At 37.3% G+C, this 57,671-nt stretch carries 42 protein-coding genes, 2 tRNA genes and 17 pseudogenes (1 of these 61 only partly in view); 28 read left to right on the forward strand and 33 right to left on the reverse strand.

Translation table 11 applies throughout. The features are described 5' to 3' along the window. Positions 1-1,486, reverse strand: the 5' portion of a protein-coding gene (locus CWATDRAFT_RS01975; protein WP_007303407.1) for an IS5-like element ISCwa2 family transposase. The gene continues 41 nt to the left of window position 1, outside the view; only the first 1,486 of its 1,527 coding nucleotides appear in the window; it begins with the start codon at positions 1,484-1,486; the stop codon falls past the left edge of the window. Positions 1,487-1,788: 302 nt separating this feature from the next. Then, positions 1,789-3,220 (reverse strand): annotated as a pseudogene (locus CWATDRAFT_RS01985) (NF041680 family putative transposase). A gap of 79 nt (positions 3,221-3,299) precedes the next feature. Between CWATDRAFT_RS01985 and CWATDRAFT_RS01990 the strand changes: the two are divergent. Then, positions 3,300-3,695 (forward strand): hypothetical protein, encoded by a 396-nt coding sequence (locus CWATDRAFT_RS01990; protein WP_007303072.1) that lies wholly within the window; start codon positions 3,300-3,302, stop codon positions 3,693-3,695. Positions 3,696-3,817: 122 nt separating this feature from the next. Here CWATDRAFT_RS01990 and CWATDRAFT_RS01995 read toward each other — a convergent pair. From CWATDRAFT_RS01995 to CWATDRAFT_RS02020, 7 genes and pseudogenes are all read right to left on the reverse strand, one after another. Beyond that, positions 3,818-4,396, reverse strand: a pseudogene (locus tag CWATDRAFT_RS01995) (restriction endonuclease subunit S); the annotation flags it as partial. Positions 4,397-4,561: 165 nt separating this feature from the next. Then, positions 4,562-4,900: an endonuclease domain-containing protein gene (locus CWATDRAFT_RS02000; protein WP_007303411.1), complete on the reverse strand. Its 339-nt coding sequence runs from the start codon at positions 4,898-4,900 to the stop codon at positions 4,562-4,564. Between the two features lie 227 nt (positions 4,901-5,127). Continuing rightward, positions 5,128-6,156 (reverse strand): annotated as a pseudogene (locus CWATDRAFT_RS02005) (IS701 family transposase). A gap of 467 nt (positions 6,157-6,623) precedes the next feature. Next, positions 6,624-7,214 carry an N-6 DNA methylase gene (locus tag CWATDRAFT_RS39215; protein WP_268742151.1) on the reverse strand — a complete coding sequence of 197 codons (591 nt, stop codon included), beginning with the start codon at positions 7,212-7,214 and terminating at the stop codon, positions 6,624-6,626. A 9-nt stretch (positions 7,215-7,223) separates the two neighbouring features. Next, positions 7,224-8,141 (reverse strand): annotated as a pseudogene (locus tag CWATDRAFT_RS39220) (type I restriction-modification system subunit M). 90 nt (positions 8,142-8,231) lie between these two features. After that, positions 8,232-9,416: an aspartate aminotransferase gene (locus CWATDRAFT_RS02015; protein WP_007303417.1), complete on the reverse strand. Its 1,185-nt coding sequence runs from the start codon at positions 9,414-9,416 to the stop codon at positions 8,232-8,234. Positions 9,417-9,548: 132 nt separating this feature from the next. Next, positions 9,549-11,039 carry an ammonium transporter gene (locus tag CWATDRAFT_RS02020; RefSeq protein WP_007303418.1) on the reverse strand — a complete coding sequence of 497 codons (1,491 nt, stop codon included), beginning with the start codon at positions 11,037-11,039 and terminating at the stop codon, positions 9,549-9,551. Between the two features lie 1,086 nt (positions 11,040-12,125). Between CWATDRAFT_RS02020 and ltrA the strand changes: the two are divergent. Continuing rightward, positions 12,126-13,920 (forward strand): annotated as a pseudogene (gene ltrA, locus CWATDRAFT_RS02025) (group II intron reverse transcriptase/maturase). Positions 13,921-14,587: 667 nt separating this feature from the next. Here the strand turns inward: ltrA and CWATDRAFT_RS02030 are convergent. Beyond that, positions 14,588-16,228: an energy transducer TonB gene (locus tag CWATDRAFT_RS02030; RefSeq protein WP_007303420.1), complete on the reverse strand. Its 1,641-nt coding sequence runs from the start codon at positions 16,226-16,228 to the stop codon at positions 14,588-14,590. Positions 16,229-16,581: 353 nt separating this feature from the next. Further along, a pseudogene (locus tag CWATDRAFT_RS02040) lies at positions 16,582-18,021 on the reverse strand (NF041680 family putative transposase). A 79-nt stretch (positions 18,022-18,100) separates the two neighbouring features. On the opposite strand from CWATDRAFT_RS02040, the gene CWATDRAFT_RS02045 reads away from it, so the two are divergent. The 4 genes and pseudogenes from CWATDRAFT_RS02045 to CWATDRAFT_RS35395 all read left to right on the forward strand — a co-directional run. Further along, positions 18,101-18,496: a hypothetical protein gene (locus CWATDRAFT_RS02045; RefSeq protein WP_007303423.1), complete on the forward strand. Its 396-nt coding sequence runs from the start codon at positions 18,101-18,103 to the stop codon at positions 18,494-18,496. 140 nt (positions 18,497-18,636) lie between these two features. Next, positions 18,637-18,750: pseudogene (locus CWATDRAFT_RS36565) on the forward strand (endonuclease domain-containing protein); the annotation flags it as partial. 146 nt (positions 18,751-18,896) lie between these two features. After that, a complete protein-coding gene (locus CWATDRAFT_RS02050) occupies positions 18,897-19,103 on the forward strand; it encodes a type II toxin-antitoxin system HicB family antitoxin (RefSeq protein WP_007303424.1) in 207 nt (68 codons plus the stop codon). After that, positions 19,100-19,213: pseudogene (locus tag CWATDRAFT_RS35395) on the forward strand (type II toxin-antitoxin system HicA family toxin); the annotation flags it as partial. The gene CWATDRAFT_RS02050 and the pseudogene CWATDRAFT_RS35395, both read left to right, overlap by 4 nt. Before the next feature lie 12 nt (positions 19,214-19,225). Here CWATDRAFT_RS35395 and CWATDRAFT_RS39225 read toward each other — a convergent pair. Then, the gene (locus tag CWATDRAFT_RS39225; RefSeq protein ID WP_042711082.1) at positions 19,226-19,516 is read right to left on the reverse strand and encodes a hypothetical protein; all 291 of its coding nucleotides are present in this window, start codon (positions 19,514-19,516) and stop codon (positions 19,226-19,228) included. Positions 19,517-19,626: 110 nt separating this feature from the next. Between CWATDRAFT_RS39225 and CWATDRAFT_RS02060 the strand changes: the two are divergent. Then, positions 19,627-21,252 (forward strand): annotated as a pseudogene (locus CWATDRAFT_RS02060) (IS1634-like element ISCwa1 family transposase). A 146-nt stretch (positions 21,253-21,398) separates the two neighbouring features. Here CWATDRAFT_RS02060 and CWATDRAFT_RS02065 read toward each other — a convergent pair. The 4 genes and pseudogenes from CWATDRAFT_RS02065 to CWATDRAFT_RS02085 form a co-directional block, all read right to left on the reverse strand. Then, on the reverse strand, positions 21,399-21,620 hold the full coding sequence (locus tag CWATDRAFT_RS02065) for a hypothetical protein (protein ID WP_042711083.1): 222 nt from the start codon (positions 21,618-21,620) through the stop codon (positions 21,399-21,401). A 191-nt stretch (positions 21,621-21,811) separates the two neighbouring features. After that, a pseudogene (locus CWATDRAFT_RS41600) lies at positions 21,812-22,983 on the reverse strand (ISAzo13 family transposase). A 173-nt stretch (positions 22,984-23,156) separates the two neighbouring features. Next, complete coding sequence (locus tag CWATDRAFT_RS02080) at positions 23,157-23,654, reverse strand: ammonium transporter (RefSeq protein ID WP_007303428.1); 498 nt, start codon at positions 23,652-23,654, stop codon at positions 23,157-23,159. A gap of 112 nt (positions 23,655-23,766) precedes the next feature. Next, positions 23,767-24,162: pseudogene (locus CWATDRAFT_RS02085) on the reverse strand (hypothetical protein). Positions 24,163-24,241: 79 nt separating this feature from the next. On the opposite strand from CWATDRAFT_RS02085, the pseudogene CWATDRAFT_RS36895 reads away from it, so the two are divergent. Continuing rightward, a pseudogene (locus CWATDRAFT_RS36895) lies at positions 24,242-25,681 on the forward strand (NF041680 family putative transposase). Between the two features lie 129 nt (positions 25,682-25,810). Here the strand turns inward: CWATDRAFT_RS36895 and CWATDRAFT_RS02095 are convergent. From CWATDRAFT_RS02095 to prfC, 4 genes and pseudogenes are all read right to left on the reverse strand, one after another. Beyond that, positions 25,811-26,362: pseudogene (locus CWATDRAFT_RS02095) on the reverse strand (IS1634 family transposase); the annotation flags it as partial. 245 nt (positions 26,363-26,607) lie between these two features. Next, entirely contained in the window at positions 26,608-26,985 is a 378-nt protein-coding gene (locus CWATDRAFT_RS02100) for a hypothetical protein (RefSeq protein ID WP_007303432.1), read from the reverse strand. Between the two features lie 32 nt (positions 26,986-27,017). Further along, positions 27,018-27,986, reverse strand: a complete 969-nt coding sequence (locus tag CWATDRAFT_RS02105; protein ID WP_042711084.1) for a hypothetical protein — start codon at positions 27,984-27,986, stop codon at positions 27,018-27,020. Between the two features lie 246 nt (positions 27,987-28,232). Further along, on the reverse strand, positions 28,233-29,855 hold the full coding sequence (prfC, locus tag CWATDRAFT_RS02110; protein ID WP_007303434.1) for a peptide chain release factor 3: 1,623 nt from the start codon (positions 29,853-29,855) through the stop codon (positions 28,233-28,235). Between the two features lie 133 nt (positions 29,856-29,988). Between prfC and CWATDRAFT_RS02115 the strand changes: the two genes are divergently transcribed. Beyond that, entirely contained in the window at positions 29,989-30,231 is a 243-nt protein-coding gene (locus tag CWATDRAFT_RS02115) for a hypothetical protein (RefSeq protein WP_007303435.1), read from the forward strand. Continuing rightward, positions 30,228-30,641 (forward strand): type II toxin-antitoxin system VapC family toxin, encoded by a 414-nt coding sequence (locus CWATDRAFT_RS02120; RefSeq protein ID WP_007303436.1) that lies wholly within the window; start codon positions 30,228-30,230, stop codon positions 30,639-30,641. The genes CWATDRAFT_RS02115 and CWATDRAFT_RS02120 overlap by 4 nt, the downstream gene beginning before the upstream one ends. A 24-nt stretch (positions 30,642-30,665) precedes the next feature. Here CWATDRAFT_RS02120 and CWATDRAFT_RS02125 read toward each other — a convergent pair whose 3' ends face one another. Further along, positions 30,666-31,607, reverse strand: a complete 942-nt coding sequence (locus CWATDRAFT_RS02125) for a phosphate ABC transporter substrate-binding protein (protein ID WP_007303437.1) — start codon at positions 31,605-31,607, stop codon at positions 30,666-30,668. A 204-nt stretch (positions 31,608-31,811) separates the two neighbouring features. Between CWATDRAFT_RS02125 and CWATDRAFT_RS02130 the strand changes: the two genes are divergently transcribed. After that, a complete protein-coding gene (locus tag CWATDRAFT_RS02130) occupies positions 31,812-32,624 on the forward strand; it encodes a PD-(D/E)XK nuclease family protein (protein ID WP_007303438.1) in 813 nt (270 codons plus the stop codon). Between the two features lie 107 nt (positions 32,625-32,731). Here the strand turns inward: CWATDRAFT_RS02130 and CWATDRAFT_RS02135 are convergent, their stop codons facing one another. The 3 genes from CWATDRAFT_RS02135 to CWATDRAFT_RS02145 all read right to left on the reverse strand — a co-directional run bounded on the left by CWATDRAFT_RS02135 (position 32,732) and on the right by CWATDRAFT_RS02145 (position 35,333). After that, the gene (locus tag CWATDRAFT_RS02135) at positions 32,732-33,301 is read right to left on the reverse strand and encodes a Uma2 family endonuclease (protein ID WP_007303439.1); all 570 of its coding nucleotides are present in this window, start codon (positions 33,299-33,301) and stop codon (positions 32,732-32,734) included. Between the two features lie 612 nt (positions 33,302-33,913). Continuing rightward, on the reverse strand, positions 33,914-34,996 hold the full coding sequence (locus tag CWATDRAFT_RS02140) for a HigA family addiction module antitoxin (RefSeq protein ID WP_007303440.1): 1,083 nt from the start codon (positions 34,994-34,996) through the stop codon (positions 33,914-33,916). A 16-nt stretch (positions 34,997-35,012) separates the two neighbouring features. After that, positions 35,013-35,333: a type II toxin-antitoxin system RelE/ParE family toxin gene (locus CWATDRAFT_RS02145; protein ID WP_007303441.1), complete on the reverse strand. Its 321-nt coding sequence runs from the start codon at positions 35,331-35,333 to the stop codon at positions 35,013-35,015. Between the two features lie 417 nt (positions 35,334-35,750). On the opposite strand from CWATDRAFT_RS02145, the gene nuoH reads away from it, so the two are divergent. From nuoH to nuoK, 4 genes are all read left to right on the forward strand, one after another. Continuing rightward, on the forward strand, positions 35,751-36,869 hold the full coding sequence (gene nuoH / locus CWATDRAFT_RS02150; protein WP_007303442.1) for an NADH-quinone oxidoreductase subunit NuoH: 1,119 nt from the start codon (positions 35,751-35,753) through the stop codon (positions 36,867-36,869). 33 nt (positions 36,870-36,902) lie between these two features. Further along, positions 36,903-37,493, forward strand: a complete 591-nt coding sequence (gene ndhI, locus CWATDRAFT_RS02155) for an NAD(P)H-quinone oxidoreductase subunit I (protein WP_007303443.1) — start codon at positions 36,903-36,905, stop codon at positions 37,491-37,493. Between the two features lie 173 nt (positions 37,494-37,666). Further along, the gene (locus CWATDRAFT_RS02160; protein ID WP_007309019.1) at positions 37,667-38,293 is read left to right on the forward strand and encodes an NADH-quinone oxidoreductase subunit J; all 627 of its coding nucleotides are present in this window, start codon (positions 37,667-37,669) and stop codon (positions 38,291-38,293) included. Between the two features lie 46 nt (positions 38,294-38,339). Next, positions 38,340-38,651: an NADH-quinone oxidoreductase subunit NuoK gene (gene nuoK / locus CWATDRAFT_RS02165; RefSeq protein ID WP_007303445.1), complete on the forward strand. Its 312-nt coding sequence runs from the start codon at positions 38,340-38,342 to the stop codon at positions 38,649-38,651. A gap of 34 nt (positions 38,652-38,685) precedes the next feature. Here nuoK and CWATDRAFT_RS02170 read toward each other — a convergent pair whose 3' ends face one another. Beyond that, positions 38,686-39,234 (reverse strand): metal-binding protein, encoded by a 549-nt coding sequence (locus tag CWATDRAFT_RS02170; protein ID WP_007303446.1) that lies wholly within the window; start codon positions 39,232-39,234, stop codon positions 38,686-38,688. A gap of 115 nt (positions 39,235-39,349) precedes the next feature. On the opposite strand from CWATDRAFT_RS02170, the gene CWATDRAFT_RS02175 reads away from it, so the two are divergent. Continuing rightward, positions 39,350-39,421, forward strand: a tRNA-Val gene (locus CWATDRAFT_RS02175). 167 nt (positions 39,422-39,588) lie between these two features. Here the strand turns inward: CWATDRAFT_RS02175 and CWATDRAFT_RS39230 are convergent. The 7 genes from CWATDRAFT_RS39230 to CWATDRAFT_RS02195 form a co-directional block, all read right to left on the reverse strand. Beyond that, a complete protein-coding gene (locus CWATDRAFT_RS39230; RefSeq protein ID WP_050018322.1) occupies positions 39,589-39,963 on the reverse strand; it encodes a zinc ribbon domain-containing protein in 375 nt (124 codons plus the stop codon). A 110-nt stretch (positions 39,964-40,073) separates the two neighbouring features. Beyond that, entirely contained in the window at positions 40,074-40,433 is a 360-nt protein-coding gene (locus tag CWATDRAFT_RS39235; RefSeq protein WP_232286984.1) for a hypothetical protein, read from the reverse strand. Further along, positions 40,390-40,611: a helix-turn-helix domain-containing protein gene (locus CWATDRAFT_RS39240; protein ID WP_021835942.1), complete on the reverse strand. Its 222-nt coding sequence runs from the start codon at positions 40,609-40,611 to the stop codon at positions 40,390-40,392. The genes CWATDRAFT_RS39235 and CWATDRAFT_RS39240 overlap by 44 nt, the downstream gene beginning before the upstream one ends. A gap of 140 nt (positions 40,612-40,751) precedes the next feature. Next, on the reverse strand, positions 40,752-40,979 hold the full coding sequence (locus tag CWATDRAFT_RS40930; protein ID WP_268742152.1) for an FAD-dependent oxidoreductase: 228 nt from the start codon (positions 40,977-40,979) through the stop codon (positions 40,752-40,754). Next, on the reverse strand, positions 40,927-41,709 hold the full coding sequence (locus tag CWATDRAFT_RS02185; RefSeq protein ID WP_007303448.1) for an NAD(P)/FAD-dependent oxidoreductase: 783 nt from the start codon (positions 41,707-41,709) through the stop codon (positions 40,927-40,929). The genes CWATDRAFT_RS40930 and CWATDRAFT_RS02185 overlap by 53 nt, the downstream gene beginning before the upstream one ends. A 186-nt stretch (positions 41,710-41,895) precedes the next feature. Then, positions 41,896-41,968 (reverse strand) — tRNA-Ala (locus tag CWATDRAFT_RS02190). Between the two features lie 106 nt (positions 41,969-42,074). Further along, positions 42,075-42,767 carry a PHP domain-containing protein gene (locus tag CWATDRAFT_RS02195; RefSeq protein ID WP_007303449.1) on the reverse strand — a complete coding sequence of 231 codons (693 nt, stop codon included), beginning with the start codon at positions 42,765-42,767 and terminating at the stop codon, positions 42,075-42,077. 239 nt (positions 42,768-43,006) lie between these two features. On the opposite strand from CWATDRAFT_RS02195, the pseudogene CWATDRAFT_RS02200 reads away from it, so the two are divergent. The 8 genes and pseudogenes from CWATDRAFT_RS02200 (at position 43,007) to CWATDRAFT_RS02235 (ending at position 50,995) form a co-directional block, all read left to right on the forward strand. After that, positions 43,007-44,324, forward strand: a pseudogene (locus tag CWATDRAFT_RS02200) (RNA-guided endonuclease InsQ/TnpB family protein). A gap of 56 nt (positions 44,325-44,380) precedes the next feature. Further along, positions 44,381-44,989, forward strand: coding sequence for a DUF4129 domain-containing protein (locus tag CWATDRAFT_RS02205; protein WP_007303451.1), 609 nt, complete (start codon positions 44,381-44,383; stop codon positions 44,987-44,989). After that, positions 44,986-46,113, forward strand: coding sequence for a DUF4350 domain-containing protein (locus tag CWATDRAFT_RS02210; protein WP_007303452.1), 1,128 nt, complete (start codon positions 44,986-44,988; stop codon positions 46,111-46,113). The genes CWATDRAFT_RS02205 and CWATDRAFT_RS02210 overlap by 4 nt, the downstream gene beginning before the upstream one ends. Further along, positions 46,097-47,047 carry an AAA family ATPase gene (locus CWATDRAFT_RS02215; protein WP_007303453.1) on the forward strand — a complete coding sequence of 317 codons (951 nt, stop codon included), beginning with the start codon at positions 46,097-46,099 and terminating at the stop codon, positions 47,045-47,047. Before CWATDRAFT_RS02210 ends, CWATDRAFT_RS02215 begins: the two co-directional genes overlap by 17 nt. 144 nt (positions 47,048-47,191) lie before the next feature. Beyond that, positions 47,192-48,406: a DUF58 domain-containing protein gene (locus CWATDRAFT_RS02220; protein ID WP_232286934.1), complete on the forward strand. Its 1,215-nt coding sequence runs from the start codon at positions 47,192-47,194 to the stop codon at positions 48,404-48,406. A gap of 316 nt (positions 48,407-48,722) precedes the next feature. After that, positions 48,723-49,303 (forward strand): annotated as a pseudogene (locus tag CWATDRAFT_RS02225) (helix-turn-helix domain-containing protein). A 64-nt stretch (positions 49,304-49,367) separates the two neighbouring features. After that, positions 49,368-50,009, forward strand: a pseudogene (locus CWATDRAFT_RS02230) (transposase). After that, positions 50,006-50,995, forward strand: coding sequence for an RNA-guided endonuclease InsQ/TnpB family protein (locus tag CWATDRAFT_RS02235; RefSeq protein ID WP_081450896.1), 990 nt, complete (start codon positions 50,006-50,008; stop codon positions 50,993-50,995). Before CWATDRAFT_RS02230 ends, CWATDRAFT_RS02235 begins: the two are co-directional and overlap by 4 nt. A gap of 105 nt (positions 50,996-51,100) precedes the next feature. Here the strand turns inward: CWATDRAFT_RS02235 and CWATDRAFT_RS02240 are convergent, their stop codons facing one another. Continuing rightward, entirely contained in the window at positions 51,101-52,018 is a 918-nt protein-coding gene (locus CWATDRAFT_RS02240; RefSeq protein ID WP_007303457.1) for an alpha/beta fold hydrolase, read from the reverse strand. Positions 52,019-52,259: 241 nt separating this feature from the next. On the opposite strand from CWATDRAFT_RS02240, the gene infC reads away from it, so the two are divergent. From infC to CWATDRAFT_RS02260, 4 genes and pseudogenes are all read left to right on the forward strand, one after another. Continuing rightward, a complete protein-coding gene (infC, locus tag CWATDRAFT_RS02245; protein WP_007303458.1) occupies positions 52,260-52,799 on the forward strand; it encodes a translation initiation factor IF-3 in 540 nt (179 codons plus the stop codon). Between the two features lie 350 nt (positions 52,800-53,149). Continuing rightward, positions 53,150-53,500, forward strand: a pseudogene (locus tag CWATDRAFT_RS02250) (DUF6174 domain-containing protein); the annotation flags it as partial. Positions 53,501-53,517: 17 nt separating this feature from the next. After that, positions 53,518-55,239, forward strand: coding sequence for a diflavin flavoprotein (locus tag CWATDRAFT_RS02255; protein WP_042711086.1), 1,722 nt, complete (start codon positions 53,518-53,520; stop codon positions 55,237-55,239). Positions 55,240-55,903: 664 nt separating this feature from the next. Continuing rightward, positions 55,904-57,529, forward strand: a complete 1,626-nt coding sequence (locus CWATDRAFT_RS02260; RefSeq protein WP_007303460.1) for an IS1634-like element ISCwa1 family transposase — start codon at positions 55,904-55,906, stop codon at positions 57,527-57,529. Positions 57,530-57,671 lie beyond the last annotated feature (142 nt).

The following is a 57,671-nucleotide window of genomic DNA, read 5'->3' on the forward strand; positions in this document are numbered from 1 at the left end:
GTTTTAGTACATAAAAATTGTTTAAAGTATAATCAAAATTAATGAAAGGCGGTTTGATGAGTTCCCCTGTTCTATTATTAGTAAATAAGGACAAAAAAAGCGACAAAAACTGCCTCAGAAGTTTAGAAAGATTGACAACTAAAAATGTAATAGCAATAGATGTAATGGAGGTTTCAGGGAGTTTTGTCATCACGAGATTTAGGCTAAATCTTCGTTTAGCTTGTCCAAACTTTCCCTCAATAGCATTACGGAAGCATTCATCGGAGTGGGCTTGTTTCTTTTCTTCTTCACTGACATTTTTCGGAGGTCTTCCTAACTTCGGACCACTGATTCTTATCCCTCTTTCCTTACACCAATTTCTGTTTTCCCTAGTTCGATAAATTTTATCTACATGGACGGATTCGGGATAATAGCCAAACGTTTCTTTATACTTTTCTACTTGTTCTTTTAAATGACAAGATTCATTGAAGTTTTCCAAACTTATTTTGTCTAGAAACACATAGTTATCTACACAGCTTACTGAGAGTTTAGCTCCAAACTCTATTGGTTTCCCTGCTTTTCCCCTCACTATTGGACGAATATGCGGTTGAGTTAAACTTACAATTCTTTGAGGAACACTCTGGGTCTTATTCTCCCACATTGACTGTTGTTGTTCATAAACTTTTTTGATAGTCTCTAGACAATTTTTCTGTCTTTTACTCAGATTTTCCAGGGAAGCCCCAGCTTGAATTAAGTCTTCTATATTTCCTAAATTTTTCTTAAGGTATTTTAACTGTTTCCCGATAGCTTTTCTTCTTTCTTGATAAGATACTTTTCGTTTTTTAGCTACTTTTAAGTATTCCTTTCTAGCAATTTTTCTAGAAGTTCTCGGCTTTTTTCTCAATTTTACTCTTAATGGTTTATAAAGATTATCTATTATTCTTTCTGTCTCAATTCTGGCTTGATTTAATATGCCTAAATCCGTTGGGTATTTGATGTCTGCTGGCGCACAAGTCGCATCTAAAATTAGTTTACCTTTATTTTTTATTTTTTCTCTTTTTTCTTGGAGACAATCCTTTTTTTTTACTTCTTTATCACTCTTGTCTATTTCTCTTTTTACTATTTTTTTATTGATTTTGTTTATCAATTCTCCATCAATTCTTTTCCTAAAATGAACTAGCATTGAAGATTCCAGTGGTGGCTCTTGTTGATAACAATTTAAACCTATAAAGTATTGTAGATAGGGATTTTCTCTAATCTGTTCTATAGTTTCTCTATCACTTGTTCTTAATTTTTCCTTAATAATTAATGTCCCTAATGCCATTCTAAATAGTTTGGCTGGCGCACCTTTTTCTGCTGAAAAAAGTTTAGCATATTCTTCCTCAAAATCATCCCAAGGTATCAACTCTGCCATGATTACCCAACGATTATTGGGGGACAATTTGCCCTCGAAAGGTAATTCAAATTTTTCTGGGGGCGGTAAAGGTTGCTCCTCTTTTCGATACATTTGTTCTTGAGCAACAACTGGGAGGTGTTTCTACCAATTATAGCGGTTTGTAGCCGACAAAGCTGATCTTTTTTGCGATCGCGAATATGGATGTAACCTTTTAAAGAATAGGGTTTTGCTTTTATTCAGCAAACCCAAATTAGGACGAAAGGATAAATATGGTCAACGTTATACTTGGACTTTGGACAAAAAAAGTTTGTTAGCGTATATTTTACGCTAAACTAAAATCCCAAAATATCGGCTCTGTATCAGTCAATAAAATTTGCTGACAAATAGGGCTAATCTATAGATTCTGAGGAAAACTAAGGAGCTTTTAAGTTTTCAGTTGATTTTTTGCTCCCTTTCTTGATAACATCATGACGAGTTCGTGGGGCTTTTTTGTAACCTTTAATACGTCCGGAAGAAAAACCTCGACGTTTGGGAAATTTGGCGAAAGTCCCCAAGGTCGTAATTATTCTTGAAAAGTCTCTTTGAACTAGACTAGGGGTGATTTTGATGGATTTATTAGTCTTCAAATACTGTTCCCAATCACGGGGTAAAACCACAGCTAATTTTCTGGCAGCCCACAAATTTACATAAGAAAGAAGTGTTAGTTTAAACCAATTTTCTTCATGATGTACATCGGGAGTTAAATAAGATGTCATCAATAATCTTAAATCGAAAAAGATGTTCCATGTCATAACGTTGTCGATAACAGTGATAACAATCAACTAAACTTAACTCATCGCGCCGAGAACCAATAACAATAAGCCACATAGGTTTCCAAATACTATTTCTTTCTTGAGCTCTGACAACAATCTGGAGTAAAGTAAAGGGGTGATTGTTCATTTTATAGTTTTTAGTTCCTCTCATTAACATCTGTTTCCATCCCGAAATAGTCACTGTTAATTGACGACCTTTTTTCGTTGTAAAGGGAACATGATGAACTTCATCAGGTTCAGTCCAAGTTTGGTCATCTTTAAGGTCAAATTTATCCCCATACCAACGGGGATGTCCCGAAGTTTTGGCTTGATTTGGGTCCCGAATAAATTGACGATAAAAAACTCGGTCACTTCTAACTCTTGTAATAGTAACTACGTCTTCATGCTTAACTTGTTCCCCAATAAAATCCTTTTGGCTGTAGTCACTATCAGCCACTAAGGCAGATAATTTATCAGAAAATAAAGAACTTTGCCAGATTTTTTTTAGTTGTTGATTGCCTTGATTTACTCCTTTATGTTTAGAGGGGACTCGCTCTCCTGATAAGGGGACAGCCCAAGGGACTTTTTCTGTGTCTATTTGGTCAGGTAAAGCGCAGACAACGGAATAACAATGTCCAATATTAATGGGTTTATTTCCCTTAATTGGATTGGGGTAATGAATAAAGGTTTTATCCGCTAACGTTTCGGCAAACGGTCGTGGACAGGGAGTTGTGTCAATACCAAATAAGTTATAATGTTTTGAAGTGGGAGGAATTGTTCTCGATACGGCTGAAAATAAAGTCTCAATTCTCTGTTCATAATTAGGGTCAGTTTGAGTGGGTAAAAACTCTTGAATTCCTCTATATAAACTGTTATAATCTCTTCTAAATAAAGGATTGAGAGACAATTCAACGACTGAGTGAGCTTGTTGGTTACTGGAGAGGGCATCGAGTAATTCTATAATAGTTTCTTTTCTAGCTTTTAGTCCTTGGAAGAGGTTAGACCTCCACACCAGGAATTCCTCGACAGACGTAGCCGTTTCATTTTTGGTCATTTTTAAAATTTATTACCTTATAAATTAGCGGAATATATACGCTAACGTCAAAAGAGGTTGTTTGTTACAGTTAAGGCTAATGTCATCACATTCCGAACTTAAGACCAGTCAAGATGTCCACCTGAGAGCCAAACAAATTAAGAGTCTAATTCGCTCTCTTAAACAGAAAATAAAGAAAATTGAACGGGAAGGGGAAGTAGCACCAGCTAATTGTCATATTATTCGTTATCAGGTTAATGGAAAGGGAACAATCTACTGGTATTATAAACTACAGGCTGCTGAATCAATTTTTCCTATGGCCACTAATAATGAGAAAAAAACCAAATATAAATATTTAGGACGAGCCGGAAGTTCTGCTCATATTGATGCTGTAGAAAAACTCACTAGAAGAAATCTCATTGATGAATTAGAACGAGTCATTCAATCTCTAACTGAAAGCTACTTAGATATCTATATTGGAACCGAAACTGAATGAAGCTATTTAATATTTAAAATCCCCTAAAAAGATGGAAAGAGAGTTTTTAAAATCACCTTAATTCTCTATTTTAGCTCTGGAGATATGTTTAGCGTAAATTTTACGCTAACAATTGTTTTTTATCCAAAGTCCAACAAGAAGGTTGAGCGAAGTAATTCATCAGTTAAGCGGATTGATTCTTTACGTTTGTGTCGTATTTCATCAGCTTTATCTAGTATTTTAGCGATTCTTTTTTGTTCTTCTAGGGGTGGGAGGGGGATTTTAATTTGTTCTAATTTCTTCTTATTTAAAGTTGCACCCATTACGGCTCTATCTGTTTTACTAGAAACATCAAGAGTTTTTAAAACATAATACAGATAATCTGTATATAATAGTGATGGATCTTTAATTGGCAATCCTACTATTGCCTCATTAGTGTACATTGGAGCATCCAAAATTGATACTTTACCAATAGATAACTTGAAAGAAAAAACAACGGTATTTATTGATAATAATTTATCTTTACAAAGACTTGCACCTTCATCTGTAATTGTTTCTTTAGTGACAGATATATATTTCTTTTCATTCATATCAGAAATACTCAACCATTCATATCCTTTTCCCCAGTATTCAGGTTTTGAACGGGATGGAGTTCTACCAATTACTATTTCACATAACTCACTTAAAGGTTTTAAAATCCATTCTGAATTATATAAAGTCATCTTTTTAAAATACTCCTTTTTAAAAATTAATAATTAAGAATAATAGAAAATAGAGAGAAATCACAAAAAAAAAGGGAATAAAAATATTAAGTAATAAGAGAAAAGAAGAAAAGAAAAAACAACTCCTTATCTTATTCCCCCCTTTCAAAGGGGGGTTAGGGGGGATTAAAAAGGAAGTAAATCCTCAATTTTAGCACAAACACCTTCAAAACAATTAATAACTTCATCATTAGTAAAACGAATTACACTTAAGCCATAACCCTCTAAAATAAGAGTCCTTTGTGCATCATATAGCGTACCATCTTCAGTAAAATGACTATCACCATTAACCTCAATAACTAACTTTAACTTAGGACAATAAAAATCAACAATAAAATTATCAATCGGTTTTTGTCGCCAGACTTTCATTTCACCACCCCTATTAAAAGTAGGATTTTTTCGCATTTCCCTAGCTTTTTCTATTAGTTTAGGATTGTAAGGTAAAAAGTAGCGTCCTTGTTTCATATTATTAAGTTTATACCCCCTAGTGCAACGTGGTGGAAATAACTCACCAGTAACAAAATCCTGAAATCCTTACCAATCCATCTTTTTGCATGAGTGCATGAGTGCCTTTTGACTTCTAAAAAGCATTTAAAATGCTTTTTAGCTTATCCCCCCTAACCCCCCTTTGAAAGGGGGGAATAAGGTTGGGGAATAAGGTTTAGAAGTTTCGCATTGACAGAAAATAAAAATTATGCTGTCAAAGAATTAGTGGGAGATAATTGTTCTAAAATAAACTCCCGTGCCACTTTTAAAGAAAGCTCTCTTTGGAGAGAATACCAAGACTCTATAGTTGCTTTAATTCTCATCAGTTCCAATTGACAAAATGCTCTTAAAGAACAGAAAATATGAGTAACAATAGCTTTTGTCGTTCTTACTTGAAACTTAGATAATCCACACAATTGTTTTAAAGCTCTATGATAGCATTCTATTCCCCAATGAATAGTTTGTAACTCTCTAAAATCATCGCGCTTCCAATCCATAAGTTTAGATTCATCATATAGAAGAGTAGCATAATAACGACAACTTCCGTGTTTAAAAGTCCTCTTAAATATTTTTACTTTTCCGAATTCTTTGATAATTACTATCAATCCATTATTAGGAATTTCCAAATCCTCTACTCTTTGATATTTACCTCCTTCTACTTTTACTTGTCTATTTTTGGCTATTCCTACTTAAAAATTCAGTTCTTTGTCTCTAAAAAATCTTAAATTCTCTTTAGAAGAATACCAACAGTCTGTCGTTATAGTAGAAGGTTTTACCCCCCACTTGATTACTTCTACGATCATCTCTCTTAAGTAATCATTTTTTGTTTTATTATCTAGAGGATCATAAAGGCGATAATTAATAGGCATTGATTTTCCATCATAGTCAGTATAATACAAAGTAATTAAGTTAATTCCTTTGATGGCTTTTTGATGTTTTCCTGACCAATAATAGTTGATTAAATGAGCTTTTCCTACTTGAGAGTAGTGTTTTTCAATAACGGTATCATCCCCACTTAACACTCCTCCAATCAAATTAAGGTTTCCTTGAACTTCTCTAAATAAATCTATTGGTTCATATTGCTCTCTTAGTAAGAATCTATTGGTGCTATGACGAGAAATTTCTAAAATCTCAGCTAAACGGCAGCAACCTGTGTATTTTGGCTCTGAGAGCAAGAAGTATGTATATTGATCTAGATTACATTGGGCTGTTGATGGTTTACTCCGAAGTCTTATGATTTTTCTCCTTCATTAGCGATCACCTGAAAACATCATCTGCATATTTACGCTCTTTTGTCAATGCGAAACTCCTAAGGTTGGGGAATATGGTTGGGGAATATGGTTAAGGAATATCGTAGGTTGGGTTGAGGTACGAAACCCAACATCAAAGGCTTTTTTTGTTGGGTTGCGCTATCGCACGGGCCCAACCTACACATAAGAATTTTGCCCTTAAGGTGATTTCTGATAAAGGAGATCCCTTACAATCCCCCTTTGAAAGGGGGGAATAATTGGAAAAGCAGGTATATTCAAGTGTGGAAATCACCTAACCGAGCAGTATTGAGATTCAGGTAACTGTTCAAGTTTAGCGATAACTTTATTCAGGGATTCAATCATAGTGTTTTCTCCTTATTTATTGAAATGATTAGCATTTTAAACAATAGTATTTTCTCCTTTATATTATCGGAAAAATTCAGCAATAATTCTCAAGATAATAACCTCTCTAATTCTGTCAAATCTTGGTCAATATCTGCCTCTAAATTTCTTAGTTTTCCTAAGATAATAGAAGGGGGATCATATTCTACCTCTTCATATTCAATCTCTTTATAACGATTAATAGATAAGTCATAACCATTATATTTAATCTCATCCTTTGGCACAAAAAACGCCTTACCTTTCCTGTCTTCTTCTTTAGAAAGGGGGGTTAGGGGGGATTTTTCTAAGGAGTTTAAGAGTAATTCTCTCTCTTTCCAGCATTTAATAATATCAGGAATATCATTCTTTTCAATCTTTTGACGCTTATCATCTAAAGAAAAACCATCCGCTTCCATATCATAAAACCAAACATAATCCGTTCCCCCCACTCCTGTTTTAGTAAAGATTAAAATCGCTGTAGAAACGCCAGCATAAGGTTTAAACACACCGGAAGGCATAGAAATAACACCATCCAGTTTATGGTCTTCTACTAAGGTCTTCCTGATAGTTTTATGGGCTTTTGAAGACCCAAATAAAACCCCATCAGGCACAATTAGCGCAGCCCTTCCCCCAACTTTTAATAAGCGTAAAAATAGAGCAATAAATAATAATTATGTCTTAGTTGTATTAATAACCTTGCTTAAATCTTTGGCAATAGTTGACTTTTCAATTGACCCTTTAAAGGGTGGATTCGCTAAAATTAAACTAAACGCTTCATCCACATAACCACTTTTTTCTGATAAAGAATCTTTTGCCTCAATTTTCGGGTCTTGAATACCATGTAACATCATATTCATGCTACCAATGCGTAACATGGTTCCATCAAAATCAAAACCGTGAAACATCTCATTGTTAAAATGCGCCCGATTTTCCACCGCAGTTAAAACCGGATTACCCTCACTATCCCTTAAATTCCGTAAATATTACGCCACAGCTACCAAAAAGCCCGCAGTTCCACAAGCAGGGTCACACACAATCTCTAAAGGACTCGGTTGCATCAATTCCACCATCAGTTTAATAATGTGGCGAGGGGTGCGAAACTGTCCATTTTGCCCCGCGCTGGCAATCTTCGAGAGCATATACTCATATAAATCCCCCTTCGTATCCCGATCATCCATCGGTATTTTTTCAATTTGGGCGACAACATTGCTTAATAAGGCAGGATTACTGATTAAAAACACAGCATCCTTCATGTGGCGAGTATAAGCGGTTTCTCCTGCTTTTCCTCCTAATTCCTTGATAAAAGGAAAAGCCACATCTCGCACCATATAAAGCATTTCTTCAGAATCATCCAGATTCTTAAAATAAGACCATCTTGCCCCTTGTTTTTCAGGGAGAAAAGTTGGATTTTGCACAGGTTTGCCTAAACGCTTGGCCTTCTTCTCTTTGGCTAACTCTAAATCATCCAACCGCTTGATAAAGAGTAAATAAGAAATCTGTTCAATCACCGATAAGGGGTTACTAATGCCATTATTCCAAAACGTTGTCCATAACTGATCTACCTGGGATCTCAACTCACCTGTAATCATTCAGACTCTCCATGCCTATTCTTCTTTATATAACCTAATTTAAGCGATTATTACTCTTGTGGCTACCAAATCTTAAGGCTGAATCAAAAGTTATTTATAATAAATTCCTGCTTGTTTAAGACGGTTTAACGCTTCTCCTAATAGATCACAATCAGCAATTAAACTAATCCTTACATACCCTTCTCCTCCTTCACCAAAGGCATTGCCCGGGGTGAAAACAATGCCTGTTTTTTCCAAAACATCCAGAGCAAAATCTGTGGAATTCGTATTAGTTGGACAAGGAACCCAAAGATACATAGTTGCTTGAGAAGGTTTAATATTCCAACCTAATTCTCCTAAACCTTTGATTAAAAAATCTCGTCTCGTTTGATAGCGTTCTTGAACTGTTTTAATATAACTATCGGGTAAGTTTAAAGCAGTCTCAGCAGCAGCTTGAACCGCCGAAAAAATACCATAATCTAGATTAGTTTTTAAGGTTCTTAAACCCTGAATAATCTCCCCATTTCCTACCACAAAACCCACACGCCAACCAGCCATGTTATAGGTTTTAGAAAGGGTATGAAATTCCACACCAATCTCTCTACCCCCAGGAATTTCTAATAAACTGGTGGGTTGATAACCATCAAAAGCTAATTCTGCATAACAGAGATCATGAACTAACATGATTTCGTAATGGGTTGCCCACTTAATAATCTCTTCAAAAAAGGCTCTCGGTGCGGTGGCTGTGGTAGGATTATTAGGATAATTAAAGTAGAGAATTTTCGCTGCCTTAGCAACATTTTCGGGGATAGAATTAAGATCAATTAACCAGTCTTTTTCTGCGGATAAAATAAGCGGATAAAGATCAGCCCCAGCAATTAGGGGGCCGCGAAAATGAGCCGGATAAGAAGGACTGGGAACTAAGACCACATCCCCAGGATTGATGTAAGCTAAGGCTAAATGACCTAACCCTTCTTTTGAACCAATTAAGGGCAATGCTTCGCTACTGGGGTCGAGATCCACCCGATAACAGCGACGATACCAAGCGGTGATGGCTTCCCGAAAACTAGCTGTTCCTTCAAAGGGTGGGTATCCGTGGGTTTGGGGCTTTTGTAAGGCTGCGATCGCCCCGTCTATGACCGGTTGGGGTGCCATACCGTCGGGGTTTCCCATGCCTAAGTCTATCAAATCTAATCCTTGTTCTCTGGCCTTAGCTTTGAGTTCGTCTAATCTAGCGAAAACGTAGGGAGGCAAAGCATTTAGGCGATCGGCACGAGGCATCCAACTCAAACTCATAGTCACAAGAGTTTTAAAAATTACCAGCAACCTTTTATTATAGCAAAATTTGTTACAAACTTCTGAATTAATACCATAAAAAAAAGTCCGCAGTGGTAGCGGACTTATGAGTTACGTGATGGGTGAAATTAATTAAATTCCAGCCCCTGTGGTAACATCTTCATCAGCCGTAGAAGAACCTGAACCGGAAAAAGTATCCGTTTCTTTAAGAAAACCAGCATAAGCTTCCATTCCATGTTCTCCAACATCGAGACCTTCGAGTTCTTCTTCGGGACTGACACGGATACCCATGGTTGACTTGAGAACAGTCCAGACAATGCCACTGAAGATGGCTGTAAACGCACCAATGGCAACGATACCAACAATTTGACTTCCTAATTGAGCAAAACCGCCACCGTAGAATAGACCACTTTCTGTGTTAAATAAGCCAACTGCGAGGGTTCCCCAGATGCCGTTGACTAAGTGAACAGAAACCGCCCCAACGGGGTCATCAATTTTGAGAAGAGAATCAATCATGCTGACGGAATAAACGACAATCACACCAGCAACAGCACCGATGATCACAGCACCGAAATAGGATACTCCATCACAACCGGCGGTAATACCGACTAATCCGGCTAAAATACCATTGATAATCATAGAAAGGTCTGGTTTACCGTCTTTAAACCAAGCGACGAAAGTAGCAGCAACACCACCAGCGGCAGCAGCTAAGTTGGTGGTAACAGCAATATAGGGAACAGCCTCATCAGCAGCTAACTGAGAACCTGGGTTAAATCCAAACCAACCGATCCAAAGGATAAGACAGCCCAAAGTAGCAATACTCATATTGTGTCCAGGAATGGCTTGGGGACGACCCTCCACATATTTACCCATTCTCGGCCCGAGGATAGCTGCCCCCATCAATGCAGCCCAACCCCCAACGGAGTGAACTACGGTAGAACCAGCAAAGTCACTAAAACCAATGGACCCTAACCAACCATTACCAGTCCAAACCCAGTGGCCGGTAATGGGATAGGAAATACCTACTAACAGTAAGCTAAAGATGATGAAGTCAGTAAACTTGATCCTTTCAGCAACTGCCCCAGAAACGATGGTGGCTGCGGTTCCGGCAAAGGCTGCTTGGAATAAGAAAGCTACGGATATAGGGAGTCCAGCAGGGAAGGGGTCGAGTCCGTAGGTTGCAGGTTCTCCACTAAGGAACCATCCTCCAAAGCCAATGAAGGGATTTTCGGGGCCACCAAACATCAGAGAATAACCGATCGCCCAATAAGCTAGAGTAGCTAAGGCAAAGACAATCAGGTTCTTGGAGAGAATGTTAACGGCATTCTTCTGACGACAAAAGCCGGTTTCTAGCATCCCGAAACCTGCATTCATGAAAATAACCAGGATCGCTGCAATCAATACCCAGATAGCATTGAGGGTTCCTTGCAGTTGCGCAATGGCTTCAGAGTTACCTTCAGCAGTAATTAATTCTACACTTTCCGCTACAACAGCTTTATTCCAAACGATGGTAATAATAGCCGCTAGGGGAATACAAGCAATCCAATAAGGAGAGAAGGATCTGGCGATTACTTTTAACGGTTGCCAGATAGGTACATCTTTTTTTGTTCTTGTTGATACCATTTTAGGAGATGATGTAAGAAAATCATTTACACCGGAAATGACTGAATATTGAGTTAAGGGTCTCTGGTTCAGTTATTTCCTTCTTTAGTGTATAAACTCTAAAGATAATTCCTGGATTTTGTCAAGGTCACTTAAGGATTTTCCCTAAATTATGCTAAAAATCTTTAACTTTTTCTAATTTGTTATGACCCAAGAACATTTTGACCAACAAATGATGCAACGCTGTTTAACCTTAGCTCGTCAAGCTCTTGGTTATACTTCTGTGCGATTCGTTGAGCTAAAAAGCTGACATCCAAGTACATCACAAGGATACAGCGTGTAGCTCATTCAAGAGCCTTCTAAAGGCAATTCAATGGTTAAACGACCAATCTACCCCAAAGATGAAAAACAAGAGCCTTAAAGCTCAATTTTCAAGGGGCAGAACACAAAGGTCAGAAGGGTAAAAACAATACCCGAACGGTAAAAACCAAAGAAAAGTTTACAAACTTAAGTAGTAATTACCGAATTAACTAAGTAGGGATAACCGAACAGTAAACGAACCTAGAAACTTGAATAACTGTTGGTTTGTTGGCTAAAGGAGCCATACTCGGAATCAAGGGAGAAATCCCGAGAGTAACGACATAACCCTCCGTTTTGGACTTAGTAAACCCAGGACGGAAGCAGGGATAAAAGGGGATACCCACTGTGAAACAGCACAAGAAATCCTCAAGTCAATCGGTCACGGTTAAACATTACGTTAAATCATCGACTTGAACCCTCAAAAAACCGAAGTAGCCAAATCTGTTTGATAGGCTGTGTTCAAAAGAACAAGGTGAAAAGTGGAGTTTTTGAAGTAACATCCGCACAGATTCCTAAAAGTAACCTGGGGGAGAGATGAAACCTAACACCGATATACCCAAACCAACGGAACGAATTAAGTCCATGATTGCTCTTACCACTGGTCGGTAGGTAAGTAGGAACAAACTTAACCGCAAGGGTCATGGATGTGAGAAGCAATAAGAAGCTAATGCCTACTTGTAATAAGTATGGATATGCTGACGTATTGCTGGTCTATTAGTAAGAAATAGTCTTTATTAGAGGTAGTTAATGTCGAATGCGAGTATAACCAAGACTACGCCAGAATGGAACACAATCAACTGGGCAAAAGTCCAGAGGAAAGTGTTTAAGCTTCAAAAGAGAATATTTCAAGCTGTTAAATCAGGTAATAAAGTTAAAGCTAAAAAGCTTCAGAAGTTACTGTTAAAGTCACACTACGCAAAGCTCTTAGCCATACGCAAAGTGACCCAAGACAACCAAGGCAAGAAAACTGCCGGAGTTGATGGGAAAAAGGCACTACACCCTAACCAAAGAATAAAGTTAGTCAAAGAATTAACTTTAAAAGGTTACAAAGCAAAGGCACTCAGACGGGTATGGATTCCCAACCACAGAAGAGATGAAAAACGTGGATTGGGGATACCCACCATGAAAGATAGAGTAATGCAAGCCTTGGTTAAATCAGCCTTAGAACCATATTGGGAAGCCCAATTTGAGGGAACATCCTATGGTTTTCGTCCAGGCAGAAGCGCACACGATGCTATCACCAGAATATACACAGCAATTAATAAGAAAGCTAGGTATGTACTAGATGCCGATATCGCCAAGTGCTTTGACAAGATTAACCATGATTACCTACTGTCTAAAGTAGATTGTCCACACAACATCAAAAGAATCATTAAACAATGGTTAGAATGCGGCGTTATGGACAAAGGCATCTTAGAGGAAACCGATTCGGGAACACCTCAAGGTGGTGTAATAAGCCCACTATTGGCTAACATTGCACTACACGGAATGATAAAAGATACAGAAAACCACTTCCCCCGTACAAAACGTAAGGAAGATGGAAGTCTACACAGGGAGTATAAACCCAAAATCATCCGTTATGCCGATGATTTCGTAGTTCTCCACGAGGATTACGACGTTATTCTACAATGTAAAACTTTAATTGCACAATGGCTAGAAAAGGTCGGATTGGAACTCAAACCAGAAAAAACCTCCATCAGACATACCCTAAAAAGTATTGAACATGACGGGAAAACCATTGACCCCGGTTTCGATTTCCTTGGATTCAACATAAGGTCATACCCCGTTGGAAAACACCACTCCGGTAAAACAGGAGGAAATTCAAAATGGGGGATAGAATCCAAAGCAATAGGTTTCAAAACCTTAATCAAACCAAGCAAGAAAAAGATACTGGCGCATCATGAGGCAATCAAAGAGGTTGTAAAAGCCAACAAGAAAGCCCCACAAGAAGTGTTAATCGCAAGATTAAACCCCATAATCCGAGGATGGTGTAATTATTACCGAACTGTAACAAGTAGAGAAACATTCTCATCCGAAGATTCAATATTATGGAATACACTTAGAGCCTGGACAGTAAACAGGAAAAAGAAAGAGACACCACTGTATGATGCCCTCAAAAAATATTTCTCATACGGAAAACAAGGGAAATGGACATTCCAAACAAGGGAATATGTCCTCTATCACCACACCGAAACGGAAATTAAGAGACATACACTGGTTAAGCCTGAATCATCACCCTACGACGGGAACTGGACTTACTGGAGCAAAAGAAGAGGTACATATACTGGGACACCAGCCAGGGTTGCGAAACTCTTAAAGAAACAGAAAGGTATATGCCCTCAATGCAAGCAACACTTCACACCTGAAGACTTGATAGAAGTTGACCACATCATCCCGAAATCGAAAGGTGGAAAGGATACTTACAACAACCTACAAGCTCTACATCGTCACTGTCACGATGCCAAAAGCAAAAATGACTACCTCTATGATTGGCACTTATAATGGCTATGAATGGAAAGACGATGTATTAACAGTACCCTAGACAAGGGACTAATTGCCGAGAGCCGTGTGAGGTGAAAGTCTCACGCACGGTTCGGAATGGGAGGAGAGGAAGGTGACTTCCTTTTCGACCCCTAATCATCTATCCCCCAGGTTACTTTTAGGAATCTATGTGGATGATCCAACCAATTCTCCACTTTTCACCTTGTTCTTTTTGAACGCAGCCTGTCAAACAGATTTGGCTACATGATGCTTTTGAGGGTTCAAGTCGATGATTCAACGAAAATGTTTTAACCATGACCGATTGACTCATGGAACGGCTTATCATGCTGCTTCATGACGGGTTCCCTTTTTAACCCTGCTTCCATCCTGGGTTTACTAAGTCCAAAACGGAGGGTTATGTCGTCACTCTTAGGATTACTCCTTTTGATTCCGAGCGTGGTTCCTTTAGCCAACAAATCAACAGTTATTCTGTTTTTTAAGGTACAGAACGAGCTACACGCTTATACTTAGTACAAGCTTTCTAGCTCAACGAATCGCACGGTGCGGCCAACATCTTGAGAAAAGTAAAGGCAAGGCTTGAATTAGATTTGAGTCGAGTCAATAGAGGCGTTTTGACAACGCCCATCAGAGTTAGACTTTGGGCTAATTCTGTGCAGGAATCCCCCCGCTTGTAGCGGGCGGGAGTGTCAATTCCCACCCTTGTTGATCTACTTTCTGCCAGCAGGTGGTGCAACTGTACCATTCAATTTAGGAGTTGAAGGAGAATCTGAGTTAGGTGATGGTTCTACTGGAGCAGAGGGAGCCTGATTTTTGGGAGTTTCTGGAATGGGGGAGGGTTCAACACGGGGCTTAGGTTCCGTTGGTGTTTTCGGCGTAGGAGCAGTGGAATTTTCTGGATTGGGAGCAGGACTTTTAGGCTCTGTGGGAGCCGATGGAGCCTGATTTTGGGGAGCTTGAGGAATGGGAGAGGCTTCAACAGGAGGTTTGGGTTCCGTTGGTGTTTTCGGCGTAGGAGTAGTGGAATTTTCTGGATTAGGAGCAGGACTTTTAGGCTCTGTGGGAACAGATGGAGCTTGATTTTGGGGAGTTTCAGGAATGGGAGAGGCTTCAACAGGAGGTTTGGGTTCCGTTGGTGTTTTCGGCGTAGGAGTAGTGGAATTTTCTGGATTAGGAGCAGGACTTTTAGGCTCTGTGGGAACAGATGGAGCCTGATTTTGGGGAGCTTGAGGCGCAGGAGTGGGAGAAGGTTGGGTTTGAGTGTTTGTGTCCTTTTCAACAACACCAGTTCCACAGATTTTGGAATCGTACCGAAAGATAACCTTCACCCTTGTTGATTGAGGAAAACTTAAAGCCCTGACTTGTTGTAATCCCTGATTATTCAAAAGGCCATAGCCTGAACTTTGAGTTATAAAGGGGGGTTTGCGTAATTGTCCATTACTATTAACAACAACATTGTAAATGGCACTTCCTTCTAATTTCAGGTTACAAGCAGCTTTTGGATAGTTTCCTCTAACCGTCTTCATTTGAGTCGGTTTCAAGGTTACTCCGGTTTGCTGCATCCACTCTAAATCCCTATCTCTCGCTTCTTCCTTTGTTGTACCTTGAGCATTGTAGGTTAAATTCTCGGCTCCTTTTAAAGTATCTTGTAAAAGATTTCTGATAATTTGCTGCTGTCGATCTGGGTTGTTATTGGGATTACGAGTGATAGAAGGGTTATTGGTCGATGGATTTTGATTATTAGGTCCTTGAAACAGTGGATTATTGGGTTTACGGGGAGTGGGATCGCCAAAATTAAGAGCTTGACGGGGATTAGGGGTTTCAGCATTCTCCAGGTTTGGAACTGGGACTGGAGGAGTTTTTGGGGTTGGGGTTTGTTGGGAAGGAGGGGGTAAAGGAGTCCGAGAGATGGGTGAAGGAGGAGGGTTAAAAGAGCGTCTTGGTGGGAGTGCAATGGGAATTCTATTGTAGTTGTTGTAAGAATTGAGGGGAGGTAAAGGGGGTAAAGCTGGAGGGGTAGGTAGGTTACTGAAATTGTTGGGTAGAGAAGATCCTAAAGAGGGAGAATCTAGCATGGGGAGATCCCCTAAACTTGAATTAGGAAACTCTGGTACGGCCGACACCCCTGAATTTTGCTCAGGAAGACGATTTTGTTCGTTAGGGTTTAATTCAATCACGGGAACATTGATCTCTCCTGATTCTGAGACTTCTGGCTCAGAGGTGGGTAAATTAGTAACATAGGGAAGCAGTAAAAATAAAGCTAGACCATGAAGCCCTACAGAAAGGACAGTAGAGATAAGATTAGAATTAAAAAGGCCAAGGGGCGCGCTCTTAAAATATGAGGAAGCCATGGTGGTTATATCTAAGTTTTTATAACGTAGTTGCTATTCTGTCTATTTATAGCAAATGTCGTGTCACCATGGCATTTAGTTTGTTCCGCACGCCATAAATACCCTCAAAAAAGCAACATTTTTCCGTGGGACGGGGCTGTGGGGCGAATGCGATTCGCCCCACAGCCCCTCATGAATTGCGGGCAATAATTTTGATACAATACAATTAAGCGGTTATACCTCAAAATTGGACTTTGGAAAAAAAAAATTGTTAGCGTATATTTTACGCTAAACTAAAATCCCAAAATATCGGCTCTGTATCAGTCAATAAAATTGGCTGGCAAATAGGGCTAATCTATAGATTCTGAGGAAAACTAAGGAGCTTTTAAGTTTTCAGTTGATTTTTTGCTCCCTTTCTTGATAACATCATGACGAGTTCGTGGGGCTTTTTTGTAACCTTTAATACGTCCGGAAGAAAAACCTCGACGTTTGGGAAATTTGGCGAAAGTCCCCAAGGTCGTAATTATTCTTGAAAAGTCTCTTTGAACTAGACTAGGGGTGATTTTGATGGATTTATTAGTCTTCAAATACTGTTCCCAATCACGGGGTAAAACCACAGCTAATTTTCTGGCAGCCCACAAATTTACATAAGAAAGAAGTGTTAGTTTAAACCAATTTTCTTCATGATGTACATCGGGAGTTAAATAAGATGTCATCAATAATCTTTATTTACCAAATCGAAAAAGATGTTCCATGTCATAACGTTGTCGATAACACTGATAACAATCAACTAAACTTAACTCATCGCGCCGAGAACCAATAACAATAAGCCGCATAGGTTTCCAAATACTATTTCTTTCTTGATCTCTGACAACAATCTGGAGTAAAGTAAAGGGGTGATTGTTCATTTTATAGTTTTTAGTTCCTCTCATTAACATCTGTTTCCATCCCGAAATAGTCACTGTTAATTGACGACCTTTTTTCGTTGTAAAGGGAACATGATGAACTTCATCAGTTTCAGTCCAAGTTTGGTCATCTTTAAGGTCAAATTTATCCCCATACCAACGGGGATGTCCCGAAGTTTTGGCTTGATTTGGGTCCCGAATAAATTGACGATAAAAAACTCGGTCACTTCTAACTCTTGTAATATTAACTACGTCTTCATGCTTAACTTGTTCCCCAATAAAATCCTTTTGGCTGTAGTCACTATCAGCCACTAAGACAGATAATTTATCAGAAAATAAAGAACTTTGCCAGATTTTTTTTAGTTGTTGATTGCCTTGATTTACTCCTTTATGTTTAGAGGGAACTCGCTCTCCTGATAAGGGGACAGCCCAAGGGACTTTTTCTGTGTCTATTTGGTCAGGTAAAGCGCAGACAACGGAATAACAATGTCCAATATTAATGGGTTTATTTCCCTTAATTGGATTGGGGTAATGAATAAAGGTTTTATCCGCTAACGTTTCGGCAAACGGTCGTGGACAGGGAGTTGTGTCAATACCAAATAAGTTATAATATTTTGAAATGGGAGGAATTGTTCTCGATACCGCTGAAAATAAAGTCTCAATTCTCTGTTCATAATTAGGGTCAGTTTGAGTGGGTAAAAACTCTTGAATTCCTCTATATAAACTGTTATAATCTCTTCTAAATAAAGGATTGAGAGACAATTCAACGACTGAGTGAGCTTGTTGGTTACTGGAGAGGGCCTCGAGTAATTCTATAATAGTTTCTTTTCTAGCTTTTAGTCCTTGGAAGAGGTTAGACCTCCACACCAGGAATTCCTCGACAGACGTAGCCGTTTCATTTTTGGTCATTTTTGAAATTTATTACCTTATAAATTAGCGGAATATATACGCTAACATCAAAAGAGGTTGTTTGTTACAGTTAAGGCTAATGTCATCACATTCCGAACTTAAGACCAGTCAAGATGTTCACCTGAGAGCCAAACAAATTAAGAGTCTAATTCGCTCTCTTAAACAGAAAATAAAGAAAATTGAACGGGAAGGGGAAGTAGCACCAGCTAATTGTCATATTATTCGTTATCAGGTTAATCGAAAGGGAACAATCTACTGGTATTATAAACTACAGGCTGCTGAATCAATTTTTCCTATGGCCACTAATAATGAGAAAAAAACCAAATATAAATATTTAGGACGAGCCGGAAGTTCTGCTCATATTGATGCTGTAGAAAAACTCACTAGAAGAAATCTCATTGATGAATTAGAACGAGTCATTCAATCTCTAACTGAAAGCTACTTAGATATTTATATTGGAACCGAAACTGAATGAAGCTATTTAATATTTAAAATCCCCTAAAAAGATGGAAAGAGAGTTTTTAAAATCACCTTAATTCTCTATTTTAATTTTAGCTCTGGAGATATGTTTAGCGTAAAATTTACGCTAACAATTGTTTTTTATCCAAAGTCCAAGGTTTAAAAGTTATTCGATTTACTAATGAAGAAGTTTTGCATAATTTAGAGGGGGTTATTGCTGTTATTGAGGGTTTGATCCCCCCTAACCCCCCTTGGAAAAGGGGGGAATAAGAGAAAAGTTATCCAGGCGATCTCTCTGAGGGTTTGATCCCCCCTAACCCCCCTTTCTAAAGGGGGGAATTAAGAGAAAACTTATCCAGACGATCGCATTTCAATGATAAAATGGGGACAAATTCATTCACATCAAACAGGTACAGATGAGACAAGTAATTATTTATCCTGGAGAAGATGGTTATTGGGTTGCTCAATGTCCTAGTTTACCTCCTTGTATTAGTCAAGGAGAAACAAAAGAAGAGGCGATCGCTAATATTCAAGAAGCAATAGAATTATATATGGAGGTTCTCCAAGAAGAAGGTCGTGTGATTCCTGAAGATAACGTTGAAACAGTTACCCTTGCTTTATGAGTAAATTACCTCAAATTTCTGGCAAACAGTGTATCAAAACATTGGGAAAGGTAGGATTTTACATAAAGCGTCAAAAAGGTAGCCATATTATTCTGTGTAGAGATACCCCTCAAGGATAATTGCTAACGTTGATATTCAACAATCAAGGGGACGGTCTTTAATCCGGCTAGTTCATAATTTTTCATCATCTGCTGAAAAGCTTCCCATGCTGGCTTGTTTCTGATAACGACACAACCAGCACTACCGGGCGCATTGGCATCAAAGTGTATTCCAAAATCTCCCCTGGTCTTACCCCAAATGTTGACCAAGTGAGGATCAATTTTGTAAAAATTCCCCTCAATCCCCCGTTGAGGAAGGTAGATCGGCTTAGTTCTTACCGTGTAACCCAGATTCCGTACTTCAAAAAGTAGCATTAAATACTACAATCCTGGGGTTAATAATTAAGTATAATTGCTTAAGCTCTTGAAGACAAAAAAGTGGGATAATTGCTTAAGTTGTTTCCTCTGTAAAAAAAGAGCGAAAAATGTCTTATTTAGAAGAAATACAAGTTAAAAATTTAGACCATTTAGGGATAGTAGCTGGTTTAATTGATGAAATAGAAATAGTCAAAATAATTAATAATAAATTAGGAATAGATGTTAGAGAAAAAATCTCAGCAGGTACAGTAGTTAAGTCTATTTTAATCAATGGACTAGGATTTGTTTCAAGACCTCTATATTTATTCAGTTATTTTTTTCAAGATAAAGCCATTGAGAAATTGTTAGGAGAAAGAATTAAACCTGATTACCTTAATGATGATAAAATTGGGAGAGTAATGGATGAATTATATAAATATGGACTAAATGATATTTTTATTGAAGTAGTTTTAGAAGTAATTAAAAAATTTAAAATAGACCTTAAATACTCCCATTTAGATTCCACATCATTTCATTTAGATGGAGAATATAAAAGGGAAGAAGATAAAGAGAAACAGGAAGAAGAAAAAATTATTAAAGAAAGACCAATTTTTATTAAGAAAGGATATTCTCGGGATCATAGACCAGACTTAAAACAATGTGTCTTGGATTTAATAACAAGCCAAGATGGAGATATTCCATTATTTGTGAGAGTAGGAGATGGAAATGAATCTGATAAAGCTGTATTTGGAAAAGTTTTAGTAGAATTCAAAAAGCAAATAAAGTTTGATAGTATCATGGTTTGTGATAGTGCTTTATATGGTCAAGAAAATCTCCAACTAATCCAACATTTAAAATGGATAACGAGAGTTCCAATGACCATAAAAAAAGCAAAAGAATTAGTGCAAAATATAGAGGTGGAAGAAGTAAAAGATGAAGATAAAGAAAAAAGAAGTGACCTAAATTTAGAAAGTTATACCTGGAAAGAAGAAATTGTTACTTATGGTGGAATCAAGCAAACTTGGTTAATAGTCTTGAGTGAAAAAAGACAGAAAAGTGATTTGGAAAAACTAGAAAAACAACTTTCCCAAGAAGAGAAGAAATCCCAAAAATTTCTTAAAGAAATACAATCTGAAGAATTTGAACATCCTCAAGCTGCTCGATATAAATTAAAAGCTATTAATAAAAAATTGAGATTGTTGGAAATAAAAGAAGTTGAACTGACTGAAACTTACTCGAAAAAAAAGGAAAAGATTTATAAAATGATTAGTCTGATCATCAAAAAAGATGAAGAGATAAGTAGAAAGACTAAAGAAGCAGGAAAATTTATTTTAGCAACTAACTTAGTAGAGGAAAATAAATTAGAAGCTAGTGAAATTCTGATAACTTATAAAAACCAGCAATCTACGGAAAGAGGATTTCGATTTTTGAAAGATCCCTTATTTTTTACTGATAGTTTCTTCGTTGAAAAACCAGAAAGAATAGAAACAATGTTATTTTTAATGTCTTTGTGTTTGTTGATTTATAACTTGGGGCAAAGAGAATTAAAAAATTGTTTAAAAAGAGTCAAAAAAGGAATAAATAATCAAGTAGGGAAAGTAACATTGCGTCCGACTTTGAGGTGGATATTTCAATGTTTTTAAGGTATTCATTATGTGATTTTAAACGGAGTTAAACAAATTGTCAATTTAACAGAAGAAAGGCGTTTTATATTGAGTTTATTACCTGCATCTTGTCAAAGATATTATCTATAAATTGAATTGGATAAAGCAAAAATAATAAAAGAATAAGAGTCTAATGATATCAAATGAGAAGAGGAAACTCTCCTTCGTTTGTGCTGAGTCTTGCTAAGTTTTCAATGAGTATAAATCTTCTTAATTTGATTATTTTTCCTAAAAATTTAATGAAAAGAGAAATATTCTTGCCCAGGTATGATTTTCGGACTTTTTAAAACTATGTATTTTTTTATACTACATTTTGAAGTGCGGAATCTGGGTTCTAAAGGAACGATAGTTAAAGAAGAGCCTTCAGTTAAAGTCATGCCATTATTAGGTATTTCTCCCACCCGAATTTTTGGCCCTTGTAAGTCCTGTAAGGTGATTTCCAAGAAAAAGTTTCCCACCCATTCTCAGAATCTGTTTGTAGAACATCTCAAATAAGCGAAAAGGGAAAAATAAAAAGTTGTTCGCGGATACTTTCCGCGAACAAAAACCTCCCTATCTAAAAGAAAGAAATACGCTAACTTTTAAATTAGCTTTGACTATTTTTAAAAAGGAAATTCACTTAATTTTACACTCTTATTAACTTTTTAGACTAACTGGGTCTAATCAAAATATCCCATTTAGGTAAGTGAGGATTACGTTCTAAACGTTTCTCAATTTCCTTCATCTCTTTTTTCGTTAAAGAAATGCCTTTTTGATAAACTTTTTTACTTAACTTAACTATCGGATTTAAGCCTTTCCATGTCATAGTTTTTACCCAAGCTAACATCGTTTGAGCATTTCTCAGAAGTGTTCCGTTCCAATGCCTCTCTAAAATTCCCCAACATCTTTCTATGGGATTATATTTACTGTGATAAGGAGGAAAATATAGTAATTGAATAGATTTCTTAGTTTGGTCGGCAAACTCTACCATTCTCTTCAAAAATTGCCTTCTTATTCCACTATTTTCTGCTCCATTATCAACTTTAATTTGGATGTTCTCTAGTTGCTGCTTTTCAGTTATACTCAGACTTGTCCACCATTGCTTCAAGTTATCTACCATGAAATCACTCGTTTTATAAGAACTTCCAAAAGTTACATAAAGTTGCCCTGTATCTTCATCTACAATCCCACAAGGAACGTATTTTTCTTTAGTTCCCATATCATGATCTTGAGCTTGATTATAACCTCTGGTTTGTCCGCCACGTGAATATTCTCCTATTTCCACAGTTGCTTTACAATCCATACTTAAACGTTTCACAGAAGGGTCTTTTTTTCTATCTTTTTTCTCTATATTCTCGAAGATAGCGTCCGTCTCCGAGATTTTTTTTTAGGTTTAGCTTTTACCACTTTTCTTAATCGATAGCCCAAACGATTTAAAATATCTGCCATTGTCGAAGCAGCAGGAACCTCCTCTCCATTATATCCTAGATTTCTTAATTGTTTAATGGCTTCAGCCGCCGTTAATCTTGTATAGGCAATGGGGTTATTAAATGTGGGGTTTTGTTGTGCGTGAGCTTCGGCTATTTCTTTCAATGATTGGGCAACTATTGGGTATCTTTCCTCCCATTTTTTACATCCACTATTGACTGATTGTAATCCTAAACACACTATCCCAGTTCGTTTTTCATGTAATCCAAATTGAACATTTTTTCTCCCCCAACCAAACACGATTTCGGTTTGTCTGGCACTTCCTCCACAATACTTGAGACACATTTCAGCTTGAAATGAACGACGCTCTGCTCCCGTCATTTTTGAGGCTGCTAAACGTAAATCATCGACCATCGACGGGGTTAAGGGATTATTTGTCTGTTTTAGCTTCAATTTACTCTCTCTAATCTTTTTACCTCTTCATTTTAATCTATTTCTTCTGTTTTTTCAGACAAGCCAATTATGAAATTTTAAAGTTGTGTACCAAGATCCGCTAACTCTCTGTTCCTTTTATTTCTTGAAAGCCTTTAGTCCAAGCGATTACCCCCTATGGGAAAAGCTTTCTCGGAAATCACCCAATCAACAACACCCGGGCCAGCACTAAAGAATCCAACCGCTAATGTTCCCCAAAAACCACAGAAAAGATGAACAGGAATGGCTCCTACCGGGTCGTCTATTCCAAATCGATCGATAAAATCGGTTGCCCATACTACAAACCAACCCCCGACCATCCCAATAAAAACTGCACTCAATAGATGAACATAAGCACAAGAAGCGGTGATGCTGACACACCCTGCCAAAATTCCATTGATAATGAAGGTTAAACTAGGCTTGTTATCAAACATAAACCAGGCTGATAGGGTTCCTATGATGCCACCTGTTGCCCCTGCGACAAGAGTATTGACAAGTATATGGGCTACCGCAGGAGAATTCAATTCTAATGTAGACCCAGCGTTGAAACCAAACCACCCAAACCAGAGAATTAAACATCCTAAGGTAGCAATTGGACTTTGGATAAAAAACAATTGTTAGCGTAAATTTTACGCTAAGCATATCTCCAGAGCTAAAATAGAGAATTAAGGTGATTTTAAAAACTCTCTTTCCATCTTTTTAGGGGATTTTAAATATTAAATAGCTTCATTCAGTTTCGGTTCCAATATAGATATCTAAGTAGCTTTCAGTTAGAGATTGAATGACTCGTTCTCATTCATCAATGAGATTTCTTCTAGTGAGTTTTTCTACAGCATCAATATGAGCAGAACTTCCGGCTCGTCCTAAATATTTATATTTGGTTTTTTTCTCATTATTAGTGGCCATAGGAAAAATTGATTCAGCAGCCTGTAGTTTATAATACCAGTAGATTGTTCCCTTTCCATTAACCTGATAACGAATAATATGACAATTAGCTGGTGCTACTTCCCCTTCCCGTTCAATTTTCTTTATTTTCTGTTTAAGAGAGCGAATTAGACTCTTAATTTGTTTGGCTCTCAGGTGGACATCTTGACTGGTCTTGAGTTCGGAATGTGATGACATTAGCCTTAACTGTAACAAACAACCTCTTTTGATGTTAGCGTATATATTCCGCTAATTTATAAGGTAATAAATTTTAAAAATGACCAAAAATGAAACGGCTACGTCTGTCGAGGAATTCCTGGTGTGGAGGTCTAACCTCTTCCAAGGACTAAAAGCTAGAAAAGAAACTATTATAGAATTACTCGATGCCCTCTCCAGTAACCAACAAGCTCACTCAGTCGTTGAATTGTCTCTCAATCCTTTATTTAGAAGAGATTATAACAGTTTATATAGAGGAATTCAAGAGTTTTTACCCACTCAAACTGACCCTAATTATGAACAGAGAATTGAGACTTTATTTTCAGCGGTATCGAGAACAATTCCTCCCACTTCAAAACATTATAACTTATTTGGTATTGACACAACTCCCTGTCCACGACGGTTTGCCGAAACGTTAGCGGATAAAACCTTTATTCATTACCCCAATCCAATTAAGGGAAATAAACCCATTAATATTGGACATTGTTATTCCGTTGTCTGCGCTTTACCTGACCAAATAGACACAGAAAAAGTCCCTTGGGCTGTCCCCTTATCAGGAGAGCGAGTCCCCTCTAAACATAAAGGAGTAAATCAAGGCAATCAACAACTAAAAAAAATCTGGCAAAGTTCTTTATTTTCTGATAAATTATCTGTCTTAGTGGCTGATAGTGACTACAGCCAAAAGGATTTTATTGGGGAATAAGTTAAGCATGAAGACCTAGTTACTATTACAAGAGTTAGAAGTGACCGAGTTTTTTATCGTCAATTTATTCGGGACCCAAATCAAGCCAAAACTTCGGGACATCCCCGTTGGTATGGGGATAAATTTGACCTTAAAGATGACCAAACTTGGACTGAACCTGATGAAGTTCATCATGTTCCCTTTACAATGAAAAAAGGTCGTCAATTAACAGTGACTATTTCGGGATGGAAACAGATGTTAATGAGAGGAACTAAAAACTATAAAATGAACAATCACCCCTTTACTTTACTCCAGATTGTTGTCAGAGATCAAGAAAGAAATAGTATTTGGAAACCTATGTGGCTTATTGTTATTGGTTCTCGGCGCGATGAGTTAAGTTTAGTTGATTGTTATCAGTGTTATCGACAACGTTATGACATGGAACATCTTTTTCGATTTGGTAAACAAAGATTATTGATGACATCTTATTTAACTCCCGATGTACATCATGAAGAAAATTGGTTTAAACTAACACTTCTTTCTTATGTAAATTTGTGGGCTGCCAGAAAATTAGCTGTGGTTTTACCCCGTGATTGGGAACAGTATTTGAAGACTAATAAATCCATCAAAATCACCCCTAGTCTAGTTCAAAGAGACTTTTCAAGAATAATTACGACCTTGGGGACTTTCGCCAAATTTCCCAAACGTCGAGGTTTTTCTTCCGGACGTATTAAAGGTTACAAAAAAGCCCCACGAACTCGTCATGATGTTATCAAGAAAGGGAGCAAAAAATCAACTGAAAACTTAAAAGCTCCTTAGTTTTCCTCAGAATCTATAGATTAGCCCTATTTGTCAGCCAATTTTATTGACTGATACAGAGCCGATATTTTGGGATTTTAGTTTAGCATAAAATATACGCTAACAAACTTTTTTTGTCCAAAGTCCAATTGTTATTAAATCCAAGACACATTGTTTTAAGTCTGGTCTATGATCCCGAGAATATCCTTTCTTAATAAAAATTGGTCTTTCTTTAATAATTTTTTCTTCTTCCTGTTTCTCTTTATCTTCTTCCCTTTTATATTCTCCATCTAAATGAAATGATGTGGAATCTAAATGGGAGTATTTAAGGTCTATTTTAAATTTTTTAATTACTTCTAAAACTACTTCAATAAAAATATCATTTAGTCCATATTTATATAATTCATCCATTACTCTCCCAATTTTATCATCATTAAGGTAATCAGGTTTAATTCTTTCTCCTAACAATTTCTCAATGGCTTTATCTTGAAAAAACTGACTGAATAAATATAGAGGTCTTGAAACAAATCCTAGTCCATTGATTAAAATAGACTTAACTACTGTACCTGCTGAGATTTTTTCTCTAACATCTATTCCTAATTTATTATTAATTATTTTGACTATTCCTATTTCATCAATTAAACCAGCTACTATCCCTAAATGGTCTAAATTTTTAACTTGTATTTCTTCTAAATAAGACATTTTTCGCTCTTTTTTTACAGAGGAAACAACTTAAGCAATTATCCCACTTTTTTGTCTTCAAGAGCTTAAGCAATTATACTTAATTATTAACCCCAGGCTTGTAGTATTTAATGCTACTTTTTGAAGTGCGGAATCTGGGTTTTAACCTAATAGGAATGTGAGCATCATATCCTGCTCACTATAGCACTACGCATTATGGTTAGTTGGACAGGGAACCAAGGATAAGCAATTAATAAGATTATGGTTTACAATTCCCATACATGGTTAGGATCATCAAGTGCAGCTTTTACCCTAGATAAATCAGTAAGACTGTCAAAAGGACTTGATTGAGCTAATGTTATAATGCCTTGTAATGCTAAACTAAGTTGTTGATTATCCTCATTATCAATTGCTCGCTCAACCAGTTGAAAAAGCGAGTTAAAGTTTTTAGCACGTTCATCAAATGAACATTCTAAAGAGTTAATTAATAAATCACGTTTTGCCTGAATTTCTGCAATTGTGATTTTTTCCCTGGTTGTAATTTCTTGGCGTTTAGTTTTTTCTTGTTCTTGAATTTTTAAATACTCCGTACAAGAAGTAACAATATCATTTAAACATTGAAGAGGGGTAATAAATTTTTCCATATCTAAATGCGGCTTATTTTTAGTAATTATTTCTAAAGATTACCATACTTTTGTTTAAAGTTGTTTTTATTTCGATTTAGATTACCTTTATTATCTAAAATCGGTGTCTTCATAATTTCATGAAGTGCTTTGATTAAAAGTAAAAGTCTTTGAAATTCGGCTGCATCTGTTTCAGTAATAAAAGTCCTTGATTCAAGCTTTATTAAACTTTCAATAGCTTTATTATTTAAGTTATTGACAAGTTCAGTCAACTCTTTAATGCGCTGTTGTACTTGTCTAAGAAAGTCTTGATAAGCCTTGAGTTTTTCTATCTCAATATTGACTTTTTTCTGATACTCATAAGCATTTGTTAAAGCTTTTTCTCCCTCTCCTCCAAGAACAAAACCACCAACCATTAAGGCCGGTCCAACTGCGATACCCCCTAATATCCAAGCCCCTAAAGCCATACCTCCTCCTCCTACAGTCAATGATCCTCCTCCCAACCAAGCAAGAGTCGCATTCCAGGCGGCCGCACCACTCAAACCACCGATCGCCGTTCCTGTACTAGCTGTTCCAAAAAGTCCGACAAGTGCTACTGCGCTTTGCCCTGGTGCTGCACCCATCCCAGCGGATTTTAGACCACCTGTAATTAATTTTTCTGCTTCTAATACTGCTGTTTTGTATTCTTGTATTTCTTCTAATGAAAATCCTTCAAAACTTTCCCAAGATATTCTATTATTGTTCGTTACTTTTTGTCCTATTTGTTTAATCAAAGTAATGCAACGTTTAATTGTTTGAGTCTGAACTTGAAGTTTTAGTTTACCGTATTGTTCTGCTAAATTTTGGGTACTTTTGTGATCTTTCTGTACTGAGCTACAAATTTTTTTATATTTAGACTCGGAATTTTTACCAATTTTCTTAGCTTTTTCCATATTAGACATACCATCAATTCCGGCTGCAACTCCAACTCCAGCAGTAATCACAGCCGCAGCACCAAGAATAATAGGAATAATCAAAATCATCATAAATATCCTTAAAAATTATAATTTAATTCAATAACTTCTTCTAAGTTTATCATTAGAGTAAATAATTTGATTCAGTAATTATTGGCAATTGCTTCAAATATAATGATTTTGAATAACCTAGAAAATACTTAGTTATATAATTGATTTTAGACAAACTTATTGATTAATAATTGAGATAAGTATTTACTGTCATCTTATTACCTCTAATAATAACGAATGAGGTGGGCATTGCCCACCCTACAATTATTCTGGTTCAATACCGGCACCAACTGGGGCGATCACATCTAGTTTTAAGTCAGGGTTATCTGAGTTAACCTGTTGTAAACCCCATTGATTCTTGAATAATAAAACGGGACGACCCCAGTTATCTTTGACGATAATGGTGTTAAAAATACGTCCTGCTTTTTCTAAGGCTTTCCAGCCACCTTTTACCCAACGAGCTAAACTATAAGGGAGAGGTTCTAAGTTGGTTTCGACTCCATATTCACTTAACAAGCGAAACTGTACAACTTCAAATTGTAATTGTCCCACTGCGGCTAAAATGGGGTCTCGTCTAAACTCATCGGTAGAATACATGATTTGTATTGCTCCCTCTTCTCTTAACTCTTTTATTCCTTTTTGAAACTGCTTAAACTTCGAGGGGTTGGGGTTTTTAATGTAGGAAAACATTTCAGGAGAAAAGCAAGGTATCCCCTCATATTCCAATTTTTTACCGCTATAAATAGTGTCACCGATGGCAAATACACCAGGGTTATTCAACCCGATCACATCTCCTCCATAAGCTTCTTCGATAGAGGCACGATCTTGAGCAAAAAGCTTCTGGGGACGGGATAAACGGACGGTTTTACCTGTTCTTGCATGACTTACCGTCATATCCTTCTCAAACTTACCCGTACACACTCGCACAAAGGCCACGCGATCGCGGTGTTTAGGGTCCATGTTGGCTTGTAATTTGAAGACAAAGCCCGTAAACTCAGGATGAGTGGGATCAAGCACCCCAACGGATGAGTTACGGCCTTCTGGTTTCAGAGCGTATTCCAAGAACGCTTCTAGGAAGAGTTGTACCCCAAAGTTGGTCATGGCCGAACCGAAAAAGATCGGGGTCATTTTCCCTGCATGAACTTGATCCAAGTCGAGATCGTCCCCTAATTCTTCGAGAATTTCTAAATCCTCTTTAAATTGATAATAAAGCTCTTGTTCGAGATATTCCTCAATTTTGGGGTCTCCGAGCTTAATAACGTCTTCTTGAGCCTGTTGGGAGCCGTGGGAGCGACGTTCAAACAGGTGTATAGCCTTTTGACGACGACTATAAACCCCTTTAAAGAGATCGCCCATCCCAATAGGCCAGTTAACGGCGTAGGTTTTCAGTCCTAACTCTTGTTCAATCTCATCTAATAATTCTAAGGGTTCCCGTCCGGGGCGATCCATTTTATTGACGAAGGTAAAAATAGGCAGTCCCCTGAGACGACACACCTCAAACAGTTTACGGGTTTGGGGTTCTAACCCTTTAGCTGCATCGATTAACATGACAGCGTTATCTGCTGCTGCTAGAGTACGATAGGTATCTTCACTAAAGTCTTGGTGGCCGGGGGTATCTAGTAGGTTAATTTGGAAGTTACGATAGGCAAATTGAAGGACGGTAGAGGTAATAGAAATCCCCCGTTGTTTTTCCATTTCCATCCAGTCAGAGGTTGCTTTACGTTGATCTCGTCTTGCCTTGACTGCACCTGCTTGATGGATGGCTCCTCCATAGAGTAACAATTTTTCGGTGAGGGTGGTTTTTCCTGCGTCGGGGTGGGAGATGATAGCAAAGTTACGTCGTTTTTGTACTGCTTCAAGAATTTCTCTTTCTATTTCATTAGACATAGACAATAAAGTTATGATTTTTACATATTTAGCTCGAATGTTCTTTAATTATAGCTAAGTTTCCTCTTCTGTCCTTAATTCTTTTTTTGTTATAATTAATTGCTGGTATTTATGACAAAACAAAAAAGCAATTATGACTAGCCTAAATGATCGTTCTCAATCTGATACTAATGAGTTATCTATAGAAGAACTTAATGCTAAATGGGATGCTCTGGAAAATGACCCCGAATTTCAAAAGAAACCTTTTTGGCAGAGAATTGTAGAAATTGGTAAAGTTGTTCCTGCTGAAGAGTGGGACAAACAGCTTCCGAGAGATTTTGCCCGTAACGGCGAACATTATATGTACGGCGCACCCAGAGACGATGAGGAAGAATGAAACAGATTTTTTTAGATACATTTTATTTACAAGCTTTAGCAGATACCCAAGATAATGCTCACAATTTAGCTATCAATATAACAGCTAAATTAGGTGATTTTAGAGGTGTTACTAGCGAAATTGTTTTGACTGAATTACTCAATGCTTTATGCAGTCGAGGACAGTTTTTACGTCAATCAGCCATTCGTTTAACTCGTGATTTACGTAACGATAGTAACACCCTAATTATTCCTCAAACCAGGGAACAATTTGAACAAGCATTTGACTTTTATCAAAGACGGTTAGACAAAGGATATCGTTTAACTGATTGTGCTTCAATGGAAATAATGAGGCAATTAGAAATTTTAGAAATTTTAACGTTTGATAAGCATTTTCAACAAGAAGGTTTTAGAGCTTTATTGAGAGAATAATTATCATTAACATTTAATTATTTATTACTGAGAATCTTCTATTATTTGTTGTCCATTTGGAGAAGTGGCATAACCTAAAAAAGCTTTTACTGCTTCAGAAGGAGGATTTTTATAAGCATAATATAAGGTTCTTTGATAAGGATAATTAGCAGCTTCGGGGGTTAAACCATCAATGGGAACTGTCCTTACAGTTTGTTGATTTGCTACTTGTGTATAAGTAGCATAACCAATACCATTACTTCCTAATTTTTGTAACATGGGTGTGGTTGCATCCCTATCAATAGTAGTAATATTGGGAGTATTACCGAAATCTTCTGAGCTTAGCACTAACTGTGTAAAAATTTTCCTAGTTCCACTGACAGAAGGTCTATTAATCACTCTTATGGTTTCCGATGCTCCCCCTAACTCGGACCAGTTTTGGATCGCCCCTTGAAAAATGCTTTTAACTTGCGCTGAAGTGAGACTCTTGCGAAACTTGTTGTTAACCCCTACGACTAAAGAGATCGCATCTTTGGTGATGGGAATAGCTACTAAGCCTTGTTCTTGTTCTTGGGCGGTTAAAGGACGAGAAGTGGCTGCAATATCAATGCTACCAGCTAATAAGGCATTAATGCCATTGCTTGAACCTTGAGCATTAGTTAAGACTTGAACCCCTGCAAACTGCTGTTCAAAGCCATTTTTTAGGGCTTGGTTGACCAATACCAAGCTAGTTGAACCATCAATCTTAACGGTGGTTCCTTGGGGAACCGTTGTCGGAGGGGTAAAGGCAGTAACCTCAGAAGGAGAGGGAGGGGAAGGTAAGGGAGTATTAGAACTCAATGGTTGATTGTTAGAAGTGGGAGAAGAGAGGGGATTACTAGCATTATCTTTGGGTTGCTGAGTAAAGAACCAATATCCGCCCCCTAAAATACCGAGAGTAATGATCAGAGAAAGAACCGTAATTAGAGTTTCTTTATTTTGATTCATGACATTCTACAATAAGGTTACTTTATTGTAGTCTTTTATTGAGATATAGCAGTCAGTAATGATTCATGAGATCCTAGAGATACCCCCTTTAGTTCCCCCCTTAAGACCCCGTAGTTAACGACGGGGTTTGGGGGTTGGGGGGATCTAATACTTAAATTTAATTGTCTCAACTGACAACTGATTGCTATATTTTCCTGAACTCCCATGAATAATATTAATGATTCTGAAAATCAATCTTTAATTCGTCTCTCCCAAGGACAATTAAATCTTTTGGAGATGTGTCCCCCTCAATTTCAAAGGATTTATTTAGAGCAGTTAAGTTTACCTATTAGTCCAGATGTCCAAGAAAACTTACTCTGGGGTAATCAATTTCACCAATTGATGCAGCAACATTTTTTAGACTTACCTTTAGACTCCATTTTAAATATGGATCAAGAGTTAAAAAAGATAGTGCAGTCTTTATTAAACTCTGTTAATGAACAACATGATCTTAGTTCCCACTCTTGGAGAGAAGCAGAACATTCTCGATCATTAGAAAAAGGTAATTATTTATTGACAGCTATCTATGATTTATTGATTATTCATGAAAATAAAGCACAGATTTTAGACTGGAAAACCTATTTAAAACCTCAAGATAAGCAAAAAATAGCAAATAATTGGCAAACAAAACTATATTTATATTTACTAGCAGAAACATCTAATTATTTACCTGAACAGATATCTATGACCTATTGGTTTGTTAAAATACCCCATGAACCTGAATGTTTAACATTTCAATATAATCAGCAGCTACATCAGAAAACTACTCTACAATTAGAAAATTTATTAACTAATATCGATAACTATTTATTGGATGTAAATCAAAATAATATTGATTTACCTCATCATAAAACTTGTGAAAGTAATTGTCCTTATCATCAATCATTTTTCTCAGATGATAGTTATTTTAATAATTTAGAAGAGGATAATAATGATTTATTATTGATGATAGATGAAATAGAAGAAATTAGTATTTAATGCTAAAAGGATCAACCATAAACGTCTCTGAACAGATATAATAGGGAAATACAGAGGTTTAACAGAAGCTAAATTAAATGAAATCTTAGAAACGGATTAATTCTTATTTAACTAGCATCAATTAAATCGGCTTTTTCAAAAATATATTGAGGTGTCAAACTTAAATCGGGCAATAAATCATCTCCTAAACTATCATTACCTTGTTTGGTTTCTGGAGGGGAGTCAGGATAAAAAACAGTGATTTTTTTAACTTGTGTATCAATTAACCAAACTCGATCAACTCCTGCTTTTAAATATGCTTCTGCTTTCTCACTGATATCACTAAAAGATTGACCAGGGGAAATAACTTCAATAACTAAATCAGGAGGAATGGGACAAGCATCATCCTCTAAAATAATATTACCTAACTTCTCAAAAGAAACATATAATAAGTCAGGAAGGGGACACCAATCTTTACCCCCTCTTTTTAAACGCACTGCCCATTCTATGCCCACTTCTCCTTTATTTTCACTCCAATCATCTAAAAGTCTTGATAATTTCACTGTAACACGAGAATGATAGCGTTTTGGTGACATTTTTTGTGTTAATTCTCCATCAAAAAATTCATAATTTTCGTTAGCTAAAGGAGAGGAGAGAAACTCATCTAGTGTTAGGGTTGCTTTGGTTAAAGATTGCATAATATTAATGTTCAGAGATTGTTTATCAACCAGGAACTAAGTAGGGTGGGTTAGAAGGCTATGATTTACGTTATCACAAGAATATAAGAATCCATCGTAAGCCACCATTTTTGTTGAAACAATCCAGTAGGGTGCGCTAAGCGCCAACTTTTGTTTTAGATATTAACTCACCAATTTATTATCGAGAGAATAGGGTCTAAAACCTGGCTTTTTAAAGCGAAACGTTTTTGAGGCGAGGCTTAAATCCTCGTTTCAAAAACAACTTCTGACTTCTGACTTCTGACTTCGTTAAGCCGCAGGGCAGCAAAATTAAAAGGTTTTGGTGTATTACGCTATGCTAATACACCCTACAATTATTTACTGATTTCCTGTAGAGACGTTTCTAGGAGTTTCGCATCGTACATTATTACTACAACTGAAGCGCGAAATTCCGTTGTTTGAGGGAATTGGCGTTGCCAAAGGCACTCGCGGAGCGAGACCGCAAATAAAGCATCCAAAAACCAGAGTGAGTCAGAAAATTGTATCTCTTGATACTTTTAATATCGGATGCACATTTCAGATTTTCTGTCAATGCGAAACTCCTAACGACTATAATAAATAAACTCGTGTTAATCAATTATCTATCCAATTAGATAAATAAGGGCTAACTTTAACTAAATATTTACGCAAATTTTTATAATCAACTAATTTTTCAGACTGAAGACGGCCTAGTATAATACCAGGATGCCTTTTTTGAGTTTTAGCAAAATCACTAATCACTTTTCCTGAAAACTTAGGTTGATTTTCTTGAACAAAATTTGAAAAAGTATCAGGAGTAATCAGCCAATTTTTAGCTAATGTATTCGCTTCCACTTCTTCTTTATTGTCTTCTAAATCTGTTAAATTATCTAAATAAATTCCTTCGTGTTCTGCAACAATATGCCCAATTTCGTGCATTAAAGTAAACCAAAAAGAATCAATGCGATTGTATCTTAATGTCAGAGCGATCACAGGATTATCGTTAATAGGAAATGTTGCTCCATCAAGATAGGTTTTATTAAGATGAGGAACAATAATAAAATAAACACCTAACTCTTCTAATATTTTGGGAATTCTAGTAATCATTTCTTCTTCCTCTGCACAAGAGAGTATCCTAGTAATTTCTAGCTTAAATTGTTCAAGATTAAAGTCTGCAACTTGATATTGTTTAGCTAGAAACTCAACTCGCCTTTTCCAAGCAATCAAAGATGTGTATTCAGGATTTAATTGATGGTTATGACGAAAATTAGCCCCTAAAACTGGTTCTTGTAAAGTATTTTTGATACCTAAGAAATCACAAATTTCTTGTTCTAGTTTATCTAAAGAGTCAGTTGGTTTAATCCACTGACATTTAATTAATTCGGTAACAGGAGCAATAGTGTACAAACGACTCCGACGCTGAATATCAGAGTCGCTTTCCTGCTTTTTTGCTAAAAAAAGTTGATAATTAGCTTCTAAGTTTTGCCAAAATTTTGCTGATGTTCCGAATGCTTTAGATAATTCTATGGCAGTTTCGGGTGTAATTTGTTTCGTTCCCTTTATGATTTCATTGATAACTTGAGGGGGACGATTCATAATGTTAGCTAAATCTTTTTGAGTCCATCCACGAGCTTCTAATTCTCGTTTAAGAATTCGTCCAGGTTGGCTAACTCGTGCAGCTTTTAAATTGTTCCCCATAGTTCTCCTCCTCCTATTAATGGTAATCTTCTATATCAATAATCAGAATATACTTTCCTTGAGCATCTTTTTTAATTACTACAATTAAACGCCATTGATTGTTCAAACGTAAAGAGCTTTGTCCCTCTTTTCCTCTTCTTCCTGATAGTTTTTCAAACCTCAGTCCTTTTAAAGGATATAATTCTTGTTCATTTTCTGCTGCATCGATAACTGACATAATATCAAAAAAGTTGTCCACCACGACATCGGGATATTTGTGAGCATTTTTTTCCTCGGTATAAAGTGCTTCTATTTTTTTCTTTTTAAATTCAAATCTCACGACACATTCCTCTGTCATGGTTAGTCTTTCTGCATTATAATACAGTTAACTTCAGACATAGGGTGAATCGCTAAATTTATAATATGACATATTTCAAAATTAAGCTACTCTCGGGCTGTTTCCTCAACACTATGTGTAGTAAGGTCTTGGTGAAATAGCACTATATATGGTGTTTTAACTTTTGTAAAATGACTAATTGTCCTGTACTACTACACCAGATGTGGAAATATAAAATTTTTCCTAAATCTTCACAAAGAGTCTTCTTGAGTGATTGTTTCTGTTGCGCAATAGTTAAATCAAAAAACCATAGCACTAGACTAATGGTTAAGATTTAATTTCAGTAATTAAGGTAAAACTGACCAAACTATCCCACAGACAGCGATATACTAAGCAATGAAGCCAACGATCTGAACTTAATAACCTGTCTTAAACAAAATGAATTCAGGAATCGACCTACAAGCACGTTTTATCGAGTCTCTAACAGCCTTAGGCATACCCAACGGGGCTGCAAAAGCCCTCTGGATACCTTTACCCTCATTTTTAATGATTATTGCCGCAACGGTAGGGGTTTTGGTGGTAGTTTGGTTAGAAAGAAAAATCTCTGCTGCTGCCCAACAACGCATCGGTCCCGAATACGCCGGGCCTTTGGGAGTATTACAACCAGTAGCAGACGGCATTAAATTAGTCTTTAAAGAAGATATTATCCCTGCTAAAGCCGATCCCTGGTTATTCACCTTGGGACCAGTTTTAGTGGTACTTCCCGTCTTCGTTTCTTATTTAATTGTCCCCTTTGGACAAAATCTGGTGGTAACTGACCTAAATGTGGGTATTTTCTTCTGGATCACCTTATCCAGTGTCGTACCTATTGGACTACTAATGGCGGGATATGCTTCTAATAACAAGTATTCTCTCTTGGGAGGTTTACGGGCTGCTGCACAATCCATTAGTTACGAAATTCCTCTGGCTTTATCTGTATTAGCAGTTGTCATGATGTCCAATAGCCTCAGCACCATCGATATTGTAGAACAACAATCGGGATATGGTATTTTGGGCTGGAACATTTGGCGGCAACCAGTGGGCTTTTTCATCTTTTGGATCGCTGCTTTAGCTGAATGTGAGAGACTACCTTTTGATTTACCCGAAGCAGAAGAAGAAATTGTAGCCGGGTATCAAACGGAATACGCTGGCATGAAATTCGCTCTCTTTTATCTAGGTTCATACGTTAACTTAGTATTATCGGCCTTAGTTTTTGCCATCCTCTACTTAGGGGGTTGGGAGTCTCCTATTCCCTTAGATAAGTTAGCCGGATGGTTGGGAGTGAGTCAAGATAGTTCTTGGTTACAGGTGATCACAGCCTCTTTAGGTATTACCATGACCGTGTTGAAAGCCTATTTTCTCATTTTTATTGCCATTCTCATGCGTTGGACCGTTCCCCGTGTGCGCATTGACCAATTATTAGATTTAGGTTGGAAATTTCTCTTACCTGTCTCTCTGGTAAATCTCCTATTAACGGCTGCCTTGAAATTAGCCTTTCCTGTGGCATTCGGCGGTTAATTTTTGTTGTTAAGAAATTAGGGAATAAACATCATGTTTAGTATGCTCAAACAAGTTAGCGATTACGCTAAAGGGACAATCGAAGCAGCCAAATATATTGGTCAAGGTTTGTCTGTAACCTTTGACCATATGCGTCGTCGTCCGGTAACTGTACAATATCCTTACGAAAAATTGATTCCCTCAGAGAGATTTAGGGGTAGAATTCACTATGAATTTGACAAGTGTATCGCTTGTGAAGTTTGTGTGAGAGTTTGTCCCATTAATCTTCCTGTAGTTGATTGGGAATTTAATAAGGCTAGTAAAAAGAAAGAACTCAAGCACTATAGTATTGATTTTGGAGTTTGTATTTTCTGTGGTAATTGTGTGGAATATTGTCCCACAAACTGTCTATCCATGACAGAAGAATACGAACTAGCTACTTACGATCGCCATGAGCTAAATTACGATAACGTAGCTCTGGGACGCTTGCCTTATAAAGTGACCCAAGATCCTATGGTAACACCGTTAAGGGAGTTAAATTATTTACCCAAAGGTGTGCTAGATCCTCATGATTTACCCCCAGGAAGTCAACGACCCGGTAAACGCCCGGAGGAAATTATTGAAGAAGCCAACTCTTCTTCATAGTTAATAGGTAGTTGACGGAAAATTGTCCAAAAAATAAACAATTTTTTGTCAACTTTCAACTACGGTAACATGGGCTTCCAGCCTGTACAATGAGGACTTGTACTGAGCTTTTCGAAGTCTGCTTGTGTTACAGATGTATCCATTATTCACTAAAAAAAGGAGAGTCAATAAGCGTGAATTTAGCTGAAGGAGTCCAAATTATTTCCTTTGCCATCTTAGCAGGATTAGTTATCATCACTGCTTTAGGTGTGGTCTTGCTGGAAAATATTGTTTATTCTGCCTTCTTATTGGGAGGAGTATTTATCAGTATTTCGGGGATTTATATCCTGTTAAATGCTGATTTCGTAGCTGCTGCACAGGTATTAATTTATGTAGGTGCAGTCAATGTTTTAATCTTGTTTGCTATCATGTTGGTTAATAAAAAACAAGATTATTCCAGCATACCTACACCCTGGATACGTCGTGGAGCAACTGCTTTAGTTTGTGCAGGACTCTTTGCCCTATTAGGGACAATGGTTTTGATAACCCCTTGGTCCATAGAAAGTAATGCTCCGGGGTTGATTGAAAATACTGTTGTCGAAATTGGTAAACATTTCTTTAGCGATTTTCTCTTGCCTTTTGAGTTGGCATCTGTTCTCTTACTGATGGCAATGGTAGGAGCAATTGTTTTAGCACGTCGTGACTTTATTCCCGATACTTTACCAACGGAAGATGGTGTTATCACTTCATTACAACTGCCTGAAAAATTGAGTGAACTAGAATCAAGAGAATTGTCTGCTTCTAAATCATCTGAATCGTAGAAAATTGAATTTTACTGTTATTTAGTTTGTAAAAATTTGAGGTATTATGGAAATAAGTTTAGAGTTTTGTTTACTGTTAGCCGCTGCACTTTTCTGTATTGGGATTTATGGATTAGTGACCAGTCGCAATGCAGTGAGAGTTTTAATGTCTATTGAATTACTGTTAAATGCAGTTAATTTGAACTTAATGGGATTTTCTAATTTTCTTGATCCTGTTGGTATTAAAGGTCAAATTTTTACCATATTTGTGATTACTGTAGCAGCAGCAGAGGCAGCCGTTGGGTTAGCTATTGTCTTAACAATTTATCGTAACCGCGAAACAACAGACATGGAACAATTTAATCTCTTGAAATGGTAATTTGAAAAAGGTAGAATGTATTTTTTTAAACATTCTACTTTTTTTTTCGCTTATAACGCCGTTTTTTTGGCTTTTTCTGAGACTGTTTAAAATGACTAACAACAATATCACTTATACTATGACTCATGGCACCTAATTCTAACCCAATAAAGGTAATAAGTGCTTCCCCTAAATATTGATTTTTTAGCAATTGAAAGTTAGTTTCTGCAACCTCACGCCAATTCCAATTAAACCCCCAAATGAATTGAGCGATCGCAATTACAAAAACAGCTACAATCAAAACAATAATGAAGATATAAATAATTCGTATCACCGTTCCTACGATTAACCCATGAGAGAAAAAAGAACGATGTTTTAAACAAGACTGATAGGGGAACCAAACCCAGCGTATCATCCCCCAACGTTTATACTGTATAGAATAAATATCCAAGTCAGGACCAAACATTAAGCCACTGAATAAATACGCAGCACTAAACCATAATAGCCATTCCCATTGACGAGTGAGAATATAGGTTATGACCGCCAAGGGAGGTAAACTAAGATAGGTGATGCGATCGTGAGTACGGCCAGAAGGCATGATCATCAGTTATGAGTTATCAGTTATTCTCAAAGACGGTTATTGGTTGTGAAGTTTCCCGAAAAAATAAAAAAGGTTGGCTTTTTCCGATAGATGTGTTACGATAACAAAGCATGAGCAAGGGCGATTAGCTCAGCGGTAGAGCTCCTGCCTTACAAGCAGGCTGTCACTGGTTCAAATCCAGTATCGCCCACTACTATTAAAACCTCCGAGGTACCCTAACTAAAATCCGTTACAGTTGGGGACTTCTTTTGACATTTTAGTTGTTGAACTTCCCTCGCTGAAAGACGAGGGATTCCCATATAGACTCTTAACTAGACTACTGAAATAGTCCCCGTCAGACCGCCATTACTGGGCTGTTTAACCACGGGCGCACCGACCGCGTCTTGGTGCAGCTCGGTCTTGGGGGTTTCCCCCAAGACCGAGCTGCACCGCAGTTTGCTCTAAACCTCTTTGTTTTCTTATTAATGAAGCTGCAACGTCTCTATCTTGTTCATAGCCACATTCAAGACATTTATGAACTCTTACATCTAGCTCTTTTTTCCCTGTATGTGTTCCACAATTAGGACAAATTTGCGAAGTGTAATCTTTATCAACTTTGGCAAAATATGTATCTGTTTGACTACAAACATATTCTAGTATAGTGAAAAATTGACCTATTCCCATATCTAATGATTGTTTACAAAACATACCTTTAGACCATGAATTGAAGTTAATATCCTCTACAAATATCATTCCTGATTCTTGGCAAAGTTGATGAGATAATTTGAAATGATAATCTTTCCTTCTATTAGCTACCCTAATGCGTGACCATGAGGACTAGGCAATGGTACATCAACATCAAGTTAAATCATCAAATTAACATAATAACCAGATGCTTTTTTTATGATTTGGGCTTGTTTGATCTTAAACCCATCAGGAATATCCCTGGATTTCTTTAACTTAATATTTTTAAGCAAAGGTATCTTGAGGTAACTGCCATTTAATTCAATTTTATTGCTAATTAGGTTAAAAGACTTCATTTTCTTTTTATATCGAGGAAAACCCATTCCTTTAGATTTCATGTCATTAAATGCTCTATCTAATTTCCGCAATGTTTGCTGCATAGCTTGAGCATTACCTGACTTAAGCAAAGGATTAGTCTTTTTTGCCTTGGTTAACTCAGTAGATTGAAAATGGTAAGCGCGGATATTCAAATGGTTCAACAATATATTCAGAGTAAAGTGAACATTTGTTTATCTCGCAACTACGAGAGTTAAACCAAAGCTTTCTAATATAGAGAGCGTAATTCCAAACAGACTTACAAACATTTAGATTATGTTCAATTACTTCTATTTGTTTTTTCGTTGGCTGTAACTTGTAGTTGTAAGTTAGATTTAGCATTTCGACAGAGATGCTTATGTTGATATACTAATCCTATCACAACTTTTACAAAGCAATAGCTTAAATTGTAAAACTAAATCCGCTTACATCCCTTCACGGGACGTGAGGGTCTTACGCTCCCTAGATAAAAATCTTCGTAGTTACGAATGATCCCAATCCCGTTTAATACCCTCACGTTTATTAAGGAATCTATCGATAGACATTGCGGCAATACAGCCATCTCCTGCGGCAACTACTGCCTGTTTAAACGGGGTATTGCGAATGTCACCAATAGCCCAAACTCCGTCCACATTGGTTGCCATCATGTCATCTACTTTAACCCCACCATTGTCGAAGAATTCGATCTGAGGACTGACAAAATCTGTAATTGGTCTGGAACCGCTTTGATAGACAAAAACTCCCTCTACTGGTAGAGAAGACTCTTTTTGGCCCTCCTTTGGTTTTCATCAAAATATTGGTGACCCCTGCTTCATTACCTTCAACACGAAGCAAACGGGTAAAATTCCAGTGTTTCACATTAGGCTGACTTAGTAATTGTTGAACATGAGTATCTTCTAGTTCTGGTTCTTTATTGGTGAGCCAGTGTACAGTAGAAGCGAATTTAGTTAAGAATTGAGCCTCTTCGACTGCCTCAGTATTCAGTCCATATACAGCCACTTCTCTCTCTTTATAGAAGGCACCATCGCAGGTGGCACAATAGCTAACACCCCGGCCCAGAAACTCCGATTCCCCTCGTAGGGAAGAGGTTCTTCCCATAGCTCCTGTAGCCAAGACCAACGCTCGTCCCATAAAAGTTCCTTCTGGGGTATAAACTTTTTTAAGTGGGCCTTCCACGTCAATACCAAACACCTGCGCTCTTTGATAGGTAGTGCCAAATGAGATAGCTTGTTCTCGCATGACATCTAGCAAACCATCACCACTAATATCCCCTGCTACTCCCGGATAGTTGGCAATTTTGTGGGTGATTGCTAAGGCTCCCACTGCTGGATTCTTATCTAGAATGACTGTCTTAAAATCTGCACGAGAGGTATATAAGGCACAGCTACACCCAGCCGGTCCACCGCCAATAATGACCACATCAAATTCGTAAGTTTCCAAAATCTATGTTCCTCTAGGATGATATCTACTAACTCTCTAGTCTAAGTCTACAGAGCGTTAAAGTTAAGATAGACAGAAGTGATCATATCTACCCAACTCTTTCTAAGCAAAAAAATCTCAGATAAAAGGACAGCAAAGTTATGGGTAAAGTCACAAACACAATTTTCTGATGTTTTAGAGCAGAAGTGGAGCTAAGCGGACTCGAACCGCTGGCTTTCACAATGCCATTGTGACACTCTACCAACTGAGTTATAGCCCCTAGTAAAGTTCCGTTGAGAACTTACTTCAATAATGCGCATTAACAATGATGCCCTAATTTATAGTGCCTTGTCAAGTCTTTAATCATAATCTTTGGTGACATAACTTCAAATCCTTTGTAATAAGTTAGGACCGTGGGTATCTGTGCCACAAGTGTGATATAGTCCGTAAAAAGAACTGAGACTTAATACTGTTTCTGTCTGACGAGGGCTAGGTTTCCAGGGTTTGGGGTTATTATAAGCATAAAAAGCTTCTACCCCGTCAATACCTAGTTCAACAGCCACAGGAATTACTTTTGTTGCTGGATGACGGTATCTTTCGGGATGGGCTAAAACCGCCATTCCTCCTGCTTGATGAATGGCCTCGATGACATTAACCGCTAAACCTTGACTTCCACTTCGAGACTCTCCTGTGAGGTAAGGTTGGATGGCTGGATGTTCGGAATCAAAAGCATATCCTAAAATATGAACTTCAACATCCAGTAAACTAGAGGTTATCTCAATACCCGTCCACAAATGAGGTAAACTATCCTTTGGTGTTTCTAGGGATGTTCTTTGGAGCCAATTTTGAGCAACTTTATAACCTTCAACGGAATGATGATCAGTGATAGCGAGTCCTTTGAGTCCAATGTTTGTTGCTTGTTCAATCAGTTGTTCAGGGGTCAGTTGCCCGTCAGAACACTTGGTGTGCATATGAAAATTATACTCATAGGGACAACTATTGGCAGTCAGTCTTAACCAGACTTCTTGCAGTGCCTGAGTGTCTTGGGACGATGGTTTCGTTGTCGTTGAAACGATCATAATAGCTAATGGTAATCCGTTAAAGATTGCGATTTGTTACATATTGGTAACATTTCTCAGTATAAAATATTTTTAGTTGATCCGTTGTGATCTATAACGCAAACTTTATCTTAAAGTGTCGGACCATCGACCCTCGGTTTTACAGATGGGATGAAAATCCGACCAACAAACAAACCTATTTTAGCTTCTTTAAACAAACTTTACCGTCACAGTTACCTTGTGTAAGCTAAAATAGAACCATGCTAACTATGACCTACGAATTTAAGCTGCAACCAACTCCTGAACAGATTGCCATCATCGAGCAAACTCTTGATGTATGTCGTTCTGTCTGGAATTTTGCCCTACGTCAGCGCAAAGATTGGTGCGCCTCTCGTAAGTCCCCTATCAATGCTTGCTCCCTCAATTGTGAATATATCATCTCTGCTGATGCCCCTTTCCCAAATTACCATAGGCAAGCCAAGCAACTAACCGATGCTAAAAAGCAATATCCTCAGTTAAATACAGTCCATTCTCAAGTTCTTCAGCAAACTTTAAGAACTTTGGACAGAGCTTGGGATGACATGAGAGCCAGAGGTTTTGGTTTTCCACGCTTTAAGAACAAGTATCGTCTGCGTTCGTTTGTATTCCCACAGTTGGGGAAAGACCCCATAAGAAATGATGCTCTTAAGCTTCCCAAACTAGGATGGGTTGAGTGGCGACTATCTCGACCGATACCAGAAGGCTTTGAAGTTAAGCAAGCTAGGGTGGTTAGAAAAGCATCTGGTTACTTTGTAGGTCTGTCACTACAGTTAGATGTTGATGTCCCATCCCCCCTAACCCCCCTTAGTAAGGGGGGAATGAAAGGGGGGATTGGTCATCCTAGAGGGTTAGATTTAGGATTTGAAAAGTTTGTGGCTACTTCCGACGGTGAAGAGATTAAACGGCCTAGATTTCTTACGACTTTACAACGCAAGGTTGAATTACTGCAACGTAGGTTGAAGAACAAAGAGAAAGGCTCGAATAATCGACACAAGTTAAACCAGAAAATAGCTAGGCTACATCAACGGATAACTGACACTCGCAAAGACTGGCATTTTAAGTTGGCTCATCATCTTTGTGATGGTGTGGGTATGATCTTTGTAGAAGATATCAACTTTGTCAGTTGGCAAAGAGGGATGCTTTCAAAACATAGTGCTGATGCTGGTTTTGGACAATTTTTCAATATCTTAGAGTGGGTATGGTTATCAAGGGATGTGTATTTTGCCAAGGTAAATAAAGACGGCACATCCCAGACCTGTCCTAACTGTGGCGCACACACAGGAAAGAAAACTTTAGATGTCAGGGTTTCACCACTGTCATGAGTGTGGGTACACAACTACAAGAGATGTAGCAGCTTCTCAAGAAATTAGGAATCGAGGCATAACCTCCGTCGGGCAGATGGTAGCGGGTCGGCTTACGTCCTTTGAGGAAACCTCACAGGCGTTGGGACCCAAAAATGTCTGTGGACTCAGAGCAACGGGGCGCATCACACGGGATGCTCTAGTTGGTGGGGGACGAAGCAGAAAACTAGCATCGTGAGGTGTTAGAATCCCTCGACTCCGTCGACGGGAGTATGTCAATTCTTGTGGTGATCGATGTCAGACATTTCTGTAGAAACCAATAATTTAGGGTGGCAACTCTCTCAATGGCAACAAAGAATCTCAGAAAAGTGGGAGTTAATGGGGACTGGGTTGGCCAATAACCTTGCTGATACTACTTTCCCTTCTTGGTTAAACTCTCCCTTAGTCAAAGCTATCACTCATCTGCTGTTTTGGGGAATGATTGCTGTTTCACTCATCTGGATCATTTGGAAAGGACAACAGTGGGTGAGATGGTACAGACGTAACATTAAATCCTATAGCGATCGAAGGACTATTAACAACATCCCAGAAATAACACCAGATCGATCTGTGGATCATTGGGTAAGTCAAGCACAACAAGCACAAATACAAGGAAACTATCAACAAGCTTGTCAATGTCTATATCAAGCTATGCTACAACAATTGCATAATCAGAAAATAATACCACATCAATCTAGTCGTACCGATGGAGAGTATGGGAAAATAATAGCAACAATGTCTCAACCTCAACCCTATCAAAAGTTATTACGGATACATCAAGAGCTTTGTTTTGGCAATTTTTCTGCTTCAATATCTTTGGTGGAAACTTGTTGGCAAGCTTATGAAGAAATAATAAAATTATGATTAAATCTCGTCGTAAGTTATGGCTGTTTGTTGGTCTGTTTTTTAGTGTTATTATTCTTTTGACATTATTAGTTGCTCCGAGCCGTAATCAGTTAATGAGTGGGTCAACTTTCGGTGTTGCTCCTGATGGTTATGCAGCTTGGTATGAGTTTATGCAGGAAAGAAATGCTCCTATTGAGAGATGGCAAAAATCTTTTAAAACTTTGCAGCAAAATTATTCAGATAATTCCATCACTCTGTTAAGAGTTTATGGTAAATCTGCTCAATTTGCAGTCAGTAAGACGGAACGAGAATGGGTCAAAAAAGGTAATACTCTAGTTAATTTAGCTTTTCAAGGTAGGGTAACAGAAGCACCTTTTAGTACGAGTCATGAAACGGATTTTGGCGCAGTTAAAATTGAAACGACTCGCAGAAATACTGACTCTTTCAAAGCTATTCTTAAAGATGATTTTGGGGCAATTATTTGGCAAGAAAAACAATCAGAAGGAAAAATTATTTATGTAACCACTCCTTATTTAGCCGCCAATGCTTATAAACTTTCCCCTGGGAATTATCATTTTCTCGCTAACTTATTAGAATCAAGTGGAGGTAATAAGATATTAGTAGATGAATATATTCACGGTTATAAAGATAAGGAAACACAAGAAATTGAAGAGACTAGCAATGTTTTTGCTTATTTACTAAACACTACATTATTAATTATTTTAATTCAAGGATTAGTGATTGTCTTAATTCTTATTTTCGTTTATAATAATACTCTAGAAAAGAAAAAAAATTTAGCTCGAGCAACAGCTAATAATAGTCAAGAGTATATCAACGCATTAGCAACTATCTTACAAAACGCTCAAAGTCGTAAATTTATTATTAAAACTATAGGAGAAGTAGAGCAATTAAAACTACAAAAAAAATTAGGTTTAAAAGTAGGTAAACAAGATAGAGAAAGTCTTGTACAAGCTTGGACGCAACAGACAAAAAAAACACCTATAATGTTAGAAAAATTGCTAAAAATGTCCACTAAAAAACCATCTTTAAACGATATAAAGTTACTGGAATGGATGAAACAATGGAAAACTATTCACCAAGAAATTAATTTCCAATCATCAGATTATGACAACAAACAATAAACAATTTCTGCAAATTAGTCAAACCCTGGAACAAATTATCATTGGTCAATCTTCGATTATTGAGCAACTTTTGATTGCTTTATTAAGTGGAGGTCATGTCATCATAGAAGGAGTTCCAGGAACAGGAAAAACCCTATTAGTGAAAGCTTTATCTAAACTAATTCAAGCAGATTTTAGACGAATTCAACTTACTCCAGATATTTTACCCTCAGATATTTTAGGTACAAATATATTTGATTTTAATACTCGTGATTTTACCCTAAAAAAAGGTCCTATTTTCACAGAAATTTTATTAGCGGATGAAATTAATAGAACCCCACCAAAAACTCAATCTGCTCTCTTAGAAGCAATGCAAGAACAACAAGTTACTTTAGATGGAAAAACCATGGCTTTACCTCCCTTATTTTGGGTAATTGCTACACAAAACTCCTTAGAATTTGAAGGAACTTATACCCTTCCCGAAGCTCAGTTAGATCGATTTGTGTTTAAATTATTAATTGATTATCCCGAACGTTCCGCAGAAAAACAAATGTTAATGCAAGCAAAACAAGGTTCTCAAGGAAGATCCACTAATATTAAAGAATTACAATCAATGGCTACTATTGAAAATATTTTAAACGCAAGAGAAGAAGTTAAAAAAGTTGAATTACAAGAAAATATTATCAATTATTTATTAGATTTAATAGTAAAAACCCGTCAACATCCTGATATTGCTTTAGGTGCTTCTCCCCGTGCTGCGGTTGTTTGGTTACAAACCAGTAAAGCAAAAGCTTGGCTTTCGGGACGTGATTATGTAACTCCAGATGATATTAAAAACATTGCCTTTCCTTTATTACGTCATCGTTTAATTCTTAACCCAGAAGCTCAATTAGAAGGGGTAAATTCTCAAGCAGTAATTGAGTCTATTCTTAAACAGGTTGCTGTTCCCAGATAAGTATTCACAATGGATAATTATATCTTTATAGTTTTTAAGTGTTGAAAAAAGATGATCTTACTAGCTAAACGTTCATATTTTCTTTTAATTATTGCTCTATTGGTAGCAGGATTAGTATCATTATTTAATGTGCTAATTGGTCTATTGTTGCTGCTTTTATTCGATGTCACTTTTTTAGGGGTGATGGTGATTGATGGGAGTAAAGTCAGAAAAAATCGGGTTATAATTAGTCGTCATCCTCTGCAAAAATTGTCTATTGGGAGAGAAAATAAAGTTGCCCTTTCTCTTACTACTAAACAGCAACCGGCACAATTGATTATTAAAGATAATTACCCTCAACAATTTTCTGTTTCTGTACCTACTTTAGAAACCAGTTTAACTGCTCAAACTCAACAAGACTTGTATTACAATATATATCCCGATCAAAGGGGTGAATTTTTGTGGGGGGATATTCGCATCAGACAGTTAAGCCCTTGGGCCTTGGCTTGGTATGATTGGAAAGTGCCAGCGAGTCAAAAAGTGGCCGTTTACCCCGATTTAGTGGGACTGCGATCGCTACTGATTCCCCTTAGTCTAGAAAATACAGGAACTATGCGCTTCCGTCGTCGTTTACTTCAAGGGACGGAATTTAGCGAATTACGAGAATATGTCAGTGGAGAAGATACCCGTTTAATTAACTGGAAAGCTAGTGCTAGAGGGACTCATCCTATCATTAAAGTCTTAGAAGAAGAACGGGAACAAACCCTAATTATTCTACTCGATCGCGGACGGTTGATGACGGCACAGGTGCAAGGATTAAAGCGTTTTGATTGGGCCCTCAATAGTACCCTCTCGTTAGCCTTAACGGGGTTAAATAGAGGTGATTCCGTCGGAATTGGGGTATTTGACAGAGAAGTGGTGACTTGGCTCCCTCCAGAAAGGGGCAAAAGCCAACTTTCAAAAATTATCGAACGCTTAACACCCATACAACCAGTGTTATTGGAACCAGACTATTTTGGTTCCGTCACCCGATTAGTTAATAAACAACATCGTCGGGCGTTAGTGGTGTTAATCACCGATATTATTGATAAAATTGCCTCAGCAGAGTTGTTAACGGCAATGCAACGCTTAAGACCTCGTTATTTGCCTTTTTGTGTAACTTTACGAGATCCCCAAGTAGATGACATAGCCCACAGCCAAACAGAAACTGTTGAGGAGCTTTATCGCCGCAGTGTTGCTTTAGATATGCTGTCACAACGTCAAGTTGCCTTAGCACAACTGCAACAAAAAGGGGTTTTAGTTTTAGATGCACCGGCTAATCAAATTAGTGAACAATTAGTGGAACGTTATCTAGAAATCAAAGCCCGTCATTTATTGTAATATATTGAAAAAATAAATAAGGAGCAGACCGTTGTAATAAGTGTAATAAGTGAATCTCTATGGAGCAACAAGCAGATGAAGATAAAAAATATCTTAGAATCGTATGATTAAGTAAAATTGGTCTGCCCTCAATCAACATATACTTATCATATCTTCTTTTTGATTAATTTAGTAATGGTAAAAATACGACAAGACTTGGGTAAGTCAACTAAGGTATTTTTGTTTAGATCAATCAGGTTAGTTAAGAATCACTAGTGCAGCTTGGCGAAAGTAATCCACCAGATTTTTACAGAAACTTTCGTGACTAGCCACGACAATGTGTTTCAATGAAACTAACGGAAGAATCTCGAAGTTGATGTCCATGATAAAAGCATTGCCAATTAACCTCTCCAACCTACAGAAAACAGTACTCCAACAAATAGTGAGAGGGACAACAAACCCCTATCGCCTTGTTAGACGAGCCAAGCTAATCTTAGCCGCAGCATCAGGAGAGAGCAATAGTTCGATTAGTCGAAGATTAGAATTAGACCGAGTACAAGTGCGTCAGTGGCGATCGCGATGGTTTGAGGAGAGAGAAAAACTGAGTGCCGCCGAAGAACAACAGGTAACGGAGAAAGCATTAATGGTCTTGATCAAAGGAATTTTAAGCGATCGCCCAAGACCTGGAACAACAAAATCCTTTACGGTCGAACAAGTAGTCCAGATTGTAGCGATCGCTTGTGAAGAATGTGAAAAATCAGACAGACCAGTGAGCCATTGAACACCTTCAGAGTTGGCGGATGAAGCCATAAAAGAGGAATTGTCGAAAAGATTTCCCCCCGTAGTGTGGGGCGTTTTTTAAAAAGAAGCGACATTACAACCACATCTCGTTCGTTACTGGTTAAATGCCAAAATTGATGATCCCTTAAAATTTAAAAAGCAAGTCAAATATATCTGTGAACTTCATCAAGAAGCTAAAACTTTGTTAGAACAAGGAATTCATTTAATTAGTACAGATGAAATGACAGGGATTCAAGCTCTTGAGAGATTATTTCCGAACAAAAGAATCAAGCCTAAACAAGTAGAAAAAATCGAATTTGAATATGAAAGACACGGAACTTTAAGCTTGATTGCGAACTGGGATGTGGCAAGAGGAAAAGTTGTTAGTCCCTCTATTGGACCGACAAGAACAGAACAAGATTTTTCTGAACATATCCAGAGAACGATTAAGATTGATGAAAAAGCAGAATGGATTTTTATTGTAGATAAACTCAACACTCATAAATCGGAAAGCTTAGTCAAATTAGTAGCAGAAAGCTGTGGAATTACTATTGATTTGGGGAGAAAAGGAAAGGAGGGGATTTTGCAATCTATGGACAGCAGAGCAGATTTTTTATCAGATGAATCTCATCGAATTCGCTTTGTTTATATTCCCAAACATACATCGTGGCTTAATCAAATTGAGTGTTGGTTTTAGATCTTAGTCAGGCGTTTACTCAAAAGAATTACTGTCCGTTCAACTGAAGAACTATCCCAAAAAATTCTCAATTTTATTGATTACTTTAATCAACATTTTGCTAAGCCGTTCGTTTGGAAATTTAAGGGCTTTAAAGATCATAAGTGACTGGTGGATTATTTTTGCTAAGCTGCACTAGACAGTCTAGTGCCGAAAGAGCATGGTCAGCTATCTCTCGTTTCTACGACAACTGTAAAAAGAAAATACCTGGGAAAAAAGGCTATCCTAAGTTTAAGAAAAACTGTCGTTCAGTGGAATATAAAACTACGGGATGGAAGTTAGACTTAAATACTAGGAAAGCAATTACTTTTACAGACAAGAATAACATCGGTAGAGTCAAGCTGGTAGGTACTTACGATTTACACTTTTATCCTATTGAGTCCATAAAACGGGTCAGGTTAATTCGTCGTGCTGATGGTTACTATTGTCAGTTTATCTTATCAATTGATGTGAAAATAGATAGCTCACCAGCTAATAGTGTAATTGGCTTAGATGTAGGGTTAGAGTCTTTTTATACTGACCAGAATGGACAGAAAATTGATAAGCCTAGATTCCTAAGAAAAGGAGAGAAGAAACTTAAAAAACTGCAAAGAAGACTATCTAGAAAACAGAAAGGTTCTTCTAATAGAAGAAAAGCAAGGGCAAAATTGGCTAAAGCTCACCTTAAAATAAGTAGACAACGTAAAGACCTTGCTGTTAAGTTAGCAAGGTGCGTAATTTACTCCAACGATGTAATTGCCTACGAAGATTTAAGGATAAAGAACTTACTAAAAAATCATTGTCTAGCAAAATCAATTAATGATGCAGCGTGGTACCAGTTTAGAGAATGGATAGAATATTTGGGGAAAAAACACGGCAAAATAACTGTTGCTGTACCTCCTCACTACACTAGCCAAAAATGTTCTAATTGTGGGAAAATAGTTAAAAAATCTCTCTCAACAAGGACTCATATTTGTGCTTGTGGATGCCATTTAGATCGTGACGAAAATGCTGCACGCAACATCTTAAAAATTGGATTAAGTACCGCAGGGCATTCGGGAACTTGGCTACAAGATAGCCTAAACGCTTGGGGAGAAGATACCGCTACTTTTTGAGGAGAAATCCTGTCTAAGCAAGTAACTTCTAAGAACCAAGAATCCCCATCTATATTACGAAACAAGGTGGAGTAATTAGATGGGGAGTGTCAAAATAATTGTTCACTATTCACTGTTAACTGTTTTTAACCAATCTAATAAAATAGGATTAAAGCGATCCGGACATTCATCGTGAAGACAATGACCAGCATTATCTAATTCTTTTAAAGTTATCTGCTCGTTTAACTTAGAAAATACCGATGCTAAACTAACAGGAATCATTTTATCTTGACGACCCCAAACTAATAAAATGGAAATAGTTAACTTTGGTAAAATAACCTTGACAGAAGGGGAATAATGAGGTTTTTTTAGCCCCTCAAATAAGAGACAAAAGGTTCTCGCAGCCCCCCGTTCTTGGGGAGGAATAGTAATCATATCTAATAACTCATCATTAATAGCTGATTTATCATGGTAAGCAACCCCAACCCAAGGACGAATCACCCCAGGACGACGAATAATATTGAATAATGTTCTTAATAATAAAGGGGGGCTAAATAAGCCTTCAATAGTATTAACAATAGGTCGTAATCCCTTGGGAATTGCTTCCTGTCTCAAAGAAACGTCAGGTAAACTCAACATCACTAAACCGCTTACCATTTCAGGATATTTAAACGCGGCGGTTAAACATACCAAAGAACCAATGGAATTACCCACCAAAACAACAGGTTTTCCGATAAAAGATCGCCAAAAATAATAAATTTGCTCAGCCCATAAATAAGCAGTGTAATCCGTTGCCGCTTTATGCGATCGACCAAACCCTAATAAATCTAAAGCATAAACTCGATAGTATTGCCGTAGGGTGGGGATATTGTGTCGCCAATGCTCAACCCCAGCCCCAAAACCATGTATTAAGATTAAAGGGGGTTTTGTCTCGGCATCTTGCGGTATTTCTCCCGGTACAAAAGTGTAACGAATTGGCCAACCACGCCAAATCCATTGTCGTTGCCTTCCGATGCGCCTCTCCCAAGCTTGTTGCTGACTCACTTAATGATCCTGTTATAAATCTTTACACCTTTTTATTTTACGATCGCTCACAGAAGGATTAAACTAAGAAATAAATAGGGTAAGCATTATCCTTAAAGGTAAATTGCCCAAACCTAACAATACAGTCAATAAATACAATCAGAACTTAGTAGAAAATGATTACAATCAAATAGGCTATTATTTTGTCCTGGATTGACTACTAACGTTCATTAATCATACAGAGAGACATTAACAAACGCCTGTGATAGATAAAAGACGCATACAACGCGATCTCCCTAAAATCAACGAAAGAATCCGCTTCCCCGAAATTCGAGTTATCGATAGTGATGGTTCCCAACTGGGGATTATTACTCCCGACGAAGCCTTAAAGGTTGCCCAGGAACGAGAATTAGACTTGGTGTTGGTTAGTGAAACAGCTAAACCTCCTGTTTGCCGAATCATGGATTACGGTAAATATAAATTTGAACAGGAGAAAAAAGCTAGGGAAGCTAAGAAAAAACAACACACGGCTGATGTTAAGGAAGTGAAAATGCGCTATAAGATATCAGAGCATGATTATCAAGTGCGAGTCAATCAGGCTAAACGCTTTCTTAAATCAGGAGATAAAGTCAAAGCAACGATTACCTTTCGAGGGAGAGAAATACAACACTCTAACTTAGCTCAAGACTTACTCAGTCGCATGGCTACCGACTTAAAAGAATTAGCAGAAATTCAACAAGCACCCAAACGAGAAGGCCGTAACATGATGATGTTAATGAGTCCCAAAAAAGAATCTAAATAAATTAATCCCTAAATTATTCTTTCATCAGCAGACGTACTAAGGTACGTCTGTATTTATTTAAGGGTAAGACCCATGAAAAACCTACAAATTTTGACTTTTTTAGCAATAGGATTATTAATAGTAATGTTGCTCAATATTATGCCTATAGCTGCTAACAGTGAGAGCAACTATAGCACTTCTCATACTTGTGACGTACAGAGTTTTCTAGTGTTAGGAGTTAGGAGTTCGGAGTTCGGAGTTCGGAGTTAGGAGTTCGGAGTTCGGAGTTAGGAGTTCGGAGGCGCGATATTAGGTGTACATATTGAGTCCGAGAAACGCTATATACCTTAAGAGAAGCATTAAAAGAAAATCATAAGTTATGGCGATCGCAGACCATAAAAAATTATCAATATATCTATCAACAACAATGTTTTTGTCCACCTCCCAGTAATAATGCTCTCAAAGTTTCCGTTAAAAATGATAAACTTAGTCAAGTGGTTAATTTAAACAATAATCAAGTTATAACCGATTTAACATCTCCTAAAACCATTGAGGAACTGTTTAACATTATCGAAGATGCTATCAAATGTAATGCCGATGAAATGCAAATTAGTTATGATCCTACCCTTGGTTATCCCACTCGTGTCGCTATCGACTATGAAAAAATCCTAGTGGATGAGGAAATAACCTATACAGTTACAAACTTGAGCAAACTCGATTAAATTACCAAAAAAATATGATGAATAAACCCAGAGACGTACAAGTTTATCCCATTGCTTCTGATACCATGGCCATAAGATCACGGACATGGGATCGCTTAAAATTTGAAATCGAATATGGGCTAAAACGAGGAACTACAGCTAATTCTTATCTTATTCAAGGGGATAAAATTGCTTTAATAGATCCCCCAGGAGAGTCCTTTACTGAGATATTTTTAAAAGCCTTACAAGAAAGAATTGATCCGACAACAATTGATTATTTAATCTTGGGTCATATTAACCCCAACCGAGGGGAAACTATCAAAGCATTAATGAAAATTGCTCCCCAGATTACCATTGTTTGTTCTAATACTGGGGCATTACTATTACCTAATATTTTATTACCTGAATTTCCACCCCAGTTAAAAGTAGTTAAAGGAGAGGACATCTTAGACTTAGGGAAAGGGCATCAACTAGAATTTACTCCAACCCCGAACCCTCGTTATCCTGCACAAATGTGTACTTATGACCCCAAAACAGAAATTCTCTACACCGATAAATTATTTGGGTCTCATGTTTGTGGGGATCAAATTTTTGATGAAGGGTGGCAAGTTTATGCCGAGGATAGACGCTATTATTTTGATTGTGTCATCGCCCCTTATGCCAAACAAATAAATAACGCGCTGGAAAAATTAAGCCGTAAACCTGCTAAGATTTACGGAACCGGTCATGGTCCCTTGGTACGTTATGGGTTAAAAGAGTTGACGGTTTCCTATCAACAATGGTTAGAGGCACAAAAAGCCCAAACCTTAAGCGTTGCCCTTGTTTATGCCTCAGCTTACGGCAATACCGCCACCTTAGCCCAAGCGATCGCCCGTGGGATCACTAAAGCAGGGGTCAGGGTTGAGTCTATCAACGCAGAAGTTGCCGAAGCAGATGACATCAAAGAAGCTATTAATAACTGTTCCGGGTTTATTTTTGGTTCCCCTACTCTGGGAGGCCACGCCCCCACCCAGATCCAAACTGCGTTGGGGATCACCTTAGCCAACGCCGATAAAGGGAAACTGGCTGGCGTATTTGGGTCTTACGGCTGGAGTGGAGAAGCCATAGACCTCTTAGAAAACAAATTTCGGGATGGGGGGTATCAGTTCGGTTTCGACCCTATAAAGGTGAAATTTAAACCTACTCAGGCAACATTAAAAACCTGTGAAGAAGCAGGAACAGACTTTGCTCAGGCGGTGAAAAAGGCACAAAAACGCCGTCAACCGAGAAATTCCGTGAATCAGTCCCAGACAGATCGCTTACAACAGGCTTTAGGGCGTATTGTGGGGTCATTATCCATTGTTACCTGTCAAGAAGAAGAGTTAAGCGGGGCGATGTTGGCCTCTTGGATCTCTCAAGCGACGTTTAACCCTCCTGGGTTTACCGTAGCAGTGGCCAAGGAACGGGCGATCGAGTCTTTGTTACATCAAGGTAGTTACTTTGTTTTAAATATTCTCAAAGAAGGGGATCATCTGGGTTTGATGAAGCATTTTCTGAGGCCCTTTTCTCCTGGGCAAGATCGTTTTGACGGTTTGAAAACCCAGGTAGCTGATAATGGTTGTCCTATTTTAGAGGATGCTTTGGCTTATTTGGAGTGTAAAGTTGGCGATCGCATGGAATGTGGAGATCATTGGGTGATTTATGCGATCGTTACCAAAGGAGAAGTTTTACAGGATGGAGTAACCGCTATTCATCATCGCAAGTCAGGCAGTCATTATTAAACAAAGTGCGATTCGTTCTTAGGGAAATAGCCTCCAAAGGCTTATAAACTAAGGCTTCTAGCTCCCCAAGCTAGATGATAACTGTCCGATTGATGGAGGTGCAAGTCCTCCCACCGAAGGTTACGGTTGACTCAAAACCTGTCCACACCGAGTAGGCTCGGAATCCTACAGAGTGAAGCTGGAATCAAGACGCAATCAGACACCGACTGCTGGTGACACTGGCGTTACAGGAGTCCTCATGATGAAATAGAACCTAGAAAAGTGACTTAAACATAGGCAGGAAAGCAGAAAGAATAGTATCCCCCTGACCTCATCAGAGAATAAACCCATCAGCATTTTTTGTTGTGACTGATTTAACCAAGGGTTTCTGATAGTCAAAATGGTTCCATCTAAAGGGACAATCAATCATCGGACGGAACGAATAAAAACGATTCTAGAGTCCCAGGAAATAGTCGAGACCTGGGTAGGCTTGACGAGATGCGGAACTCTCTAGAGTCGGGTAGGACGAAGCGTAATTGCTTCGAGCCCAGATTCCGCACTTCAAAAAGTAGCATTAAATACTACAAGCCTGGGTTTAATAATTAAGTATAATTGCTTAAGCTCTTGAAGACAAAAAAGTGGGATAATTGCTTAAGTTGTTTCCTCTGTAAAAAAAGAGCGAAAAATGTCTTATTTAGAAGAAATACAAGTTAAAAATTTAGACCATTTAGGGATAGTAGCTGGTTTAATTGATGAAATAGGAATAGTCAAAATAATTAATAATAAATTAGGAATAGATGTTAGAGAAAAAATCTCAGCAGGTACAGTAGTTAAGTCTATTTTAATCAATGGACTAGGATTTGTTTCAAGACCTCTATATTTATTCAGTCAGTTTTTTCAAGATAAAGCCATTGAGAAATTGTTAGGAGAAAGAATTAAACCTGATTACCTTAATGATGATAAAATTGGGAGAGTAATGGATGAATTATATAAATATGGACTAAATGATATTTTTATTGAAGTAGTTTTAGAAGTAATTAAAAAAATTGAAATAGACCTTAAATACTCCCATTTAGATTCCACATCATTTCATTTAGATGGAGAATATAAAAGGGAAGAAGATAAAGAGAAACAGGAAGAAGAAAAAATTATTAAAGAAAGACCAATTTTTATTAAGAAAGGATATTCTCGGGATCATAGACCAGACTTAAAACAATGTGTCTTGGATTTAATAACAAGCCAAGATGGAGATATTCCATTATTTGTGAGAGTAGGAGATGGAAATGAATCTGATAAAGCTGTATTTGGAAAAGTTTTAGTAGAATTCAAAAAGCAAATAAAGTTTGATAGTATCATGGTTTGTGATAGTGCTTTATATGGTCAAGAAAATCTCCAACTAATCCAACATTTAAAATGGATAACGAGAGTTCCAATGACCATAAAAAAAGCAAAAGAATTAGTGCAAAATATAGAGGTGGAAGAAGTAAAAGATGAAGATAAAGAAAAAAGAAGTGACCTAAATTTAGAAAGTTATACCTGGAAAGAAGAAATTGTTACTTATGGTGGAATCAAGCAAACTTGGTTAATAGTCTTGAGTGAAAAAAGACAGAAAAGTGATTTGGAAAAACTAGAAAAACAACTTTCCCAAGAAGAGAAGAAATCCCAAAAATTTCTTAAAGAAATACAATCTGAAGAATTTGAACATCCTCAAGCTGCTCGATATAAATTAAAAGCTATTAATAAAAAATTGAGATTGTTGGAAATAAAAGAAGTTGAACTGACTGAAACTTACTCGAAAAAAAAGGAAAAGATTTATAAAATGATTAGTCTGATCATCAAAAAAGATGAAGAGATAAGTAGAAAGACTAAAGAAGCAGGAAAATTTATTTTAGCAACTAACTTAGTAGAGGAAAATAAATTAGAAGCTAGTGAAATTCTGATAACTTATAAAAACCAGCAATCTACGGAAAGAGGATTTCGATTTTTGAAAGATCCCTTATTTTTTACTGATAGTTTCTTCGTTGAAAAACCAGAAAGAATAGAAACAATGTTATTTTTAATGTCTTTGTGTTTGTTGATTTATAACTTGGGGCAAAGAGAATTAAGAAATTGTTTAAAAAGAGTCAAAAAAGGAATAAATAATCAAGTAGGGAAAGTAACATTGCGTCCGACTTTGAGGTGGATATTTCAATGTTTTCAAGGTATTCATTATGTGATTTTAAACGGAGTTAAACAAATTGTCAATTTAACAGAAGAAAGGCGTTTTATATTGAGTTTATTACCTGCATCTTGTCAAAGATATTATCTATAAATTGAATTGGATAAAGCAAAAATAATAAAAGAATAAGAGTCTAATGATATCAAATGAGAAGAGGAAACTCTCCTTCGTTTGTGCTGAGTCTTGCTAAGTTTTCAATGAGTATAAATCTTCTTAATTTGATTATTTTTCCTAA

This window comes from Crocosphaera watsonii WH 8501, assembly GCF_000167195.1.
Lineage (GTDB): Bacteria > Cyanobacteriota > Cyanobacteriia > Cyanobacteriales > Microcystaceae > Crocosphaera > Crocosphaera watsonii.

Coding starts and splice junctions, on each gene's coding strand:
- CWATDRAFT_RS01990 (WP_007303072.1), top strand. CDS start 3,300: ATGTCATCACATTCCGAACTTAAGACCAGTCAAGATGTCCACCTGAGA.
- CWATDRAFT_RS02000 (WP_007303411.1), bottom strand. CDS start 4,900: ATGAAACAAGGACGCTACTTTTTACCTTACAATCCTAAACTAATAGAA.
- CWATDRAFT_RS02015 (WP_007303417.1), bottom strand. CDS start 9,416: ATGAGTTTGAGTTGGATGCCTCGTGCCGATCGCCTAAATGCTTTGCCT.
- CWATDRAFT_RS02020 (WP_007303418.1), bottom strand. CDS start 11,039: ATGGTATCAACAAGAACAAAAAAAGATGTACCTATCTGGCAACCGTTA.
- CWATDRAFT_RS02030 (WP_007303420.1), bottom strand. CDS start 16,228: ATGGCTTCCTCATATTTTAAGAGCGCGCCCCTTGGCCTTTTTAATTCT.
- CWATDRAFT_RS02045 (WP_007303423.1), top strand. CDS start 18,101: ATGTCATCACATTCCGAACTTAAGACCAGTCAAGATGTTCACCTGAGA.
- CWATDRAFT_RS02050 (WP_007303424.1), top strand. CDS start 18,897: ATGAGACAAGTAATTATTTATCCTGGAGAAGATGGTTATTGGGTTGCT.
- CWATDRAFT_RS39225 (WP_042711082.1), bottom strand. CDS start 19,516: ATGCTACTTTTTGAAGTACGGAATCTGGGTTACACGGTAAGAACTAAG.
- CWATDRAFT_RS02100 (WP_007303432.1), bottom strand. CDS start 26,985: ATGGAAAAATTTATTACCCCTCTTCAATGTTTAAATGATATTGTTACT.
- CWATDRAFT_RS02105 (WP_042711084.1), bottom strand. CDS start 27,986: ATGATTTTGATTATTCCTATTATTCTTGGTGCTGCGGCTGTGATTACT.
- prfC (WP_007303434.1), bottom strand. CDS start 29,855: ATGTCTAATGAAATAGAAAGAGAAATTCTTGAAGCAGTACAAAAACGA.
- CWATDRAFT_RS02115 (WP_007303435.1), top strand. CDS start 29,989: ATGACTAGCCTAAATGATCGTTCTCAATCTGATACTAATGAGTTATCT.
- CWATDRAFT_RS02120 (WP_007303436.1), top strand. CDS start 30,228: ATGAAACAGATTTTTTTAGATACATTTTATTTACAAGCTTTAGCAGAT.
- CWATDRAFT_RS02125 (WP_007303437.1), bottom strand. CDS start 31,607: ATGAATCAAAATAAAGAAACTCTAATTACGGTTCTTTCTCTGATCATT.
- CWATDRAFT_RS02130 (WP_007303438.1), top strand. CDS start 31,812: ATGAATAATATTAATGATTCTGAAAATCAATCTTTAATTCGTCTCTCC.
- CWATDRAFT_RS02135 (WP_007303439.1), bottom strand. CDS start 33,301: ATGCAATCTTTAACCAAAGCAACCCTAACACTAGATGAGTTTCTCTCC.
- CWATDRAFT_RS02140 (WP_007303440.1), bottom strand. CDS start 34,996: ATGGGGAACAATTTAAAAGCTGCACGAGTTAGCCAACCTGGACGAATT.
- CWATDRAFT_RS02145 (WP_007303441.1), bottom strand. CDS start 35,333: ATGACAGAGGAATGTGTCGTGAGATTTGAATTTAAAAAGAAAAAAATA.
- nuoH (WP_007303442.1), top strand. CDS start 35,751: ATGAATTCAGGAATCGACCTACAAGCACGTTTTATCGAGTCTCTAACA.
- ndhI (WP_007303443.1), top strand. CDS start 36,903: ATGTTTAGTATGCTCAAACAAGTTAGCGATTACGCTAAAGGGACAATC.
- nuoK (WP_007303445.1), top strand. CDS start 38,340: ATGGAAATAAGTTTAGAGTTTTGTTTACTGTTAGCCGCTGCACTTTTC.
- CWATDRAFT_RS02170 (WP_007303446.1), bottom strand. CDS start 39,234: ATGATCATGCCTTCTGGCCGTACTCACGATCGCATCACCTATCTTAGT.
- CWATDRAFT_RS39230 (WP_050018322.1), bottom strand. CDS start 39,963: ATGATATTTGTAGAGGATATTAACTTCAATTCATGGTCTAAAGGTATG.
- CWATDRAFT_RS39240 (WP_021835942.1), bottom strand. CDS start 40,611: ATGCTAAATCTAACTTACAACTACAAGTTACAGCCAACGAAAAAACAA.
- CWATDRAFT_RS02195 (WP_007303449.1), bottom strand. CDS start 42,767: ATGATCGTTTCAACGACAACGAAACCATCGTCCCAAGACACTCAGGCA.
- CWATDRAFT_RS02205 (WP_007303451.1), top strand. CDS start 44,381: ATGTCAGACATTTCTGTAGAAACCAATAATTTAGGGTGGCAACTCTCT.
- CWATDRAFT_RS02210 (WP_007303452.1), top strand. CDS start 44,986: ATGATTAAATCTCGTCGTAAGTTATGGCTGTTTGTTGGTCTGTTTTTT.
- CWATDRAFT_RS02215 (WP_007303453.1), top strand. CDS start 46,097: ATGACAACAAACAATAAACAATTTCTGCAAATTAGTCAAACCCTGGAA.
- CWATDRAFT_RS02255 (WP_042711086.1), top strand. CDS start 53,518: ATGAATAAACCCAGAGACGTACAAGTTTATCCCATTGCTTCTGATACC.
- CWATDRAFT_RS02260 (WP_007303460.1), top strand. CDS start 55,904: ATGTCTTATTTAGAAGAAATACAAGTTAAAAATTTAGACCATTTAGGG.